This window comes from Pseudomonas sp. PDM01 (assembly GCF_014852325.1).
In the GTDB taxonomy this organism is placed as follows: domain Bacteria; phylum Pseudomonadota; class Gammaproteobacteria; order Pseudomonadales; family Pseudomonadaceae; genus Aquipseudomonas; species Aquipseudomonas migulae.
The window spans coordinates 1-49,840 of sequence record NZ_JACVBK010000016.1 but is presented as its reverse complement, the minus strand read 5'-3'; the positions used below and the strand labels follow the sequence as shown (position 1 = coordinate 49,840).

At 56.0% G+C, this 49,840-nt stretch carries 57 protein-coding genes and 4 tRNA genes; 10 read left to right on the top strand and 51 right to left on the bottom strand.

The window, feature by feature from the left end; translation table 11 throughout:
- Positions 1 to 470: 470 nt before the first annotated feature.
- From IB246_RS28285 to IB246_RS28245, 9 genes are all read left to right on the top strand, one after another.
- The gene (locus tag IB246_RS28285; protein ID WP_085988408.1) at positions 471 to 1,052 is read left to right on the top strand and encodes a YjfI family protein; all 582 of its coding nucleotides are present in this window, start codon (positions 471 to 473) and stop codon (positions 1,050 to 1,052) included.
- 25 nt (positions 1,053 to 1,077) lie between these two features.
- A complete protein-coding gene (locus IB246_RS28280; RefSeq protein WP_008041320.1) occupies positions 1,078 to 1,776 on the top strand; it encodes a PspA/IM30 family protein in 699 nt (232 codons plus the stop codon).
- 156 nt (positions 1,777 to 1,932) lie between these two features.
- The gene (locus IB246_RS28275; protein ID WP_008041319.1) at positions 1,933 to 2,496 is read left to right on the top strand and encodes a rhomboid family intramembrane serine protease; all 564 of its coding nucleotides are present in this window, start codon (positions 1,933 to 1,935) and stop codon (positions 2,494 to 2,496) included.
- Positions 2,497 to 2,567: 71 nt separating this feature from the next.
- Positions 2,568 to 3,602: an ion channel gene (locus IB246_RS28270; protein ID WP_192230253.1), complete on the top strand. Its 1,035-nt coding sequence runs from the start codon at positions 2,568 to 2,570 to the stop codon at positions 3,600 to 3,602.
- Positions 3,589 to 4,263 (top strand): DUF2491 family protein, encoded by a 675-nt coding sequence (locus IB246_RS28265; protein WP_008041317.1) that lies wholly within the window; start codon positions 3,589 to 3,591, stop codon positions 4,261 to 4,263. Before IB246_RS28270 ends, IB246_RS28265 begins: the two co-directional genes overlap by 14 nt.
- 15 nt (positions 4,264 to 4,278) lie before the next feature.
- Positions 4,279 to 4,707, top strand: a complete 429-nt coding sequence (locus IB246_RS28260) for a DUF350 domain-containing protein (RefSeq protein ID WP_008030949.1) — start codon at positions 4,279 to 4,281, stop codon at positions 4,705 to 4,707.
- An 18-nt stretch (positions 4,708 to 4,725) separates the two neighbouring features.
- Complete coding sequence (locus tag IB246_RS28255; RefSeq protein ID WP_008041314.1) at positions 4,726 to 5,439, top strand: DUF1190 domain-containing protein; 714 nt, start codon at positions 4,726 to 4,728, stop codon at positions 5,437 to 5,439.
- A 12-nt stretch (positions 5,440 to 5,451) separates the two neighbouring features.
- Entirely contained in the window at positions 5,452 to 6,609 is a 1,158-nt protein-coding gene (locus IB246_RS28250; protein ID WP_008041312.1) for a glutathionylspermidine synthase family protein, read from the top strand.
- 156 nt (positions 6,610 to 6,765) lie between these two features.
- A complete protein-coding gene (locus tag IB246_RS28245) occupies positions 6,766 to 8,970 on the top strand; it encodes an OsmC domain/YcaO domain-containing protein (protein WP_032832620.1) in 2,205 nt (734 codons plus the stop codon).
- Positions 8,971 to 9,154: 184 nt separating this feature from the next.
- On the opposite strand, the gene IB246_RS28240 is transcribed toward IB246_RS28245, so the two are convergent.
- The gene (locus IB246_RS28240; protein WP_008041307.1) at positions 9,155 to 9,679 is read right to left on the bottom strand and encodes a single-stranded DNA-binding protein; all 525 of its coding nucleotides are present in this window, start codon (positions 9,677 to 9,679) and stop codon (positions 9,155 to 9,157) included.
- A gap of 9 nt (positions 9,680 to 9,688) precedes the next feature.
- Positions 9,689 to 11,086, bottom strand: a complete 1,398-nt coding sequence (locus IB246_RS28235) for an MFS transporter (protein WP_008030907.1) — start codon at positions 11,084 to 11,086, stop codon at positions 9,689 to 9,691.
- Positions 11,087 to 11,277: 191 nt separating this feature from the next.
- Here IB246_RS28235 and uvrA point away from each other — a divergent pair, with 191 nt between their 5' ends.
- Positions 11,278 to 14,112 carry an excinuclease ABC subunit UvrA gene (uvrA, locus tag IB246_RS28230; RefSeq protein WP_008041305.1) on the top strand — a complete coding sequence of 945 codons (2,835 nt, stop codon included), beginning with the start codon at positions 11,278 to 11,280 and terminating at the stop codon, positions 14,110 to 14,112.
- 136 nt (positions 14,113 to 14,248) lie between these two features.
- Here uvrA and bfr read toward each other — a convergent pair whose 3' ends face one another.
- The 49 genes from bfr to birA form a co-directional block, all read right to left on the bottom strand.
- The gene (gene bfr, locus IB246_RS28225) at positions 14,249 to 14,713 is read right to left on the bottom strand and encodes a bacterioferritin (protein WP_008030905.1); all 465 of its coding nucleotides are present in this window, start codon (positions 14,711 to 14,713) and stop codon (positions 14,249 to 14,251) included.
- Between the two features lie 149 nt (positions 14,714 to 14,862).
- A complete protein-coding gene (locus tag IB246_RS28220) occupies positions 14,863 to 16,317 on the bottom strand; it encodes a catalase (RefSeq protein ID WP_008041303.1) in 1,455 nt (484 codons plus the stop codon).
- A 189-nt stretch (positions 16,318 to 16,506) separates the two neighbouring features.
- Positions 16,507 to 16,893 (bottom strand): 50S ribosomal protein L17, encoded by a 387-nt coding sequence (gene rplQ / locus IB246_RS28215; RefSeq protein ID WP_007943777.1) that lies wholly within the window; start codon positions 16,891 to 16,893, stop codon positions 16,507 to 16,509.
- A 42-nt stretch (positions 16,894 to 16,935) separates the two neighbouring features.
- Entirely contained in the window at positions 16,936 to 17,937 is a 1,002-nt protein-coding gene (locus tag IB246_RS28210) for a DNA-directed RNA polymerase subunit alpha (protein ID WP_003186012.1), read from the bottom strand.
- A 22-nt stretch (positions 17,938 to 17,959) separates the two neighbouring features.
- The gene (gene rpsD / locus IB246_RS28205; protein WP_003210056.1) at positions 17,960 to 18,580 is read right to left on the bottom strand and encodes a 30S ribosomal protein S4; all 621 of its coding nucleotides are present in this window, start codon (positions 18,578 to 18,580) and stop codon (positions 17,960 to 17,962) included.
- 18 nt (positions 18,581 to 18,598) lie between these two features.
- A complete protein-coding gene (rpsK, locus tag IB246_RS28200) occupies positions 18,599 to 18,988 on the bottom strand; it encodes a 30S ribosomal protein S11 (RefSeq protein ID WP_002555466.1) in 390 nt (129 codons plus the stop codon).
- A gap of 30 nt (positions 18,989 to 19,018) precedes the next feature.
- A complete protein-coding gene (gene rpsM, locus IB246_RS28195; RefSeq protein ID WP_003186020.1) occupies positions 19,019 to 19,375 on the bottom strand; it encodes a 30S ribosomal protein S13 in 357 nt (118 codons plus the stop codon).
- A gap of 130 nt (positions 19,376 to 19,505) precedes the next feature.
- The gene (rpmJ, locus tag IB246_RS28190) at positions 19,506 to 19,622 is read right to left on the bottom strand and encodes a 50S ribosomal protein L36 (RefSeq protein ID WP_002555468.1); all 117 of its coding nucleotides are present in this window, start codon (positions 19,620 to 19,622) and stop codon (positions 19,506 to 19,508) included.
- Between the two features lie 27 nt (positions 19,623 to 19,649).
- Entirely contained in the window at positions 19,650 to 20,978 is a 1,329-nt protein-coding gene (secY, locus tag IB246_RS28185) for a preprotein translocase subunit SecY (RefSeq protein ID WP_003228718.1), read from the bottom strand.
- Complete coding sequence (rplO, locus tag IB246_RS28180) at positions 20,979 to 21,416, bottom strand: 50S ribosomal protein L15 (RefSeq protein WP_007896782.1); 438 nt, start codon at positions 21,414 to 21,416, stop codon at positions 20,979 to 20,981.
- Positions 21,417 to 21,419: 3 nt separating this feature from the next.
- The gene (gene rpmD, locus IB246_RS28175; protein WP_003186033.1) at positions 21,420 to 21,596 is read right to left on the bottom strand and encodes a 50S ribosomal protein L30; all 177 of its coding nucleotides are present in this window, start codon (positions 21,594 to 21,596) and stop codon (positions 21,420 to 21,422) included.
- A 2-nt stretch (positions 21,597 to 21,598) separates the two neighbouring features.
- Positions 21,599 to 22,099, bottom strand: a complete 501-nt coding sequence (gene rpsE, locus IB246_RS28170; RefSeq protein WP_007943782.1) for a 30S ribosomal protein S5 — start codon at positions 22,097 to 22,099, stop codon at positions 21,599 to 21,601.
- Between the two features lie 3 nt (positions 22,100 to 22,102).
- The gene (gene rplR, locus IB246_RS28165) at positions 22,103 to 22,453 is read right to left on the bottom strand and encodes a 50S ribosomal protein L18 (RefSeq protein ID WP_003186037.1); all 351 of its coding nucleotides are present in this window, start codon (positions 22,451 to 22,453) and stop codon (positions 22,103 to 22,105) included.
- A 10-nt stretch (positions 22,454 to 22,463) separates the two neighbouring features.
- The gene (gene rplF, locus IB246_RS28160) at positions 22,464 to 22,997 is read right to left on the bottom strand and encodes a 50S ribosomal protein L6 (protein ID WP_003176412.1); all 534 of its coding nucleotides are present in this window, start codon (positions 22,995 to 22,997) and stop codon (positions 22,464 to 22,466) included.
- 12 nt (positions 22,998 to 23,009) lie between these two features.
- Positions 23,010 to 23,402 (bottom strand): 30S ribosomal protein S8, encoded by a 393-nt coding sequence (gene rpsH / locus IB246_RS28155; RefSeq protein WP_003186040.1) that lies wholly within the window; start codon positions 23,400 to 23,402, stop codon positions 23,010 to 23,012.
- Between the two features lie 210 nt (positions 23,403 to 23,612).
- Positions 23,613 to 23,918, bottom strand: a complete 306-nt coding sequence (rpsN, locus tag IB246_RS28150; protein ID WP_003176414.1) for a 30S ribosomal protein S14 — start codon at positions 23,916 to 23,918, stop codon at positions 23,613 to 23,615.
- A gap of 13 nt (positions 23,919 to 23,931) precedes the next feature.
- Entirely contained in the window at positions 23,932 to 24,471 is a 540-nt protein-coding gene (rplE, locus tag IB246_RS28145) for a 50S ribosomal protein L5 (protein ID WP_003176415.1), read from the bottom strand.
- 22 nt (positions 24,472 to 24,493) lie between these two features.
- Entirely contained in the window at positions 24,494 to 24,808 is a 315-nt protein-coding gene (gene rplX, locus IB246_RS28140) for a 50S ribosomal protein L24 (RefSeq protein WP_003176416.1), read from the bottom strand.
- A gap of 11 nt (positions 24,809 to 24,819) precedes the next feature.
- Complete coding sequence (gene rplN, locus IB246_RS28135; protein WP_002555479.1) at positions 24,820 to 25,188, bottom strand: 50S ribosomal protein L14; 369 nt, start codon at positions 25,186 to 25,188, stop codon at positions 24,820 to 24,822.
- Positions 25,189 to 25,211: 23 nt separating this feature from the next.
- Positions 25,212 to 25,478, bottom strand: a complete 267-nt coding sequence (gene rpsQ, locus IB246_RS28130; protein WP_003176419.1) for a 30S ribosomal protein S17 — start codon at positions 25,476 to 25,478, stop codon at positions 25,212 to 25,214.
- A 2-nt stretch (positions 25,479 to 25,480) separates the two neighbouring features.
- Positions 25,481 to 25,672 (bottom strand): 50S ribosomal protein L29, encoded by a 192-nt coding sequence (gene rpmC / locus IB246_RS28125; protein WP_008030901.1) that lies wholly within the window; start codon positions 25,670 to 25,672, stop codon positions 25,481 to 25,483.
- A complete protein-coding gene (gene rplP / locus IB246_RS28120; protein WP_008030899.1) occupies positions 25,672 to 26,085 on the bottom strand; it encodes a 50S ribosomal protein L16 in 414 nt (137 codons plus the stop codon). The genes rpmC and rplP overlap by 1 nt, the downstream gene beginning before the upstream one ends.
- Positions 26,086 to 26,097: 12 nt before the next feature.
- Entirely contained in the window at positions 26,098 to 26,784 is a 687-nt protein-coding gene (rpsC, locus tag IB246_RS28115; protein WP_003176422.1) for a 30S ribosomal protein S3, read from the bottom strand.
- Between the two features lie 13 nt (positions 26,785 to 26,797).
- Positions 26,798 to 27,130, bottom strand: a complete 333-nt coding sequence (rplV, locus tag IB246_RS28110) for a 50S ribosomal protein L22 (protein WP_003103908.1) — start codon at positions 27,128 to 27,130, stop codon at positions 26,798 to 26,800.
- Positions 27,131 to 27,141: 11 nt separating this feature from the next.
- Positions 27,142 to 27,417: a 30S ribosomal protein S19 gene (rpsS, locus tag IB246_RS28105; protein WP_002555486.1), complete on the bottom strand. Its 276-nt coding sequence runs from the start codon at positions 27,415 to 27,417 to the stop codon at positions 27,142 to 27,144.
- A 16-nt stretch (positions 27,418 to 27,433) separates the two neighbouring features.
- Positions 27,434 to 28,258: a 50S ribosomal protein L2 gene (gene rplB / locus IB246_RS28100; protein ID WP_008030897.1), complete on the bottom strand. Its 825-nt coding sequence runs from the start codon at positions 28,256 to 28,258 to the stop codon at positions 27,434 to 27,436.
- Between the two features lie 14 nt (positions 28,259 to 28,272).
- A complete protein-coding gene (rplW, locus tag IB246_RS28095; RefSeq protein WP_002555488.1) occupies positions 28,273 to 28,572 on the bottom strand; it encodes a 50S ribosomal protein L23 in 300 nt (99 codons plus the stop codon).
- Positions 28,569 to 29,171, bottom strand: coding sequence for a 50S ribosomal protein L4 (rplD, locus tag IB246_RS28090; protein WP_003228735.1), 603 nt, complete (start codon positions 29,169 to 29,171; stop codon positions 28,569 to 28,571). The genes rplW and rplD overlap by 4 nt, the downstream gene beginning before the upstream one ends.
- 12 nt (positions 29,172 to 29,183) lie before the next feature.
- Positions 29,184 to 29,819, bottom strand: a complete 636-nt coding sequence (rplC, locus tag IB246_RS28085; RefSeq protein WP_003186059.1) for a 50S ribosomal protein L3 — start codon at positions 29,817 to 29,819, stop codon at positions 29,184 to 29,186.
- 80 nt (positions 29,820 to 29,899) lie between these two features.
- Positions 29,900 to 30,211 (bottom strand): 30S ribosomal protein S10, encoded by a 312-nt coding sequence (gene rpsJ / locus IB246_RS28080; RefSeq protein ID WP_003186070.1) that lies wholly within the window; start codon positions 30,209 to 30,211, stop codon positions 29,900 to 29,902.
- Between the two features lie 156 nt (positions 30,212 to 30,367).
- The gene (tuf, locus tag IB246_RS28075) at positions 30,368 to 31,561 is read right to left on the bottom strand and encodes an elongation factor Tu (RefSeq protein WP_008030895.1); all 1,194 of its coding nucleotides are present in this window, start codon (positions 31,559 to 31,561) and stop codon (positions 30,368 to 30,370) included.
- A gap of 30 nt (positions 31,562 to 31,591) precedes the next feature.
- A complete protein-coding gene (gene fusA / locus IB246_RS28070) occupies positions 31,592 to 33,697 on the bottom strand; it encodes an elongation factor G (RefSeq protein ID WP_008030893.1) in 2,106 nt (701 codons plus the stop codon).
- Between the two features lie 30 nt (positions 33,698 to 33,727).
- Positions 33,728 to 34,198, bottom strand: a complete 471-nt coding sequence (gene rpsG, locus IB246_RS28065; RefSeq protein ID WP_002555493.1) for a 30S ribosomal protein S7 — start codon at positions 34,196 to 34,198, stop codon at positions 33,728 to 33,730.
- Positions 34,199 to 34,317: 119 nt separating this feature from the next.
- Complete coding sequence (rpsL, locus tag IB246_RS28060; protein WP_002555494.1) at positions 34,318 to 34,689, bottom strand: 30S ribosomal protein S12; 372 nt, start codon at positions 34,687 to 34,689, stop codon at positions 34,318 to 34,320.
- A gap of 215 nt (positions 34,690 to 34,904) precedes the next feature.
- The gene (rpoC, locus tag IB246_RS28055) at positions 34,905 to 39,104 is read right to left on the bottom strand and encodes a DNA-directed RNA polymerase subunit beta' (RefSeq protein WP_008030891.1); all 4,200 of its coding nucleotides are present in this window, start codon (positions 39,102 to 39,104) and stop codon (positions 34,905 to 34,907) included.
- Positions 39,105 to 39,168: 64 nt separating this feature from the next.
- Positions 39,169 to 43,242: a DNA-directed RNA polymerase subunit beta gene (gene rpoB / locus IB246_RS28050; RefSeq protein WP_008030889.1), complete on the bottom strand. Its 4,074-nt coding sequence runs from the start codon at positions 43,240 to 43,242 to the stop codon at positions 39,169 to 39,171.
- A 220-nt stretch (positions 43,243 to 43,462) separates the two neighbouring features.
- Positions 43,463 to 43,828, bottom strand: a complete 366-nt coding sequence (gene rplL / locus IB246_RS28045; RefSeq protein ID WP_008030886.1) for a 50S ribosomal protein L7/L12 — start codon at positions 43,826 to 43,828, stop codon at positions 43,463 to 43,465.
- Positions 43,829 to 43,903: 75 nt separating this feature from the next.
- Positions 43,904 to 44,404, bottom strand: a complete 501-nt coding sequence (gene rplJ / locus IB246_RS28040) for a 50S ribosomal protein L10 (RefSeq protein WP_008030884.1) — start codon at positions 44,402 to 44,404, stop codon at positions 43,904 to 43,906.
- Positions 44,405 to 44,602: 198 nt separating this feature from the next.
- Positions 44,603 to 45,298 (bottom strand): 50S ribosomal protein L1, encoded by a 696-nt coding sequence (rplA, locus tag IB246_RS28035; protein ID WP_008041297.1) that lies wholly within the window; start codon positions 45,296 to 45,298, stop codon positions 44,603 to 44,605.
- Positions 45,298 to 45,729, bottom strand: a complete 432-nt coding sequence (gene rplK, locus IB246_RS28030; RefSeq protein ID WP_008030880.1) for a 50S ribosomal protein L11 — start codon at positions 45,727 to 45,729, stop codon at positions 45,298 to 45,300. Before rplK ends, rplA begins: the two co-directional genes overlap by 1 nt.
- A 117-nt stretch (positions 45,730 to 45,846) precedes the next feature.
- Positions 45,847 to 46,380, bottom strand: a complete 534-nt coding sequence (nusG, locus tag IB246_RS28025) for a transcription termination/antitermination protein NusG (RefSeq protein ID WP_007896622.1) — start codon at positions 46,378 to 46,380, stop codon at positions 45,847 to 45,849.
- 9 nt (positions 46,381 to 46,389) lie between these two features.
- A complete protein-coding gene (gene secE / locus IB246_RS28020) occupies positions 46,390 to 46,758 on the bottom strand; it encodes a preprotein translocase subunit SecE (protein ID WP_007896620.1) in 369 nt (122 codons plus the stop codon).
- Between the two features lie 45 nt (positions 46,759 to 46,803).
- Positions 46,804 to 46,879: transfer RNA gene (locus IB246_RS28015), tRNA-Trp, on the bottom strand.
- 173 nt (positions 46,880 to 47,052) lie between these two features.
- Positions 47,053 to 47,128: transfer RNA gene (locus IB246_RS28010), tRNA-Thr, on the bottom strand.
- A 26-nt stretch (positions 47,129 to 47,154) separates the two neighbouring features.
- A tRNA-Gly gene (locus IB246_RS28005) sits at positions 47,155 to 47,228 on the bottom strand.
- 24 nt (positions 47,229 to 47,252) lie between these two features.
- Positions 47,253 to 47,337 (bottom strand) — tRNA-Tyr (locus IB246_RS28000).
- A gap of 142 nt (positions 47,338 to 47,479) precedes the next feature.
- Complete coding sequence (locus tag IB246_RS27995) at positions 47,480 to 47,920, bottom strand: hypothetical protein (RefSeq protein WP_008041291.1); 441 nt, start codon at positions 47,918 to 47,920, stop codon at positions 47,480 to 47,482.
- 7 nt (positions 47,921 to 47,927) lie between these two features.
- Positions 47,928 to 48,677 carry a pantothenate kinase gene (locus IB246_RS27990; RefSeq protein ID WP_008041289.1) on the bottom strand — a complete coding sequence of 250 codons (750 nt, stop codon included), beginning with the start codon at positions 48,675 to 48,677 and terminating at the stop codon, positions 47,928 to 47,930.
- Positions 48,667 to 49,626: a bifunctional biotin--[acetyl-CoA-carboxylase] ligase/biotin operon repressor BirA gene (birA, locus tag IB246_RS27985; RefSeq protein ID WP_008041288.1), complete on the bottom strand. Its 960-nt coding sequence runs from the start codon at positions 49,624 to 49,626 to the stop codon at positions 48,667 to 48,669. Before birA ends, IB246_RS27990 begins: the two co-directional genes overlap by 11 nt.
- Positions 49,627 to 49,840 lie beyond the last annotated feature (214 nt).

The window sequence follows — 49,840 nt, the reverse complement described above, 5'->3', positions numbered from 1 at the left end:
CCCCCTCGAGAGGCCGAGCGCAGGTTCTGCGTAGTGGGCAACCCGGCATGGATGCCGGGTTAGCCGCCCCCGGCCAGGGATGGCCGATGGCGGCGGGCCCACGGAGCAGGACCGGAGCGAGGGCATGGCGAGCCTTAGCGAGCCACCGAACGAAAGGGGCAAGAGCCCTTGGTTACTTGGGGCTCTTCCAAGTGACTCGCCGTAAGGGCGAAACCAATATCCGCCATCACCCAAAAAACGGATATACCCCCAATCCCCGCCCCCACCACCCATAAAAAAATCTCACGCGTGAGCTATTGAGCACAGCGAAAATTGCCTGTAGTGTTTCTCACGCGTGAGTTTTTCACAACGAGGTCAGCACCATGAACAGCAGCTCTCCATCAGATCCGCCTTCCGGGTCTGTGAACGATTCAGCAAGCCGCAAGGGAGAGCGCTCGAAACCGTCCGCGAAAAAACCGTCGAGCTTCTACATGAAGCAGATGCGCGCGGGCCTGGGTGCCGCCGGTTATGTAAAACACGAGACTTGGGTGCTTCCCGAAAACCGAAGCCTGCTCAAGCAGATGGAGAAACAGCTACGCCAACCGATCCTGGCTGGCTCATTCATGTCGGAGAATTACATGAGCGCAGGTAACAACTGGAACATCGATCGCCTCTACAGCGCCCTTCAAGCCCTGGACGAAGTGGTCTCGAACGACATCACCCTCTCCCTCGTCCAAGGCTCCGAATCCAGCATCAAGCTGGAAATGAACGACTTCGGTGGCTTGCCGATTTACATCGCGGTAGTGGGCGACCAGATCATCGTCGATACCGTGCTGGTCGACGTCGAGTCGATCAAGGACGTGCCGGCCTTCAACGATGCCGTGCTGCGTAGCCGGGAAATGTTCCCGCTGTCGTCGATCGGCATCGAGTCCATGCCCAACGGGCAGGTCGTTTACAACATGTTTGGCGCGCTCAGCTCCGACTCGAGCCTGACCAACGTCGTGACCGAGGTCAAAACCCTCGTCGACAACGTGCAGCGCGCCAGCGAAGCCTTCGAACGTTTTTTCAATTAATTATTCGGGAATCAGGGAAAATCCAATGACTCAGTCCATCTGGAGCAAATTGTTCACCGCACTGCGTGGCGGTGCCAATGAAGTCGGCGAATCGATCGTCGACCAACAGGCCCTGCGCATCCTCGACCAGGAAATCCGCGATGCCGACAGCGCGCTGGCCAACGCCAAGCGTGAGCTGGTCACCATCATGGCCAAGCACAAACTGTCCGCTGATCGCGTCAGCGAGTACAACGCCAAGATCAAGGACCTGGAATCCAAGGCGCTGGCCGCCATTCAGGCCAACCGCGAAGACCTGGCACTGGAAGTGGCCGAAGCCATTTCGACCCTGACCAACGAGCTGGATGTCGAGCAGAAGCAGGCCACCGAATTCGGCGGTTATGCGGACAACATGCGCAAAGACATCACCAAGGCTGAAAGCCGCATTAAGAGCCTGCGTCAGCAAGTGGACATGGCCAAGGCCCGCGAAAGCGTACAGAAAGCCCAGGTCAGCGCATCCATCGCCAGCGGCGGCGCCAACGGCAAACTGGAAACCGCAGTCGGCACGCTGAACCGCTTGCAAGCCAAGCAGCAGCAACGCGCCGCTGAACTGGAAGCTCAGGACCAACTGGCCGATGCCTCGACCGGCACCGACCTGGAGCGCAAACTGCGCGAAGCCGGCATCACGCCGGACGCGGGCAGCGCCAACGCGATCCTGGAGCGCCTGAAGCAGAAATCGGCTGAGTAACCCACTCAGTCGCAGATGCATAACCTGTGGGAGCTAGCCTGCTAGCGATTACGGTTTGTCAGGCGACATTAATGTTGACTGACACTCCCTCTTCGCGAGCAGGCTCGCTCCCACAATAGATATGCGTTTCAGTTTTTCGTTGAATCGAGGTCAAGGATGGATGCCCTGAAGGGTTTCAAGACAATCGCCAGCCTCGCCATTTTCATGGTGGCGCTGCAACTGCTCAACGTCGCGACCGGCTACAGCCTTGTGGCATTCGGCCTGGTGCCGAGAACGGCCCACGGACTGGTCGGCATCATCACCTCGCCTTTTTTGCACGCGTCCTTTGCGCACCTCAGCGCCAACCTGATTCCCTTCCTGATTCTGGGCACCCTGGTCATTGTCGATGGGCTCAACCGGTTCCTGGCCGTCAGCGCGATCATCATTTTGCTGGGCGGCGCGCTGGTCTGGCTGTTCGGGTTTTCCGGCGTGCACATTGGCGCCAGCGGCTGGGTATTCGGGCTGTGGGCCTACCTCCTGTCCCGCGCCTGGTTTCACCGCAGCTGGGGCAACCTGATCACGGCCAGCGTCGTGGCGCTGCTCTATGGCGGCCTGGTCTTTGGCTTCCTTCCGCGTCAGGGTGTGTCCTTCGAAGGACATCTGTTTGGGGCGCTCGCCGGATTTATTGCAGCCAAGGTACTTTTCTCTGCGCCGCGCAGCAGGTTTAATGCCGCCGGTTAACCGCACTTGAGCATTCAGACGCCGAGGCGATAACGTCGCCAGGAATGAGTACCCACGGAGTCAGGGACGAAATGTCGATTTTCCTTTTATTGCGCATGTATGCCTCGTCCCTCTTCCACCGATTCGGTTGGGCGGGACTGGTCATCGCCTTGGCCGTGCACCTGACCACGGCGTATCTGGGCCTGGTGTTGCTGGGCGAACAGCACCTCACCGCCCCCGCCACGTTTACCTACTTCTATCTCACCACCACGCTTACCGTAGGCTATGGCGATCTCGCGCCACAGACATCGGCGGGGCGCATTTTCGTGGCCACCTGGGTCATGCTCGGCGGCATTGCGCTGCTGACGGCAGCCATCGGCAAAACCACCAGCAGCGTTATCGATGTATGGAGAAAAAGCATGAAGGGCAAAGGTGACTACACCGGCAATGTCGGGCATACGGTGCTCATCGGCTGGGAAGGTGCGTCCAGCGAACGGGTCGTTGAGTTGTTGCTTCAGGATGAAACCTCCAACGACAACCTGATCGTCATTTGCGATTGCACCCTTGAAGAAAACCCCATGCCTGGCCAGGCGTCCTTCATCAAGGGCGAAAGCCTGTCCTCGGTGGCGCTGCTACTGCGCGCTGGCGTTCCCGGTGCCGAACGCGTTCTGGTGAGAACCCATTCAGACGACCTGACCCTGGCCACCGTGCTGGCGGTCAATCAACTGAAGCCTGTCGGGCATGTGGTCGCCCACTTCAATGACAGTGAAATCGCCTCGCTCGCCAGCGCCTACGCCCCCAGCCTGGAATGCACATCAAGCATGGCCATCGAGATGCTTGTGCGCGCGTCTCAGGACCCCGGCTCGTCCGTGGTCATCAACGAATTGCTGTGCGTGGGCCAGGGCGCGACCCAATACCTGATGAAACTGCCCGATACGTTTAACGCGACCTTCGGCGATCTGTACACGCAGATGAAAGAACGTCACAACGCCACCCTCATCGGCTACCGCGCCAAGGGCGCCCGACAACCATCGATCAACCCGCCTGGCGCCACACGCGTCGAGGGCCGCGAGCTCTTCTACATCGCCTCCACTCGCCTCAAGGAAATCTCCAATGGGATGGTTTAAACAGTTGTTGGGGCTTGAGGCCCCGAACGCGAATTCAGAATCGAAATGGACCGCCAGCGAAACCCAACCGGCCGCCGGCCCGCTGGGTCTGGCACTGGGCAAAGGCGTGATGTTCGACAGCACGCTGCAATTGTTGCTCGACGAAAAAACTGCCGTGGCCATCCCCGGCTCGCAGCAGGTCTGGAGCAACGGCACCATTGACCTCGGGCAGTCGACCTGGCTGTCGCGCTACTACATGAACGACGAAGACTACTGGCTGCAAGTGCACACCACCGGCGACATCGCCGGCCAGGTCGAGTCGGTGATCCTGTTCAACTACCTCAGCTACATCACCATCAGCAGCGAAGCGGAGCTGCGCCGTCTGGCTGGCCCGAATAGCCTGATCGGCCTGCCGACCTACACCCACAACGGCGTCGAATACACCCGCGAATGGGGCACCGAGAATGGCCAGACTGAATTGGTGGCGTTGAGCGAACAGCTGAAAAACCCGGATGAGTCCTACAGCGTCGAGCACCGTTCGATGCTGTACGCCCGCGAAACCGGCCTGACCGACCGCCGTGAATTCCTGCTGTTTTCTGTCGAAGAAGACGCCGAAGGTACGATCAGCTTGAGCACTTCGCTGGGCATTTCGCTGTACACCACCGACTTGAACACTTTTTAAAAAGGAAGAAACCCCATGCTAGAAGCGCTCTCCGTCTCCCTGAACAAAGCCGCCGTGCTCGGGTTTGTTGCGTACATCCTCGGCGCCGCCGTGCTGTTCGCGCTGTTCCAGTTCATCTACACCCGCATCACCCCGCACAAAGAATTCGAGCTGATCCGTTCGGGCAACGTCGCGGCTGCAATCGCCTTGGGCGGCGCGGTCATCGGTTTCGCGATTCCGGCCAGCAACGTGATCGCCTACTCGGTCAGCCTCCTCGACTTCGTGGTCTGGGCAGTCATCGCCGCGTTCGTGCAATTGTTGGCGTTCCTGATGACCAGCCTGGTGCTCAAGGGCACCTCCGAGCGCATCAAGAAAGGTGAAATCGCCGCCGGCATCTACGTGGCAGCCGTGGCCATCAGCGTCGGCATGTTGAACGCCGCCTGCATGACCCCTTCCTCGAACTGATCGCGCACGGAGCTCCCGATGAAACGAAGCAAGTACGTTCAGCTGTCGCTGGCAGCCTCGGTCGCGATGGCGATTTCGGGCTGCGGGCCGACGGAAAAAACCTACTCGGTGCAGAAAAAGTACAACTTCCAGTCCGTGCAGCAATGCGCCGATGAAAAACTTCCGGTGGACGTCTGCTCGGACGCCTTCATGACCGCCATGGCCGAACATCGACGCATTGCACCGGTGTACGACAACCAGGCCGATTGCGAAGCCGACTTCGTCGCCGACTGGTGCCAGCAGGACTCCGCCGGCAAGTTCATCCCCAAACTCGGCGGCTTCGAGCTGACCGCCAATGGCGAGGTGACGCAATCCCAGGTGGACGCCGCCAAAGCGCAACTGCCTGCCTCGGAAGCGAACAGTGGCGGTTCGGGATTCTCCGGCACCAGCCTGCTGACCGGCCTGCTGATCGGCAACATGCTGAGCAACAACCGCAACAGCTACTATTCGGAGCCGGTGTACCGCTACCGCGATGACCGTGGCAGCTATTCGTCTTCGACACTCGGCCAGCGGATTTCGAAAGGTTCGACCTTTACCAAATCCAATCAGGCGCGATACGGCAGCAGCAACTACGCCGACTCGATTCGTTCCGCCAGCAAACCGGTGTCCGTTGCCTCGTCTACTTCCCGTGGCGGCTTCGGCAGCAAAGCCAGTGCGCGCAGCGGCTGGGGTGGCGGCGGGTCGAGCAGTTAAGGAAACAGGGCCATGAAGAAAATCCTCTGCGCAGAGCGTCATGACTGGAAACAGACCGCCGAAAACCTCGGCTTTCTGTTCCACACCATCGACGACGAACCCTATTGGGACGAGAGCGCGTACTACCAGTTCACGCTCAAGCAGATCGAGAACGATCTCGAAGACCCTACCACCGAGATCCATGAGATGTGCATGGACCTGGTGGCTCGCGTGGTGCAGAGCGAGGAGTTGCTGGAACGCCTGAGCATTCCGGCAGCGTTCTACGACCTGGTTCGCACGTCATGGCTCGAAGGTCATCCGCATCTGTACGGGCGCATGGACTTTTCCTACAACGGCAGCGGCCCGGCCAAACTGCTGGAGCTCAACTACGACACGCCGACCAGCCTCTACGAAGCGGCGGCGTTCCAGTGGGGCTGGCTGGAGCAATGCATTGAGCGCGGTTTGTTGCCCAAGAACGCCGACCAGTTCAACAGCATCGACACCAAGCTGCATCAGGCCTTTGCTCAACTGCAGATCACGCAGCCCTTCTATTTCGCCTCGATGAAAGACTCGGTCGAGGACAAGGGCACCACCGATTACCTGCGGCTGGTTGCGGAAAAAGTCGGCATCGAATCCCGCCACATCGACATCGAAGACATTGGCCTCACCAGTGACGGACGTTTCGTCGATCTTGAAGATCGCTGGATTCCTCACCTGTTCAAACTGCACGCCTGGGAGTTCATCTTCCACGAGCCCTTTGGTGCAGCGATTGCCCAGAGTGATACGCAGTTCTTCGAACCGGCCTGGAAATCCATCATCTCCAACAAAGGCATCCTGCCGCTGCTGTGGGAGTTCAACAAAGGCCATCCGAACCTGCTCGCCGCCCACCTGGATACCGACCCGAACAAAGCGGTGCCCAAGGGTTGGGTGCGCAAGCCATTCTTCTCGCGGGAAGGCGCCAACATCGAGCTGCAAACAGCGGACGGTCTGATCGTGAAAGAGGATGGGCCCTACACGGACGCGCCGTTTATCCTTCAGGAGTTCGCGCCGCTGCCGAAGTTTGGCGATAGCTACACGTTGATCGGTTCCTGGGTGATCGGCGATCAAGCCGCGGGGATCGGTGTGCGCGAGGACAACAGCCTGATTACCAAGGATTCCAGCCGATTTTTGCCGCACCTGATACTCGACTGAACATTTACCGTCAGTGAAAAAGCCCGTTGCCATGCATCGGGCGTCGGGGTGAAACAGGTGTAAACCCGATCAGGAACCCGACAACCACAAGACTTACCGCTGAAAAGCCGGATAATGGCGGCCAAATCGTCTAGCCCGTTATTCTGGTACCCCCCCATGGAAATCAAGGTCAACTTTCTCGACAACCTTCGGCTTGAAGCCAAGTTCGACGACTTCACGGTGGTGGCCGACCAACCAATCCGCTACAAGGGCGATGGCTCGGCACCCGGTCCGTTCGACTACTTCCTGGCTTCGTCGGCGCTGTGTGCGGCGTATTTCGTGAAGTTGTACTGCAGCACACGCAATATCCCCACGGATAACATCCGCCTGTCGCAGAACAACATTGTTGACCCGGAAAACCGCTACAACCAGATTTTCAAGATCCAGGTCGAGTTGCCGGCGGACATCTCCGACAAGGACCGCCAGGGCATCCTGCGTTCCATCGACCGTTGCACCGTGAAAAAAGTGGTGCAGGCCGGGCCTGAGTTTGTGATCGAAGAAGTGGAAAACCTCGACGCCGATGCCCAGGCGCTGTTGATGCCGGCTTCCAGTTCAGAGGCGAGCACTTACATTGCCGGCAAGGATCTGCCGCTGGAACAAACCATCGCCAACATGTCGGCCATCCTGGCGGACCTGGGCATGAAGATTGAAATCGCCTCGTGGCGCAATATCGTGCCCAATGTGTGGTCGCTGCATATCCGCGATGCGCACTCGCCGATGTGCTTCACCAACGGCAAGGGGGCGACCAAGGAAAGCGCACTGGCGTCGGCGTTGGGCGAGTTTATCGAGCGACTCAACTGCAACTTCTTCTACAACGACCAGTTCTGGGGCGAAGACATCGCCAACGCGGAATTTGTGCATTATCCGGACGAGCGCTGGTTCAAGCCTGGCCGCAAAGACGCGCTGCCGACCGAGATTCTCGACGAGTACTGCCTGAAGATTTACAACCGCGACGGCGAGCTGCGCGGCTCCCATCTGATCGACACCAACTCGGGCAATGAAGAGCGCGGTATCTGCTCGCTGCCGTACGTGCGCCAGTCGGACGGCGAGGTGGTGTATTTCCCGTCCAACCTGATTGAAAACCTGTACCTGAGCAACGGCATGAGTGCCGGCAACACGCTGGCCGAAGCGCAGGTGCAGTGCCTGTCGGAGATCTTCGAGCGCGCGGTAAAACGCGAAATCATCGAAGGTGAATTTGCACTGCCGGATGTGCCGGCCCACGTGCTGGCGAAGTACCCCGGGATCCTCGCCGGCATTCAGGCGCTGGAAGAACAGGGTTTCCCGGTGTTGGTGAAGGATGCGTCCCTGGGCGGTGAATTCCCGGTGATGTGCGTCACGTTGATGAACCCGCGTACCGGCGGTGTGTTCGCCTCGTTCGGCGCGCACCCAAGCCTTGAAGTGGCATTGGAACGCAGCCTCACCGAATTGCTGCAAGGCCGCAGCTTCGAAGGCCTCAATGACCTGCCCCAGCCGACGTTTGAAGGCCATGCGGTGACCGAGCCGAACAACTTCGTCGAGCACTTCATCGACTCGAGCGGCATTGTGTCGTGGCGCTTCTTCAGTTCGAAGTCGGATTACGAATTCGTGGAGTGGGACTTCTCCGGCCAGGGTGAAAACTCGAATAGCGAGGAAGCCGCGACCTTGTTCGGCATTCTCGAAGGCATGGGCAAGGAAGTGTACATGGCGGTCTACGAGCATATCGGCGCGACGGCCTGCCGCATTCTGGTGCCGGACTATTCGGAAATTTATCCGGTAGACGATCTGATCTGGGATAACACCAACAAAGCGCTGTTCTTCCGCGAAGACATCCTGAACCTGCATCGCCTGGACGAAGACGAACTGCGAGCGCTGGTCGAGCGCCTGGTGGAAAGTGAGCTGGACGACTACACCGACATCACCAGCTTGATCGGCATCGAATTTGACGACAATACCGCTTGGGGTCAGTTGACGATCCTGGAGTTGAAGCTGCTGATTTATCTCGCCCTGCAACAATTTGAAGAGGCGAAAGAAGCAGTGGAAATGTTCCTGCAGTACAACGACAACACGGTTGAGCGCGGCTTGTTCTACCAGGCCGTCAATGTGGTGTTGGAGATGAAACTGGACGAAGACCTGGAACTGGAAGACTACGAGGCCAATTTCCGCCGGATGTTTGGCAGCGAGCGGACGGACGCAGCAATCGGCTCGGTGGACGGGACCGTACGCTTCCATGGCTTGACGCCGACCAGCATGAAACTGGAGGGGCTCGACAGGCACCTGCGCCTGATCGACAGCTACAAAAAACTGCACACGGCGCGGGCCGCCGTAACCACATCATCCCGTTAACCACAAATCTGTAGGAGCCGGCTTGCTGGCGATGAACGATTACGCGGTTTACCTGGCTAACCGCGGTGCTTGAATCGCCAGCAAGCCGGCTCCTACAAATAGCGTGCAAAAGAAAACCCCCGACCAGTCCAGAGGACCGATCGGGGGTTTCGAGGCTAAACCTTACAAAGGCCTAAGCCATATCCTAGAACGGGATATCGTCATCAAAGCTGTCGAAATCCGGAGCCGGCTGAGGAGCGGCCTGCTGTGGAGCCGGACGCGACTGTTGCGGTGCCGACTGCTGCGGACGCGGCGCCTGCTGCTGGCGTGGAGCCGGAGCGGACTGCTGATAGTTGTTGCCCCCGCCTTGTTGGTCGCCCTGCTGTGGACGGCCGCCCAGCAGTTGCATGGTGCCTTGCATGTCGACCACGATTTCAGTGGTGTAACGCTTGATACCGTCTTTTTCCCACTCGCGGGTCTGCAGCTTGCCTTCGATGTAGACCTGCGAACCTTTACGCAGGTATTCGCCGGCGATTTCCGCCACTTTGCCGAACATCGACACACGGTGCCATTCGGTCTTCTCGACCTTCTGACCGGTCTGCTTGTCGGTCCACTGTTCGCTGGTCGCCAGACTCAGGTTGGTCACGGCGTTACCGTTAGGCAAGTAGCGAACTTCGGGATCCTGGCCGCAAGTGCCGACCAATATGACTTTGTTAACCCCACGGGCCATAACGTTCTCCTAGGCTACGCACGCTGCCTCGGGCGGGTTGTTCACCAGGCGCTCGAGGGTAGTGCGATCCAATAGTTCTGTGTCCAATTTGATGTAAATCGCTGCTTCATCAGCAACGATTACCGCATCTGTTACCCCTACGACGGCCTTCAGGCGCTCAACCAGACCCGCTTCGCGGATCGCCTCGGGCGACAACGGCAAGCGCAGGCTCGTGACATAAGGTGGTTCGCGCATGGTAACAGCAAAGGCCAGCCAGAGGGCAGCCAGGCCGGCGCATCCGAGGAAGACAACCGACAGACCGCCATGCTGGAACATCCAGCCGCCGAGGATCCCGCCCAGTGCCGATCCGAGGAACTGACTGGTGGAATAAACCCCCATCGCCGTGCCCTTGCCACCCGCCGGTGAAACCTTGCTGATCAGCGATGGCAACGAAGCTTCCAGCAAGTTGAACGCGGTAAAGAACACCACCGTCCCGATCACCAAGGCCCGCAAGCTATCGCCGAACTGCCAGAAGAATAGCTCAGTGAGCATCAGCGTCAGCACTGCGCCCAATAAAACTCGTTTCATTTTGCGTTTCTTCTCGCCGTAGATAATGAACGGGATCATGGCGAAGAAGGAAATCAGCAGCGCGGTCAGGTAGACCCACCAGTGCTGCTCTTTGGGCAGCCCGGCTTTTTCGACCAGGGCCAGCGGCAATGCAACGAAGCTCGACATCAACATCGCGTGCAACACAAAAATACCCAGGTCCAGGCGCAGCAGGTCCGGGTGCTTGAGCGTCGGCATCAGTGCCTGACGCGCGACGCCGGACTCACGGTGCTGCAACGGCCCGGTGGAACGCGGCACCATGAACATCACGATCACGATACCCACCAGCGCCATGCCACCGGTGGCGAGGAACAACCCGGACAGCCCAAAGGCGCGAGTCAGCAAAGGCCCTACCACCATGGCGACCGCGAACGACAGACCAATCGTCATGCCGATCATGGCCATGGCTTTGGTCCGATGCTGTTCGCGGGTCAGGTCTGACAGCAATGCCATCACAGCTGCGGAAATCGCCCCGGCGCCTTGCAGGATTCGTCCGGCGATAACGCCCCAGATCGAATCGGCGTTCGCCGCCAGCACACTGCCGAGGGCGAACACGATCAGCCCCAGGTAAATCACCGGGCGGCGCCCGATGCGGTCGGAAATGAAGCCGAACGGAATCTGAAATATCGCCTGGGTCAGGCCGTAAGCGCCAATCGCCAGCCCGATGAGGGCCGGGGTCGCTCCTGCCAGATCCATCCCATAGGTCGCCAGTACCGGCAACACCATGAACATGCCAAGCATACGGAACGCGAACACGAGGGCCAGACCGCTTGCTGCGCGGGTCTCACTGCCACTCATGCGTTCGCTGTGGGGATCGTGCATGGAAAAACCTCATGTGAACCGGCCGCGATTCTACCAGTCCCATCGATTGACAGGGTATATCGCGACGCTTTGACGCGTTCCGCTGACAGACTCTTCATGTACGACAGTAAACCACTCGTTTGATAGTGTGCATCCATCCAGTATTTGGCCGTATACTCCTACGTTTTCGACGCCCGCCGAGCGAGGCCACTTTGGACAAGATCCTGATTCGTGGGGCCCGAACCCACAACCTGAAGAACATCGACCTGACCCTGCCACGGGACAAACTGATCGTCATCACCGGCTTGTCCGGATCCGGCAAATCGTCCCTGGCGTTCGACACGCTGTACGCCGAAGGCCAGCGCCGCTATGTCGAGTCGCTGTCGGCCTATGCCCGGCAGTTTTTGTCGATGATGGAAAAGCCTGACGTCGACACCATTGAAGGTTTGTCGCCAGCCATTTCCATTGAGCAGAAGTCGACCTCGCACAACCCGCGTTCGACGGTCGGCACCATCACCGAAATCTACGACTATCTGCGCCTGCTCTACGCTCGCGTCGGTATTCCGCGCTGCCCGGATCACGACATTCCGCTGGAAGCGCAGACCGTCAGCCAGATGGTCGACCTGGTCCTCGCCCAACCGGAGGGCAGCAAACTGATGCTGCTGGCGCCGGTGATTCGCGAGCGCAAAGGCGAACACCTTTCGGTCTTCGAAGAACTGCGCGCCCAGGGCTTTGTCCGGGCCCGGGTCAACGGCAGGATCTGCGAACTGGACGAACTGCCGAAGCTGGACAAGCAGAAGAAGCATTCGATTGACGTCATCGTCGACCGCTTCAAGGTCCGCGCCGATCTGCAACAGCGTCTGGCCGAATCCTTCGAGACCGCGCTGAAACTGGCGGACGGCATTGCCCTGGTCGCACCGATGGACGACGAACCCGGCGAAGAGATGATCTTCTCAGCGCGCTTCGCCTGCCCGATCTGCGGTCACGCGATCAGCGAGCTGGAACCCAAGCTGTTCTCCTTCAACAACCCGGCCGGCGCCTGCCCGACGTGCGATGGTCTGGGCGTGAAGCAATTCTTCGACATCAAGCGACTGGTCAATGGCGAACTGACTCTGGCCGAAGGTGCGATTCGCGGCTGGGACAGGCGTAACGTCTATTACTTCCAGATGCTCGGGTCGCTGGCGGCGCACTACAAGTTCAGCCTCGAAGTACCGTTCAACGAACTGCCGGCCGAACAGCAGAAATTCATCCTGCACGGCAGCGGCTCCCAGAACGTCGATTTCAAATACCTGAATGACCGTGGCGACATCGTCAAACGTTCGCACCCGTTCGAAGGCATCGTGCCAAACCTGGAACGTCGCTACCGCGAAACCGAATCGGCTTCGGTGCGTGAAGAGCTGGCCAAGTTCCTCAGCACCCAGCATTGCCCGGATTGCCGTGGCACCCGCCTGCGTCGCGAGGCGCGGCATGTCTGGGTCGGCGAGAAGACACTGCCGGCGGTGACCAATCTGCCGATCGGCGATGCGTGCGAATACTTCGGTGTGCTGAAGCTGACCGGGCGTCGTGGTGAAATTGCCGACAAGATCCTCAAGGAAATCCGCGAGCGCCTGCAGTTCCTGGTCAACGTCGGCCTCGACTATCTGTCGCTGGATCGCAGTGCCGACACGTTGTCCGGTGGCGAGGCGCAGCGGATTCGTCTGGCCAGTCAGATTGGTGCCGGCCTGGTGGGCGTTCTATACATCCTCGATGAACCGTCGATTGGTCTGCACCAACGCGACAACGACCGTTTGCTCGGCACGCTCAAGCACCTGCGCGACATCGGCAACACGGTGATCGTGGTCGAACACGATGAAGATGCCATTCGCCTGGCTGACTATGTCGTGGATATCGGCCCGGGTGCCGGCGTGCACGGGGGGCATATCGTCGCCGAAGGTACGCCAGCGGAAGTTATGGCTCACCCTGACTCGCTGACCGGCAAGTACTTGTCGGGTCGGGTGAAGATTGCCGTTCCAGCCAAACGCACACCGCGTAACAAGAAGTTGTCGCTGTCCCTCAAGGGCGCTCGCGGCAACAACTTGCGCAACGTCGATCTGGAGATTCCGATTGGCCTGCTGACCTGCGTTACCGGCGTCTCCGGTTCGGGCAAGTCGACGTTGATCAACAACACGCTGTTTCCTTTGAGTGCGACGGCACTCAACGGTGCGACAACGCTTGAGGCTGCGGCTCACGACAGCATCAAAGGGCTGGAGCACCTGGACAAGGTCGTCGACATCGACCAGAGCCCGATCGGCCGTACGCCACGCTCCAACCCGGCGACGTACACCGGGCTGTTCACGCCGATTCGCGAACTGTTCGCCGGCGTGCCGGAATCCCGTTCCCGCGGTTACGGGCCGGGGCGTTTCTCCTTCAACGTGAAGGGCGGACGCTGCGAGGCCTGCCAGGGCGATGGCCTGATCAAGGTTGAAATGCACTTCCTGCCGGACATCTATGTTCCGTGCGACGTCTGCAAGAGCAAGCGCTACAACCGCGAAACGCTGGAGATCAAGTACAAGGGCAAGAGCATCCACGAAACCCTCGAGATGACCATCGAGGAAGCCCGGGTGTTCTTCGACGCGGTGCCGGCACTGGCACGCAAGCTTCAGACGTTGATGGATGTCGGCCTTTCGTACATCAAGCTTGGGCAATCGGCGACCACCCTGTCCGGTGGTGAAGCGCAGCGGGTGAAGCTGTCCCGCGAGCTGTCCAAGCGCGATACCGGCAAGACGCTGTACATCCTCGATGAGCCAACCACCGGTTTGCACTTCGCGGATATTCAGCAACTGCTCGACGTGCTGCATCGACTGCGCGACCACGGCAACACCGTGGTGGTGATCGAGCACAACCTGGACGTGATCAAGACCGCTGACTGGTTGGTGGATCTGGGGCCGGAAGGTGGCTCAAAAGGCGGGCAGATCATTGCCGTCGGTACGCCGGAAGAAGTCTCCGAGATGAAGCAGTCTCACACCGGTTTCTATCTCAAACCGCTGCTGGCTCGCGACAGGGACTGAATCAAGCCCATGAAAAAGCCCCTGTCACTTTGTCGGTGACAGGGGCTTTTTCGTTGACACTGTAGGAGCACAGCTTGCTGGCGATGGCGATATCAAGGACGCCTTCGCCAGCAAGCTGTGCTCCTACGGTTCAATGTCAGGTGTGAGATTGCAGGTAATTTTCCAGACCGATCAACTTGATCAGACCCAACTGCTTCTCGAGCCAGTAGGTGTGGTCTTCTTCGGTATCGTTCAGTTGAATGCGCAGCATCTCGCGGCTGACGTAGTCTTTGTGCTGCTCGCAGAGTTCGATGCCCTTGCAGAGTGCGGCGCGGACTTTGTATTCCAGTCGCAGGTCGGCAGCTAGCATGTCAGGAACCGTGGTGCCGACATCAAGATCGTCCGGACGCATGCGTGGCGTGCCTTCGAGCATCAGAATTCGGCGCATCAGCGCATCGGCGTGCCCCGCTTCCTCTTCCATCTCGTGGTTGATTCGTTCGTAGAGCTTGGTGAATCCCCAGTCCTCATACATCCGCGAGTGAACGAAATATTGATCACGCGCGGCCAGTTCGCCGGTCAGCAACGTGTTGAGGTAATCGATTACGTCTGGGTGGCCTTGCATCGCCCTACATCTCCCTGCTTGAAAGTCTGTAGTTTGAACCACAGCGACTGTTTGGTCACTTGGTTTGCGCGATAAAAGCGAAGATATTCTGAGAAAAGTAGTTTAAATAGCGCAAAAACCGCCCTAATGAGGGCGGTTCTGCTTCTCGTTTAGACTTCGTTAATCTGTACGTTGAGCGCCTTTGCGATTGCGTCTCCATAAGCCGGGTCGGCCTTGAAGAAATGCTGCAACTGGCGATCCACTACATCAGCGGAGACCCCTGCCATCGCGCCCGCAATATTGTTGGTCAGCAGGTTTTTCTGCTCATCACTCATCAAACGGAACAACGCACCTGCGTGGCTGTAGTAGTCCGTGTCTTCGCGATGATCGTAACGATCAGCCGCACCGCTCAATGCCAAAGCAGGCTCAGCATAACGAGGCGCCTGTTTTGGCGACTCTACGTAACTGTTCGGCTCGTAGTTCGGCGCTGCACCACCATTGCTGCCAAACGCCATGGAGCCATCACGCTGGTAGCTCTTGACCGGGCTGCGCGGCGCATTCACCGGCAGTTGCTGATGGTTGGTACCAACACGGTAGCGGTGCGCATCGGCGTAAGCGAACACTCGCCCTTGCAGCATGCGGTCTGGCGACAGGCCGACACCTGGCACCATATTGCTCGGACCGAACGCCGCTTGTTCAACTTCCGCGAAGTAGTTCTGCGGATTGCGGTTGAGCTCGAGCTCACCCACTTCGATCAGTGGGAACTCTTTCTGCGACCAGGTCTTGGTCACATCGAAAGGGTTCTCGTAATGCGCCGCAGCCTGGGCCTCGGTCATGATCTGAATGCATACACGCCATTTTGGGAAGTCGCCGCGCTCAATCGCTTCGAACAAGTCGCGCTGTGCGTAATCCGGATCGGTGCCCGCCAGGCGAGCAGCTTCTGCCGGCGCCAGGTTCTTGATCCCTTGCTGGGTCTTGTAATGCCACTTCACCCAGTGACGCTCGCCGCTGGCACTGATCAGGCTGTAAGTGTGGCTGCCGAAGCCGTGCATGTGACGGTAGCCGTCAGGGATGCCACGGTCCGAAAACAGGATGGTGACCTGGTGCAGCGCCTCAGGCGAGTGCGACCAGAAGTCCCACATCATCTGCGCACTTTTCAGGTTGCTTTGCGGCAGGCGTTTTTGGGTATGGATAAAGTCCGGAAACTTGAGCGGATCACGAATGAAAAACACAGGGGTGTTGTTGCCAACGATGTCCCAGTTGCCTTCTTCGGTATAGAACTTCAGGGCAAAGCCACGTGGATCGCGTTCTGTGTCAGCCGAGCCGCGCTCACCGCCCACGGTGGAAAACCGCAGAAACGTTGGGGTCTGCTTGCCGACCGATTCGAACAGCTTGGCGCTGGTGTACTCAGTGATGTCACGCGTCACGGTGAACGTGCCGTAAGCACCCGAGCCCTTGGCGTGTACGCGGCGCTCAGGAATATTTTCACGGTTGAAGTGGGCAAGCTTCTCGATCAGGTGGAAGTCGTCGAGCAGCAATGGGCCACGAGGGCCGGCGGAGCGGGAATTCTGGTTGTCGGCGACAGGAGCGCCACTGGCGGTGGTAAGTATTTTATTTTGGCTCATGCGATCTCTTCCTCTGTCAGTCTAGAACTGCCGGCTAATCGGCTGAGAGGAAGTATTGATCACCAACGTTACACCTACAAATTCATTAACTTGTAAGTGTCGATAGAAAATTACTAACGAAGAGCCTACTTTTCAGACGCCCACAAAAAACCGGGCACTAGGCCCGGTTCTTCGTTTCAGACTGACGTCTTACTCAGCGGATACAGCTTCACCGCCGGTAGCACGATCAACCAACTCGACGTACGCCATAGGCGCGTTGTCGCCAGTGCGGAAGCCGCACTTGAGGATGCGCAGGTAGCCACCCTCACGGGTAGCGTAACGCTTGCCCAGGTCGTTGAAGAGCTTACCAACGATAGCTTTCGAACGAGTACGGTCGAAAGCCAGACGGCGGTTAGCCAGGCTGTCTGTCTTGGCCAAAGTGATCAGCGGCTCAGCAACGCGACGCAGTTCTTTAGCTTTCGGCAGTGTAGTTTTGATCAGCTCGTGCTCGAACAGCGACACTGCCATGTTTTGGAACATGGCCTTGCGGTGCGAGCTAGTGCGGCTCAGGTGACGACCACTTTTACGATGACGCATGGTTCATTCCTTACCAAACACGACGTTCGGTGATTACGACGATCAGGCAGTCGCCTTGTCGTCCTTCTTAAGACTTGCAGGCGGCCAGTTGTCGAGGCGCATGCCGAGGGACAGACCGCGGGAGGCCAGAACGTCCTTGATTTCAGTCAAGGATTTCTTGCCAAGGTTCGGAGTCTTCAACAGCTCTACTTCGGTACGCTGAATCAGGTCACCGATGTAGTAGATGTTTTCCGCCTTAAGGCAGTTAGCCGAACGTACAGTCAGTTCCAGATCGTCAACCGGGCGAAGCAGGATCGGATCGATCTCGTCTTCCTGCTCGACAACCACTGGCTCACTGTCACCTTTGAGGTCGACGAACGCAGCCAACTGCTGTTGCAGAATGGTTGCAGCGCGACGGATAGCCTCTTCAGGATCCAGAGTACCGTTGGTTTCCAGATCAATAACCAGCTTGTCCAGGTTAGTACGCTGTTCGACACGGGCGTTTTCCACCACGTATGCGATACGGCGAACCGGGCTGAACGAAGAGTCAAGCTGCAAGCGACCGATGCTGCGGCTTTCGTCTTCATCGCTCTGACGCGAGTCTGCCGGTTCATAACCACGACCACGAGCTACGGTGAGCTTCATGTTCAGGGCGCCGTTAGACGCCAGGTTAGCGATTACGTGATCGGGGTTAACGATCTCGACATCATGATCCAGCTGAATATCGGCAGCGGTAACCACCCCCGAACCCTTCTTCGACAAGGTCAGCGTAACTTCGTCACGACCGTGCAGCTTGATAGCCAGACCTTTAAGGTTCAACAGGATTTCAATTACGTCTTCCTGTACGCCTTCGATTGCGCTGTACTCATGGAGTACACCGTCAATCTCGGCCTCGACTACTGCACAGCCGGGCATTGAGGACAACAGGATGCGGCGCAGCGCGTTGCCCAGGGTGTGGCCGAAACCACGCTCGAGAGGCTCGAGAGTGATCTTGGCGCGGGTTGGACTGACAACCTGCACATCAATATGGCGGGGTGTCAGGAACTCATTTACCGAAATCTGCATGGATGCACCTATTTTCTAGCCCTTACTTGGAGTAGAGCTCGACAATCAGGCTTTCGTTGATGTCGGCGGACAGATCACTGCGAGCTGGAACGTTCTTGAAAACGCCCGACTTCTTCTCAGTGTCTACTTCTACCCATTCTACGCGGCCACGTTGGGCACACAGATCGAGAGCTTGGACAATGCGAAGTTGGTTCTTTGCTTTCTCGCGAATCGCGACCACGTCACCAGCACGAACCTGGTAAGACGGTACGTTTACGGTCTGACCGTTAACGCTGACGGATTTGTGCGATACCAGCTGACGGGATTCGGCACGAGTAGAGCCAAAACCCATACGGTATACAACGTTGTCCAGACGGCATTCGAGCAGTTGCAGCAGGTTTTCACCGGTTGCACCTTTCTTGCCAGCAGCTTCTTTGTAGTAGCCGCTGAATTGACGCTCGAGAACGCCGTAGATACGACGGACCTTCTGCTTTTCACGCAGTTGGGTGCCGTAATCGGACTGGCGACCGCGGCGTTGGCCGTGGATACCAGGTGCTGCTTCAATGTTGCACTTCGATTCGATCGCGCGCACGCCGCTCTTCAGAAAGAGATCGGTGCCTTCGCGACGAGCGAGTTTGCATTTTGGACCAATGTAACGAGCCATTCTTTACAATCTCCTGGATTACACGCGGCGCTTCTTCGGCGGACGGCACCCGTTGTGCGGGATTGGCGTCACGTCGGTGATGCTGGCGATCTTGTAGCCACAGCCGTTCAAAGCGCGGACTGCAGATTCACGACCTGGGCCTGGACCTTTGACGTTAACGTCGAGGTTTTTCAGACCGTATTCCAGCGCAGCTTGACCAGCACGTTCAGCAGCTACTTGAGCAGCAAACGGGGTGGACTTGCGGGAACCGCGGAAACCCGAACCACCGGAGGTAGCCCAGGAAAGAGCGTTGCCTTGACGGTCGGTGATGGTCACGATTGTGTTGTTAAAAGAAGCATGGATGTGGGCGATGCCATCAACCACTGTCTTTTTAACTTTTTTACGAGGACGAGCAGCAGGTTTAGCCATGATTAATTTCCTGTCGATTCGCTGGGGCGATTACTTGCGGATCGGCTTACGCGGACCTTTACGGGTACGCGCGTTAGTCTTGGTACGCTGACCGCGTACTGGAAGACCACGACGATGACGCAGACCGCGATAGCAACCGAGGTCCATCAAACGCTTGATTTTCATGTTGATTTCGCGACGCAGGTCACCTTCAGTGGTGAACTTCGCCACTTCGCCACGCAGCTGTTCAATCTGCTCGTCGCTCAGATCCTTGATCTTTGCGGCTGGGTTTACCCCAGTCACTGCACAGATCTTCTGTGCAGTAGTGCGACCAACACCATAGATGTAGGTCAGCGAGATAACAGTATGCTTGTTATCTGGAATGTTAACGCCTGCAATACGGGCCATTCAGTGGGACTCCAATTGACAGCTACCTACGCCCCGGAAGCCAAGAAATAGGGCGCGAGATAATATCGCTGTAATAACAAATAATCAACCCGGTAGCGCACTAGCTACCGGGCTTGAAGCACAATCACACTCAGCCTTGGCGCTGTTTGTGACGCGGTTCCGCGCTGCAAATTACTCGAACAACACCTTCGCGGCGAATAATCTTGCAGTTACGGCACAGCTTTTTCACCGATGCACGAACTTTCATCACCAACTCCTCGAACCTTATGGGTACTCAGCGCAACATGCCGCTGCCGTAACCCTTCAGGTTGGCTTTCTTCATCAGGGATTCGTACTGGTGCGAAACGAGGTGCGATTGTACTTGGGACATGAAGTCCATCACAACCACGACGACGATCAGCAACGAGGTCCCGCCAAGGTAGAACGGTACGTTTGCCGCAACCACCAGGAACTGGGGAAGCAGACACACGGCCGTCATGTAAAGAGCACCGAACATGGTCAAGCGAGTCAGAACGCCATCAATGTAGCGCGCAGACTGCTCACCTGGACGGATGCCCGGAATAAAGGCACCGGACTTCTTCAGGTTTTCCGCTACGTCTTTCGGATTGAACATCAACGCCGTATAGAAGAAGCAGAAGAAAATAATCCCTGCACTAAACAGCAGAATATTCAACGGCTGACCAGGAGCGATCGACTGCGAGATGTCCTGCAACCAGCCCATACCTTCAGACTGGCCGAACCAGGCACCCAACGAAGCCGGGAACAGCAAAATGCTGCTCGCGAAAATGGCCGGAATAACACCGGCCATGTTCACCTTCAGCGGCAAGTGGCTAGTCTGCGCAGCGAAGACCTTACGGCCTTGCTGACGCTTGGCGTAGTGAACAGCAATACGACGCTGACCACGCTCAATGAACACCACGAAACCGATAATCGCTACTGCCAGCAAACCGATGGCAACCAGGGCGAAGATGTTGATATCACCCTGACGTGCAGACTCGAAAGACTGCCCGATCGCTCTCGGAAGACCGGCGACGATACCCGAAAAAATCAACATCGAGATACCGTTGCCAACACCACGCTCAGTAATCTGCTCACCCAGCCACATCATGAACATCGCACCAGCCACAAATGTGGATACCGCGACGAAATGGAAGCCAAAGTCACCAGTGAACGCAACGCCCTGCCCTGCCAGACCAATGGACATGCCAATTGCCTGAACAAGAGCGAGGACGACAGTGCCGTAGCGGGTGTACTGGCTGATCTTACGACGGCCAGCTTCACCTTCCTTCTTCAACTGCTCCAGCTGCGGGCTGACGGCGGTCATCAGCTGCATGATGATCGATGCCGAAATGTACGGCATGATCCCCAATGCAAAGATGCTCATCCGTTCCAGCGCGCCGCCGGAAAACATGTTGAACAAGCTAAGAATGGTCCCCTCATTCTGTCGAAACAGGTCCGCGAGTCGGTCCGGGTTGATACCTGGAACCGGGATGTGTGCGCCTATTCGGTAGACGATAATCGCCAGGAACAGAAAACGCAGACGAGCCCAGAGTTCAGACATACCGCCTTTGCCGAGCGCAGAGAGAGCACCTTGCTTAGCCATTTATTCCTCGAACTTGCCGCCAGCTGCTTCGATAGCCGCACGCGCACCTTTGGTGGCGCCGATTCCCTTTCCGATGGTAACAGCGCGAGTCACTTCACCGGACAGCATGATTTTCACACGCTGTACGTTGACGTTGATCACGTTGGCATCCTTCAAGGACTGCACGGTGACGATGTCGCCTTCCACTTTAGCCAGCTCGGACAAACGCACTTCTGCGCGATCCATGGCTTTCAGGGAAACGAAACCGAACTTCGGCAGGCGACGATGCAGCGGCTGTTGACCGCCTTCAAAGCCTGGAGCAATGGTGCCACCGGAGCGGGAGGACTGACCTTTGTGGCCACGGCCACCGGTCTTACCCAAACCACTACCGATACCACGGCCCGGACGATGCTTTTCGCGACGGGAGCCCGGCGCTGGACTCAGATCATTGAGTTTCATCGATTAACCCTCGACACGCAGCATGTAGTAAGCCTTGTTGATCATCCCGCGATTCTCGGGAGTATCAAGTACTTCTACAGTGTGACCGATGCGACGCAGACCCAGACCCTTAACGCACAGTTTGTGGTTAGGGATGCGGCCGGTCATGCTTTTGATCAGCGTAACTTTAACGGTAGCCATGATCAGAAGATCTCCTTGACGCTTTTGCCACGCTTGGCGGCAATGGATTCAGGAGACTGCATAGCTTTCAAACCTTTGAAAGTGGCGTGAACCACGTTTACCGGGTTAGTCGAGCCGTAGCACTTGGCCAGAACGTTCTGAACGCCAGCAACTTCGAGGACAGCACGCATAGCGCCGCCAGCGATGATACCGGTACCTTCAGAAGCAGGCTGCATGTACACCTTCGAAGCGCCGTGACCGGACTTCATTGCGTACTGCAGAGTGGTGCCGTTCAGGTCAACTTGGATCATGTTGCGGCGAGCAGCTTCCATTGCCTTCTGGATCGCAGCAGGCACTTCACGTGACTTGCCACGGCCGAAGCCAACACGCCCTTTACCATCACCAACCACGGTCAACGCGGTGAAAGTGAAGATACGGCCGCCTTTAACGGTTTTGGCTACGCGGTTAACTTGAACCAGCTTCTCGATGTAGCCTTCGTCGCGCTTTTGGTCGTTATTTGACATAACTTAGAACTCCAGCCCAGCTTCACGAGCAGCATCAGCCAGCGCCTTGACGCGGCCGTGGTACTTGAAGCCAGAGCGGTCGAAAGCCACCTGCGAGACGCCAGCGGCTTTAGCACGCGTAGCGACCAGCTGGCCAACCTTAGTGGCCGCGTCGATGTTGCCAGTGGCGCCATCACGCAGTTCTTTATCCAAAGTCGAGGCAGATGCCAGGACTTTGTTGCCGTCGGCCGAAATGACCTGGGCGTAGATGTGCTGCGACGAGCGGAACACGCAGAGACGCACGACTTCGAGTTCGTGCATTTTCAGGCGTGCTTTGCGAGCGCGACGCAGTCGAGTAACTTTTTTGTCGGTCATTTGCTATGCCCTACTTCTTCTTGGCTTCTTTACGACGGACGACTTCGTCCGCGTAGCGCACACCTTTGCCTTTGTACGGCTCTGGTGGACGGAAGTCGCGGATCTCGGCGGCCACTTGACCTACCAGCTGCTTATCGATGCCCTTGATCAGGATATCGGTCTGGCTAGGAGTCTCAGCGGTGATGCCTTCCGGCAGTTCATAATCCACTGGGTGCGAGAAGCCAAGAGCCAGGTTCAGCACTGTGCCTTTTGCTTGCGCTTTGTAACCAACACCGACCAGCTGGAGCTTACGCTCGAAGCCTTGGCTTACGCCTTGGACCATGTTGTTTACCAACGCACGAGTGGTACCAGCCATTGCGCGAGTTTGTTGATCGCCATTGCGAGCAGCGAAACGCAGCTCACCAGCTTCTTCAACGATCTCAACGGACGAATGGATGTTCAGTTCGAGAGTGCCCTTGGCACCCTTCACCGAAAGCTGTTGGCCTGCGAATTTGACTTCGACGCCGGCTGGCAGCTTAACGGGGTTCTTAGCGACGCGTGACATGCTTATCCCCCCTTAGAACACAGTGCAAAGAACTTCGCCGCCGACACCGGCAGCGCGCGCAGCACGATCCGTCATCACACCTTTGTTGGTGGAGACGATAGACACACCGAGACCGCCACGAACTTTTGGCAGATCATCGACGGACTTGTACTGACGCAGGCCTGGACGGCTAACGCGCTTCACTTCCTCGATGACCGGACGGCCTTCGAAGTACTTCAGCTCGATGGACAGCAGTGGCTTGATTTCGCTGCTGATCTGATAACCCGCAATGTAACCTTCGTCCTTCAGGACTTTGGCAACAGCTACCTTCAAAGTAGAAGATGGCATGCTTACGACGGACTTTTCAGCCATCTGGGCATTACGGATTCGAGTTAGCATGTCCGCTAACGGGTCCTGCATACTCATGGGCTAGACGCTCCTAATACACAAAAAATTAGCCTTGCGGCTACTACGTGTCGCCGAGGACATCCATGCAAAAAAAGCACGGGCTCAGGCGAGCCGGGTATTCTAGACACACCCCACAAATGAATCAAGCCCCAAAAGGGGCTTGATTCAAGTTCAAGGTCACCGGCGGTCAGGATCTTGCGATCCCGAACACCGAGACTTTGATAGTGCTTACCAGCTGGCTTTAACCAGACCAGGTACGTCACCACGCATTGCAGCTTCACGCAGTTTGTTACGGCCGAGGCCGAACTTGCGGTAAACGCCGTGTGGACGACCGGTCAGGCGGCAGCGGTTACGCATGCGCGAAGCGCTTGCGTCACGTGGCTGCTTTTGCAGAGCTACTGTAGCTTCCCAACGCGCTTCTGGACTTGCGTTCAGATCAACGATGATAGCTTTCAGTGCTGCACGCTTTTTGGCGTACTTGGCAACCGTGAGCTGACGCTTCAGCTCGCGGTTTTTCATGCTCATCTTGGCCATTTTCCTACTCCAATCAGTTGCGGAACGGGAATTTGAAAGCACGCAACAGGGCGCGACCTTCATCATCGTTCTTGGCAGTGGTGGTCAGGGTAATGTCCAGACCGCGGAGAGCATCGATCTTGTCGTAGTCGATTTCCGGGAAGATGATCTGCTCTTTAACGCCCATGCTGTAGTTACCACGACCATCGAAGGACTTGGCATTCAGGCCGCGGAAGTCGCGAACCCGAGGCAGGGAGATCGACAGCAGACGATCCAGGAACTCGTACATACGCTCACGGCGCAGGGTCACTTTGACGCCGATCGGCCAACCTTCACGGACTTTAAAGCCAGCGATGGATTTCCGAGCGTAAGTCACAACGACTTTCTGGCCGGTGATCTTTTCCAGGTCAGCAACAGCGTGCTCGATGACTTTTTTGTCACCGACTGCTTCGCCCAGACCCATGTTCAGGGTGATTTTGGTAACGCGTGGAACTTCCATCACGTTCGAAAGCTTAAGTTCTTCCTTAAGCTTCGGTGCGATTTCTTTCCAGTAAATCTCTTTTAGTCGTGCCATGGTCTCATCTACCTAGCAGTGTTCAAGCATCAACCGCTTTTTGGGTCGACTTGAAGACACGAATTTTCTTGCCGTCTTCTACTTTGAAACCAACGCGATCAGCCTTGTTGGTTTCGCCGTTGAAAATGGCTACGTTAGAAGCGTCCAGTGGAGCTTCTTTCTCGACGATACCGCCTTGTACGCCCGACATCGGGTTAGGCTTGGTATGACGCTTGACCAGGTTCAGACCACCGATAACCAGACGGTTATTAGCGAGAACCTTAAGCACCTTACCGCGCTTACCTTTGTCTTTGCCGGCGATCACGATGATCTCGTCGTCACGACGAATCTTTTGCATGTCGGATCTCCTTACAGCACTTCTGGGGCGAGCGAGACGATCTTCATGAACTTCTCAGTACGAAGTTCACGGGTCACTGGCCCAAAGATACGGGTGCCGATCGGCTCTTGCTTGTTGTTCAGAAGAACAGCAGCGTTGCCATCAAAGCGGATAATGGAGCCATCAGCACGACGAACGCCGTGACGAGTGCGGACTACAACAGCAGTCATCACTTGGCCTTTTTTCACTTTACCGCGAGGAATTGCTTCCTTCACGGTAACTTTGATGATGTCACCGATACCAGCGTAACGACGATGGGAGCCACCCAGCACCTTGATGCACATAACGCGGCGAGCGCCGCTGTTATCGGCCACATCGAGCATGGATTGAGTCTGAATCATATAATTTCTCCGACCCCTAGTCCTTAGACTTCCACAGCGCGTTCGAGAACATCAACCAGCGCCCAAGACTTGGTCTTGGCCAAAGGACGAGTTTCACGAATAGTGACTTTGTCGCCGATGTGGCACTGATTGGTTTCGTCGTGCGCGTGCAGCTTAGTCGAACGCTTAACGTATTTACCGTAGATCGGGTGCTTAACGCGACGCTCGATCAGAACGGTGATGGTCTTGTCCATTTTGTCGCTGACAACACGGCCAGTCAGCGTACGGACGGTTTTTTCGGCTTCAGCCATGATTACTTACCTGCCTGCTGTTTGAGCACAGTCTTCACGCGAGCGATGTCACGCTTAACTTGCCGGAGCAGGTGAGACTGCCCCAACTGGCCAGTTGCTTTCTGCATGCGCAGATTGAACTGGTCGCGCAGCAGGCCGAGCAGTTGCTCGTTAAGCTGCGGCGCGTCTTTTTCACGAAGTTCGTTCGCTTTCATCACATCACCGTCCGTTTAACGAAGGCAGTGGCGAGCGGCAGCTTTGCAGCAGCCAGGGCAAATGCCTCACGCGCCAGCTCTTCAGAAACACCCTCGATTTCATACAGGACTTTGCCTGGCTGAATCTGGGCAACCCAGTATTCCACGCTACCTTTACCTTTACCCATCCGAACTTCGAGTGGCTTCTTGGAAATAGGCTTGTCCGGGAATACACGGATCCAGATCTTGCCGCCACGTTTAACGTGACGGGTCAGTGCACGACGCGCTGACTCGATCTGACGAGCGGTGAGACGACCACGAGCTACAGACTTCAGCGCGAACTCGCCGAAGCTGACTTTGCTACCGCGCAATGCCAGGCCACGGTTGTGACCAGTCATCTGCTTGCGGAACTTCGTACGCTTTGGTTGCAACATTTGGCGTACCCCTTACTTAGCAGCTTTTTTACGAGGCGCTGGTGCTTGTGGTTTCAGTTCTTCTTGGCGACCACCAATTACTTCGCCTTTGAAGATCCAAACCTTTACACCGATCACACCGTAAGTGGTGTGAGCTTCGTAGTTGGCATAGTCGATGTCGGCACGCAGGGTGTGCAGTGGCACACGACCTTCGCGATACCATTCAGTACGTGCGATTTCAGCACCGCCGAGACGACCGCTCACTTGGATTTTGATGCCTTTGGCACCAATGCGCATGGCGTTCTGTACAGCGCGCTTCATAGCGCGACGGAACATTACGCGACGCTCCAGCTGCTGAGCTACGCTCTGCGCAACCAACATACCGTCGAGTTCCGGCTTGCGGATTTCTTCGATATTGATGTGCACAGGCACACCCATTTGCTTGGTCAGGTCCTGACGCAGTTTCTCAACATCTTCACCTTTCTTCCCGATAACGATACCTGGACGAGCGGTGTGGATGGTGATACGTGCAGTTTGGGCCGGACGATGGATATCGATACGGCTTACGGACGCGCTTTTTAGTTTGTCTTGGAGATACTCACGCACCTTCAGATCAGCGAACAAATAGTCCGCATAAGTCCGACCGTCTGCGTACCAGACGGAGGTGTGCTCCTTGACGATTCCCAGGCGAATGCCAATGGGATGTACTTTCTGACCCATCTCTTCGACTCCGTTACTTGTCAGCAACCTTGACAGTGATATGGCAAGACCGCTTGACGATGCGATCAGCACGGCCTTTGGCACGTGGCATGATTCGCTTCAGCGAACGCCCTTCGTTGACGAAAACGGTGCTGACTTTAAGGTCATCAACGTCTGCGCCTTCGTTATGCTCGGCGTTGGCTACGGCCGACTCCAGCACTTTCTTCATGATCTCGGCGGCTTTCTTACTGCTGAAAGCCAACAAGTTGAGCGCTTCGCCCACCTTCTTCCCGCGGATCTGGTCGGCGACCAAGCGGGCTTTCTGGGCGGAGATTCGAGCGCCCGACAACTTAGCGGCTACTTCCATTTCCTAACCCCTTAACGCTTGGCTTTCTTGTCAGCCACGTGCCCACGATAAGTGCGGGTACCGGCGAACTCGCCCAGTTTGTGGCCGACCATGTCTTCGTTCACGAGAACTGGCACATGTTGACGACCGTTGTGTACTGCGATGGTCAGACCGACCATTTGTGGCAGGATCATCGAACGGCGCGACCAGGTTTTAACTGGTTTGCGATCGTTCTTTTCCGCCGCCACTTCGATCTTCTTCAGTAGGTGAAGATCGATAAAAGGACCTTTTTTCAGAGAACGTGGCACTGTCGTATCCCTCTATTTACTTGCGACGACGGACGATCATTTTGTCGGTACGCTTATTACCACGAGTCTTCGCGCCCTTAGTCGGGAAGCCCCATGGCGATACCGGATGACGACCACCAGAGGTACGACCTTCACCACCACCATGTGGGTGGTCAACCGGGTTCATGGCAACACCACGAACGGTTGGGCGAACGCCACGCCAGCGTTTGGCACCAGCTTTACCCAGCGAACGCAGGCTGTGCTCGGAGTTCGAGACTTCGCCCAGGGTCGCGCGGCATTCAGCCAGCACTTTACGCATCTCACCAGAACGCAGACGCAGGGTCACATAGACACCTTCACGAGCGATCAGCTGAGCCGAAGCACCAGCGGAACGAGCGATTTGCGCGCCTTTACCTGGCTTCAATTCGATGCCGTGTACGGTACTACCAACTGGAATGCTGCGCAGTTGCAACTGGTTGCCCGGCTTGATCGGAGCCAAAGCACCCGAAATCAGCTGGTCACCAGCGTTCACGCCTTTAGGGGCGATGATGTAACGGCGTTCGCCGTCTGCGTACAACATAAGAGCAATGTGAGCAGTACGGTTTGGATCGTATTCGATACGCTCGACAGTGGCTGGAATGCCGTCTTTGTCGTTGCGACGGAAATCGACCAGACGATAATGCTGCTTATGGCCACCACCGATGTGACGAGTGGTAATACGACCATTGTTGTTACGACCACCAGACTTCGATTTCTTCTCGAGCAGCGGTGCGTGAGGAGCGCCTTTATGCAGCTCCTGGTTGACCACCTTGACCACATGACGGCGGCCAGGGGAAGTCGGTTTGCATTTAACGATTGCCATGATGCACCCCTTCCTTACTCAGCACTGCTGCTGAAATCGAGATCTTGGCCTGGCTGAAGGGAGATAACTGCCTTCTTCCAGTCATTACGCTTGCCCAGACCGCGAGCAGTGCGCTTGCTCTTACCCAGAACATTCAGGGTAGTAACACGCTCTACTTTCACGCTGAACAGGCTTTCGACGGCCTTCTTGATTTCCAGCTTGGTTGCGTCAGTGGCAACCTTGAAAACGAACTGGCCTTTCTTGTCTGCCAGAACCGTAGCCTTCTCGGAAACGTGCGGGCCAAGCAGAACTTTAAATACGCGTTCCTGGTTCATCCCAGCAGCTCCTCGAATTTCTTCACGGCCGACACGGTGATCAACACCTTGTCGTATGCGATCAGACTAACTGGATCGGAACCTTGCACATCACGTACATCTACGTGCGGCAGGTTGCGAGCAGCCAGGTACAGGTTCTGATCAACAGCGTCCGACACGATCAGAACGTCGGTCAGGCTCATGTTGTTCAGTTTGCCCAGCAGGTCTTTGGTTTTCGGCGTTTCAACGGCGAAATCCTGAACCACGACCAGACGATCAGTACGCACCAGCTCAGCAAGGATGGAACGCATTGCTGCGCGATACATCTTCTTGTTCAGCTTCTGGGAGTGATCCTGAGGACGAGCTGCGAAAGTGGTACCGCCGCCACGCCAGATTGGGCTACGGATAGTACCGGCACGAGCACGGCCAGTACCTTTCTGACGCCATGGGCGCTTACCGCCACCACGAACGTCGGAACGGGTCTTTTGCTGCTTGCTACCTTGACGGCCGCCAGCCATGTAGGCCACGACTGCTTGGTGAACCAGCGTCTCGTTGAATTCGCCGCCAAATGTCAGTTCGGAAACTTCGATCGCTTGAGCGTCATTTACATTTAATTGCATGTCAGCTTCCCCTTAACCGCGAGCCTTGGCTGCTGGACGTACAACCAAGTTGCCGCCAGTAGCGCCAGGAACAGCGCCCTTGACCAACAACAGATTGCGTTCAGCGTCCACGCGCACTACTTCGAGGGACTGCACGGTCACGCGCTCAGCGCCCATATGACCGGACATTTTTTTGCCCTTGAATACACGACCAGGAGTCTGGCACTGGCCGATAGAGCCTGGAACGCGGTGGGACACGGAGTTACCGTGGGTATTATCTTGCCCGCGGAAGTTCCAACGCTTGATCGTACCCTGGAAGCCTTTACCTTTGGACTGACCGGTTACATCAACCAGTTGACCAGCAGCGAAGATTTCAGCGTTGATCAGATCGCCGGCCTGGTACTCGCCTTCTTCAAGGCGGAATTCCATTACGGTACGACCAGCGGCAACGTTCGCTTTAGCGAAGTGGCCAGCCTGAGCAGCTGTAACACGCGAAGCACGACGCTCGCCTACAGTGACTTGCACTGCACGATAGCCATCGGTCTCTTCAGTTTTGAACTGGGTGACGCGATTCGGCTCGATCTCAATGACCGTGACCGGAATGGAGACACCTTCTTCGGTGAAAATACGGGTCATACCGCATTTACGACCGACTACACCAATAGTCATGTTGTAAACCTCATGAGTGTACGGGGCTTTCACCCGCTATGGCCGCCCATTTCAGAGCGTTACACGACTAAGACCGAGTCTTAGCCGAGGCTGATCTGCACTTCCACACCGGCCGCAAGATCAAGCTTCATAAGAGCATCAACGGTTTTATCCGTTGGCTGGACGATGTCCAGAACGCGCTTATGAGTACGGATCTCGTACTGGTCACGCGCGTCTTTGTTGACGTGCGGGGAGACCAGAACGGTGAACCGCTCTTTACGGGTAGGCAGTGGAATTGGACCACGCACTTGAGCACCAGTACGTTTCGCGGTTTCCACGATTTCCTGGGTGGATTGGTCGATCAGGCGATGGTCAAAAGCCTTCAACCTGATACGGATTTGCTGATTTTGCATTGGATTTCAGACTCCGGCTGCTATTCCCACCGGGCGCAATACGCCCGTTAAAAGGAGGCGCAATTCTATAGACGCCCCAGATAGGTGTCAACCCAATAAAAAAGCCCCCGCTAAGCGGGGGCTTTTTCAACTCATCAAAGCTTACTCAAAAAGAGCTTACTCGATGATTTTGGCTACGACGCCAGCGCCGACGGTACGACCGCCTTCACGGATAGCGAAACGCAGACCGTCTTCCATTGCGATGGTTTTGATCAGGGTAACAGTCATCTGAATGTTGTCACCTGGCATTACCATTTCAACGCCTTCTGGCAGCTCGCAGTTACCAGTCACGTCAGTAGTACGGAAGTAGAACTGCGGACGGTAGCCTTTGAAGAACGGAGTATGACGACCGCCTTCTTCCTTGCTCAGAACGTAAACTTCTGCGGTGAACTTGGTGTGCGGCTTAACCGAACCTGGCTTAACCAGAACCTGGCCACGCTCAACGTCGTCACGCTTGGTACCACGCAGCAGAACGCCGCAGTTCTCGCCAGCACGACCTTCGTCGAGCAGTTTGCGGAACATTTCAACACCGGTGCAGGTGGTGACGGTGGTGTCACGCAGACCAACGATTTCCAGTGGATCCTGAACGCGAACGATACCGCGCTCGATACGGCCAGTCACAACAGTACCACGACCCGAGATCGAGAATACGTCTTCGATTGGCATCAGGAACGGCTTGTCGGTCAGACGAACTGGCTCTGGGATGTAGCTATCCAGAGTTTCAACCAGTTTACGAACGGCAGTGGTGCCCATTTCGTTTTCGTCGTTGCCTTCCAGAGCCATACGAGCAGAACCGATGATGATCGGAGTGTCGTCACCTGGGAAGTCGTAAGTGCTGAGCAGATCGCGAACTTCCATCTCAACCAGTTCCAGCAGCTCTGCGTCGTCTACCAGGTCAGCCTTGTTCAGGAAAACCACGATGTACGGAACGCCTACCTGACGGGACAGCAGGATGTGCTCACGGGTTTGTGGCATCGGACCATCAGCGGCCGAGCAAACCAGGATAGCGCCGTCCATCTGAGCAGCACCGGTGATCATGTTCTTCACATAGTCAGCGTGACCTGGGCAGTCAACGTGAGCGTAGTGACGGATCAGCGAGTTGTATTCAACGTGCGCGGTGTTGATGGTGATACCACGAGCTTTCTCTTCTGGTGCGCTGTCGATCTTGTCGAAGTCAACACGAGCCGAACCGAAAACTTCGGAGCAGACGCGAGTCAGAGCAGCAGTCAGAGTAGTTTTACCGTGGTCAACGTGACCGATGGTGCCAACGTTGACGTGCGGAAGGGAACGATCAAATTTTTCTTTAGCCACGACAATTAACTCCTAGCCTAAAGGACTGAATCAGCCTTGTTTTTTGGTTACAGTTTCGACGATGTGCGACGGAGCTGTATTGTATTTTTTGAATTCCATAGAGTAGCTTGCGCGACCTTGGGACATGGAACGAACGTCGGTCGCATAACCGAACATCTCGCCCAACGGAACCTCGGCACGAATTACTTTACCGGAAACCGTATCTTCCATACCCAGGATCATGCCGCGACGACGGTTAAGGTCGCCCATCACGTCACCCATATAGTCTTCAGGTGTAACAACCTCTACAGCCATGATCGGCTCAAGCAACTCACCACCGCCCTTCTGGGCCAGTTGCTTGGTCGCCATGGAAGCAGCCACCTTAAACGCCATCTCGTTCGAGTCGACGTCATGGTAGGAACCATCAAACACGGTAGCCTTCAGGCCGATCAGCGGATAGCCGGCAACAACGCCGTTCTTCATCTGCTCTTCGATACCCTTCTGGATAGCCGGGATGTATTCCTTAGGAACCACACCACCCACTACTTCGTTCAGGAATTGCAGACCTTCCTGACCTTCGTCAGCAGGAGCAAAGCGAATCCAGCAATGACCGAACTGGCCACGACCGCCGGACTGACGAACGAACTTGCCTTCGATTTCGCAGCTCTTCGTGATGCGCTCACGGTACGAAACTTGAGGCTTACCGATGTTGGCTTCGACGTTGAACTCACGGCGCATCCGGTCAACCAGGATGTCCAGGTGCAACTCGCCCATGCCGGAGATGATCGTTTGACCAGTCTCTTCATCAGTCTTGACGCGGAAAGACGGGTCTTCCTGAGCAAGTTTGCCCAGAGCGATACCCATTTTTTCCTGGTCATCCTTGGTCTTAGGCTCTACGGCAACCGAAATAACCGGCTCCGGGAAGTCCATGCGAACCAGGATGATTGGCTTGTCAGCGTTGCACAAAGTCTCACCAGTGGTGACGTCCTTCATGCCGATCAAGGCCGCGATGTCACCAGCGCGAACTTCCTTGATCTCTTCGCGGGCGTTTGCGTGCATTTGCACCATACGACCCACACGCTCTTTCTTGCCTTTAACCGAGTTGATCACGCCGTCGCCGGAGGCCAACACGCCCGAGTAAACTCGAACAAAGGTCAAAGTACCCACGAATGGGTCGGTAGCGATCTTGAACGCCAGAGCCGAGAACGGCTCGCTGTCGTCTGCGTGACGCTCCATTTCCTTGGTCTCGTCATCCGGGTCAGTACCCTTGATGGCAGGAATGTCGGTAGGAGCAGGCAGATAGTCGATAACGGCGTCGAGAACCAGGGGAACGCCCTTGTTCTTGAAGGAAGAACCGCAAACAGCCAGAACGATCTCGCCAGCAATAGTACGCTGACGCAGAGCGGCCTTGATTTCCGCGTTGGTGAGTTCTTCACCTTCGAGGTACTTGTTCATCAGCTCTTCGCTGGCTTCGGCCGCAGCTTCAATCATGTTGCTGCGCCACTCGTCAGCCAATTCCTGCAATTCAGCAGGGATAGGCTCGCGACGTGGAGTCATGCCTTTGTCAGCGTCATTCCAGTAAACAGCTTCCATGGACATCAGATCGATCTGACCCTGGAAGTTGTCTTCGGAACCGATAGCCAACTGGATTGGCACCGGAGTGTGACCGAGACGCTGCTTGATCTGACCGATCACGCGCAGGAAGTTTGCACCAGCACGGTCCATCTTGTTTACGTAAACAAGACGTGGAACGCCGTACTTGTTGGCCTGACGCCATACGGTTTCCGACTGAGGCTCAACACCCGAGGTACCGCAGAACACAACGACCGCGCCGTCGAGAACACGCAGGGAACGTTCAACTTCAATAGTGAAGTCAACGTGGCCCGGGGTGTCGATGACGTTGAAGCGATACTGATCTTTGTGCTGCTTCTCGGAACCCTGCCAGAAGGCGGTAATAGCAGCAGAAGTAATGGTAATACCACGCTCCTGCTCCTGCACCATCCAGTCTGTGGTCGCGGCGCCGTCATGCACCTCGCCCATTTTGTGACTTTTGCCAGTGTAAAAAAGGACGCGCTCGGTGGTGGTGGTTTTACCAGCATCCACGTGAGCAACGATACCAATGTTACGGTAGCGATTAATCGGTGTAGTACGAGCCATAAAGCCCTCGCAAAATTAGTGACGCTAAAATTAGAAGCGGTAGTGCGAGAAAGCCTTGTTGGCTTCAGCCATACGGTGCACGTCTTCACGCTTCTTAACTGCAGCACCTTTGCCTTCAGCAGCGTCCAACAGTTCGCCAGCCAAACGCAGAGCCATAGACTTCTCGCCGCGCTTACGGGCGAAGTCTACCAACCAGCGCATTGCCAGAGCGTTACGACGGGACGGACGAACTTCGACCGGAACCTGGTAAGTAGCACCGCCTACACGGCGCGACTTTACTTCGACCAGCGGAGCGATGGCGTCGAGAGCTTTCTCGAAGATTTCCAGGGGGTCGCTGTTCTTGCGTTCTTTAACCTTCTCCAGCGCGCCATAAACGATACGCTCGGCAACGGCTTTCTTGCCGCTTTCCATCACGTGGTTCATGAACTTGGCCAGGATTTGGCTTCCGTATTTTGGATCGTCAAGCACTTCGCGCTTGGCTGCTACGCGTCTTCTTGGCATGGATAAGCCCTCAAACGGTCTTCAGGTTCGCTCGGAATCGGTGCCCTTTCGGGACGCCTCCGACCTTACTCTTATCGACTCAGAAAAATAGATGATTCAGTTTTTACAAAAAGCCACTACTACTTAGGCTTCTTGGTACCGTACTTCGAACGACCTTGGTTACGACCTTTAACGCCGGAAGTATCCAAAGAGCCGCGAACGGTGTGGTAACGAACACCTGGCAAGTCTTTTACACGACCGCCGCGGATCAGTACCACGCTGTGCTCTTGCAGGTTGTGGCCTTCACCGCCGATGTACGAGGAAACCTCGAAACCGTTGGTCAGACGCACACGGCATACTTTACGCAGTGCCGAGTTAGGTTTTTTCGGCGTGGTGGTATACACACGGGTGCATACGCCACGACGTTGCGGGCAGTTCTGCAGCGCAGGCACGTCGGATTTCTCGACGATACGCTTACGCGGCTGACGTACCAGCTGGTTGATAGTTGCCATCTACTAGCTCCACTGTTGTCTTGCGACGCTATTGTCTTGCAAGAAAAGCAAAATGGCAGGAACGAATTCCCGCCAAATTTAGGGGTACAAGAGTCTAAAGAGGATCTTGCCCCCAGTCAAGACAAGGCCCCGACCTTCCCGCTTATCCAACCTCGACAAAATGTCTTGATTCGATGAACGGAACGATCAGGGCCTTGGCTCATTTATCGCAGAACTCAGTTACCGCTCGAGTTCAGCGCTTCGGTCAGTGCAGCTTCCACTTCACTGGCGCTTACGCGCAACGGTTTGTCAGCATCACGACGGCGTTTACGCTCGCTGTGATAAGCCAGACCGGTACCAGCCGGGATCAGACGACCCACGACCACGTTTTCTTTCAGGCCACGCAGGTAATCGCGCTTGCCGGTTACCGCCGCTTCGGTCAGTACGCGAGTGGTTTCCTGGAAGGAAGCCGCCGAGATGAACGATTCGGTGGACAACGACGCCTTGGTGATACCCAGCAGCACGCGAGTGAACTTGGAAACGAATTTCTCGTCGTTCGCCAGGCGCTCGTTTTCTACCAGTACGTGAGTCAATTCCATCTGGTCGCCCTTGATGAAACTGGAATCGCCGGATTCAGCGATTTCAACTTTACGCAGCATCTGACGCAGGATGGTCTCGATGTGCTTGTCGTTGATCTTCACGCCTTGCAGACGGTAAACGTCCTGGATCTCGTTCACGATGTACTTGGCCAGCGCACTTACACCCAGCAGACGCAGGATGTCGTGTGGATCGCTCGGGCCGTCGGAGATAACTTCGCCGCGGTTTACCTGTTCGCCTTCGAAGACGTTCAGGTGACGCCACTTCGGAATCAGCTCTTCGTACGGATCGCTACCGTCGTTCGGAGTGATGACCAGACGGCGCTTGCCTTTGGTCTCTTTACCGAACGCGATGGTGCCGCTGACTTCAGCCAGAATCGAGGCTTCTTTCGGACGACGGGCTTCGAACAAGTCGGCAACACGCGGCAGACCACCGGTGATGTCACGGGTCTTCGAAGTCTCTTGCGGAATACGAGCGATAACATCACCGATCGCGATTTTCGCACCGTCCGCAACACCGACCAGGGCGTTGGCTGGCAGGAAGTACTGAGCGATAACGTCAGTGCCTGGCAGCAACAGATCCTTGCCGTTGTCATCAACCATCTTCACAGCAGGACGGATATCTTTACCGGCAGCTGGACGGTCTTTGGCGTCGAGGACTTCAATGTTGGTCATACCGGTCAATTCGTCAGTCTGACGCTTGATCGTGATGCCTTCTTCCATGCCCACGTAGGTCACGGTACCTTTCATTTCGGTAACGATTGGGTGAGTGTGCGGATCCCACTTGGCCACGATTGCGCCAGCGTCGACCTTGTCACCTTCTTTAACCGAAATCACAGCACCGTACGGCAGCTTGTAACGCTCGCGCTCACGACCGAAGTCATCAGCGATTGCCAGCTCACCGGAACGGGACACAGCAACCAGGCAACCATCCACTCGCTCAACGTGCTTCAGGTTGTGCAGACGGACGGTACCGCCATTCTTCACCTGAACGCTGTCAGCTGCGGAGGTCCGGCTTGCCGCACCACCGATGTGGAACGTACGCATGGTCAGCTGGGTACCCGGCTCACCGATGGACTGGGCAGCGATAACGCCGACCGCTTCACCGATGTTCACCTGGTGACCACGAGCCAAGTCACGGCCGTAGCACTTGGCGCAAATGCCATAGCGGGTTTCGCAGCTGATCGGCGAACGCACGATCACTTCGTCGATGCTGTTCAGCTCGATGAACTCGACCCACTTCTCGTCTACCAGAGTGCCGGCAGGAACGATAACTTCCTCGGTACCTGGCTTGAATACGTCACGGGCAATGACACGACCCAATACGCGCTCACCCAACGGCTCAACAACGTCACCGCCTTCAATGTGCGGAGTCATTACCAGGCCATGTTCGGTGCCGCAATCGATCTCGGTCACCACCAGATCCTGCGCCACGTCTACCAGACGACGAGTCAGGTAACCGGAGTTCGCAGTTTTCAACGCGGTATCCGCCAAACCTTTACGAGCACCGTGAGTCGAGATGAAGTACTGAAGTACGCTCAAACCTTCACGGAAGTTCGCAGTAATCGGCGTTTCGATGATGGAACCGTCCGGCTTGGCCATCAGGCCACGCATACCGGCGAGCTGACGGATCTGCGCAGCAGAACCCCGTGCGCCCGAGTCGGCCATCATGTACATCGAGTTGAAGGACTCTTGGTCGACTTCGACGCCATGACGGTCGATGACTTTCTCTTTCGAGAGGTTGGCCATCATCGCCTTGGAAACTTCGTCGTTCGCCTTGGACCAAAGGTCGATCACTTTGTTGTACTTCTCGCCCTGGGTTACGAGGCCGGAGGCGTACTGACTTTCGATCTCTTTCACTTCGTCGGTAGCAGCACCGATGATGCGGGCTTTTTCATCCGGGATAACGAAGTCGTTAACACCGATGGAAACGCCGGAAATAGTCGAATAGGCAAAACCGGTGTACATCAACTGGTCAGCGAAGATCACGGTCTCTTTCAAACCAACCACGCGGTAGCACTGGTTGATCAGCTTGGAGATCGCCTTTTTCTTCATCGGCAGGTTGACGACGTCGTACGACAGACCTTTTGGTACAACCTGGAACAACAGCGCACGGCCGACAGTGGTGTCGACGATACGAGTGTTGGTCACGCTGCCGCCATCACGGTCATTGACGGTTTCGTTGATCCGCACTTTGACTTTTGCGTGCAGCGCGGCTTCGCCGGCACGGAACACACGGTCAACTTCCTGCAGATCCGCGAACACACGACCTTCGCCCTTGGCGTTGATCGCTTCACGAGTCATGTAGTACAGACCCAATACAACGTCCTGCGACGGAACGATGATTGGCTCACCGTTGGCTGGCGACAGAATGTTGTTGGTCGACATCATCAACGCACGCGCTTCCAACTGGGCTTCCAGTGTCAGCGGTACGTGCACGGCCATTTGGTCGCCGTCGAAGTCGGCGTTGTACGCAGCACAGACCAGAGGGTGCAGCTGGATAGCCTTACCTTCGATCAGAACTGGTTCAAACGCCTGGATACCCAGACGGTGAAGGGTCGGTGCACGGTTGAGAAGCACTGGGTGTTCGCGGATAACTTCAGCGAGAACATCCCAAACTTCCGGCAGCTCGCGCTCAACCATCTTCTTCGCAGCTTTGATGGTGGTAGCGAGACCACGCATTTCCAGCTTGCCGAAAATGAACGGTTTGAACAGCTCGAGAGCCATTTTCTTCGGCAGACCGCACTGGTGCAGACGCAGGGTCGGACCTACGGTAATTACCGAACGACCCGAGTAGTCAACACGCTTACCGAGCAAGTTCTGACGGAAACGACCTTGCTTACCCTTGATCATGTCAGCCAGGGATTTCAGAGGACGCTTGTTGGAACCGGTGATAGCGCGACCACGACGACCGTTGTCGAGCAGTGCATCGACGGCTTCCTGCAACATACGCTTTTCGTTGCGCACGATGATGTCCGGAGCGGACAGATCGAGCAGACGCTTCAAGCGGTTGTTACGGTTGATCACTCGACGATACAGATCGTTGAGGTCGGAAGTCGCGAAGCGACCGCCATCCAGCGGGACCAGTGGACGCAGATCTGGCGGCAGAACCGGCAGAACGGTCAGCACCATCCATTCTGGAAGGTTGCCGGAACCCTGGAAGGCTTCCATCAACTTCAGACGCTTGGACAGCTTCTTGATTTTGGTTTCGGAGTTGGTTTGCGGAATTTCTTCACGCAGACGACCAATCTCGTGTTCCAGGTCGATAGCGTGCAGCAGTTCGCGGACAGCTTCGGCACCCATGCGGGCATCGAAATCGTCGCCGAACTCTTCCAGCGCTTCGAAGTACTGCTCATCGTTCAGCAGCTGACCTTTTTCAAGGGTGGTCATGCCTGGATCGATAACGACATAGCTCTCGAAATAGAGAACGCGTTCGATATCACGCAGGGTCATGTCCATCAGCAAGCCGATACGCGACGGCAGCGATTTCAAGAACCAGATGTGGGCAACTGGCGAGGCCAGTTCGATGTGCGCCATGCGCTCACGACGAACTTTAGCCAGCGCGACTTCAACGCCGCACTTCTCGCAGATCACACCACGGTGCTTCAAGCGCTTGTACTTACCGCACAGGCACTCGTAATCCTTTACCGGGCCAAAGATCTTGGCGCAGAACAGGCCGTCACGCTCAGGTTTGAACGTACGGTAGTTGATGGTTTCCGGCTTTTTAACTTCACCGAACGACCACGAACGGATCATCTCAGGCGATGCCAATCCAATACGGATGGCGTCGAACTCTTCGACTTGACCCTGGTTTTTCAGCAAATTCAGTAGGTCTTTCAAGGCCTTTCCTCCTGGCGGAGCAGAGAGCGGGCAATCCTGCCCCGCTCTCGATTCGCGTCACGTGTTATTCGGTTTCCAGATCGATATCGATGCCGAGGGAACGAATTTCCTTGATCAACACGTTGAAGGACTCGGGCATGCCCGGCTCCATACGGTGATCGCCATCCACGATGTTTTTGTACATCTTGGTACGGCCGTTCACATCGTCCGACTTCACTGTGAGCATTTCTTGCAGAGTGTAAGCGGCACCGTATGCTTCCAGTGCCCAGACCTCCATCTCCCCGAAACGCTGACCACCGAACTGTGCCTTACCACCCAGCGGCTGCTGGGTAACCAGGCTGTACGAACCGGTAGAACGAGCGTGCATCTTGTCGTCTACCAAGTGGTTCAGCTTCAGCATGTACATGTAGCCAACAGTAACCGGGCGCTCGAACTTGTTGCCGGTACGGCCGTCGGTCAGCTGCATCTGGCCGCTTTCTGGCAGGTCTGCCAGTTTCAGCATGGCCTTGATTTCGCTTTCCTTGGCGCCGTCGAACACTGGAGTGGCCATTGGAACGCCGCCACGCAGGTTCTTCGCCAGATCCAGGATTTCCTGATCAGAGAAGCTATCCAGATCTTCGTTACGACCGCCGATCTCGTTGTAGATCTCGTGCAGGAACTTGCGAAGCTCGGCGACTTTGCGCTGCTCTTCGATCATCCGGTTGATCTTCTCGCCCAGACCTTTGGCCGCGAGGCCCAGGTGGGTTTCAAGGATCTGACCAACGTTCATACGCGAAGGTACGCCCAACGGGTTGAGGACGACGTCGACCGGGGTGCCATTGGCATCGTGCGGCATGTCTTCAACCGGCATGATCACGGAGACCACACCTTTGTTACCGTGACGACCGGCCATCTTGTCGCCCGGCTGGATGCGGCGACGGATTGCCAGGTAAACCTTGACGATTTTCAGCACGCCTGGAGCCAGGTCATCGCCCTGCTGCAGTTTGCGCTTCTTGTCTTCGAACTTGTCGTCCAGCAGACGGCGGCGATCAACGATGTAGGCCTGAGCCTTCTCGAGCTGCTCGTTCAGAGCATCTTCAGCCATGCGCAGCTTGAACCACTGACCATGCTCAAGGCCGTCGAGAACTTCGTCGGTGATGTCCTGACCTTTCTTCAGACCGGCGCCGCCTTCGGCTTTATGGCCGACCAGAGCGGAACGCAGACGTTCGAAAGTGGCGCCTTCAACGATACGGAACTCTTCGTTCAGATCCTTGCGGATCTCGTCGAGCTGAGTCTTCTCGATCGACAGTGCACGAGCATCACGCTCAACGCCGTCGCGGGTGAAGACCTGTACGTCGATGACAGTACCCTTGGTACCGGTAGGTACACGCAGGGAGGTGTCTTTAACGTCGCTGGCTTTTTCACCGAAGATGGCACGCAGCAGCTTCTCTTCCGGAGTCAGTTGAGTCTCGCCTTTCGGAGTGACCTTACCGACCAGAATGTCGCCTGCGCCAACTTCAGCACCTACGTAAACGATACCGGCTTCGTCCAGTTTGTTCAGTGCAGCTTCACCCACGTTAGGGATGTCTGCAGTGATTTCCTCAGGCCCAAGCTTGGTGTCACGTGCCACACAGGTCAGTTCCTGAATGTGGATCGTGGTGAAGCGATCTTCCTGAACAACACGCTCGGACAGGCAGATGGAGTCTTCGAAGTTGAAGCCGTTCCATGCCATGAACGCGATGCGCATGTTCTGACCCAGAGCCAGCTCACCCATGTCGGTGGACGGACCGTCGGCCATGATGTCGCTGCGCTGGACCCGATCACCTTTACGCACCAGCGGACGCTGGTTGATGCAGGTGTTCTGGTTAGAGCGGGTGTATTTGGTCAGGTTGTAGATGTCGACACCAGCTTCGCCGGTTTCAACTTCGTCATCAGCAACACGAACCACGATACGGCTGGCGTCCACGGAATCGATAACGCCGCCACGACGAGCCACGACGCAAACGCCGGAGTCACGAGCTACGTTACGCTCCATGCCGGTACCGACCAGCGGCTTGTCAGCGCGCAGGGTTGGTACAGCTTGACGCTGCATGTTCGAACCCATCAACGCACGGTTGGCGTCGTCGTGCTCGAGGAACGGGATCAGCGACGCTGCAACCGAAACTACCTGCTTCGGCGATACGTCCATCAAGGTGACGTCTTCCGGCGCCTTGACGGTGAACTCGTTCAAGTGACGAACAGCTACCAGCTCGTCGATCAGGACTTTCTTGTCGTTCATCGTGGCCGAAGCCTGAGCGATCACGTGATCAGCTTCTTCGATGGCGGACAGGAACACGATCTCGTCGGTGACCAGAGCGTCTTTCACCACACGGTACGGGCTCTCGAGGAAGCCGTACTGGTTGGTGCGCGCATAGGCGGCCAGGGAGTTGATCAGACCGATGTTCGGACCTTCCGGCGTTTCGATCGGGCATACACGACCGTAGTGAGTCGGGTGTACGTCACGAACTTCAAAGCCGGCACGCTCACGAGTCAAACCGCCAGGGCCGAGTGCTGACACACGACGCTTGTGGGTGATCTCGGACAGCGGGTTGTTCTGGTCCATGAACTGGGACAGCTGGCTGGAACCGAAGAACTCTTTCACCGCCGCAGCCACGGGCTTGGCGTTGATCAGGTCTTGCGGCATCAGGCCTTCGCTTTCAGCCATCGACAGACGCTCTTTGACCGCACGCTCAACACGTACCAGGCCAACGCGGAACTGGTTCTCGGCCATTTCGCCTACGCAGCGAACACGACGGTTACCCAGGTGGTCGATGTCATCGACGATGCCTTTACCGTTACGGATGTCGACCAGAGTCTTCAGAACCGCGACGATGTCTTCTTTGCACAACACGCCCGAACCTTCGATCTCGGTACGACCGATACGACGGTTGAACTTCATCCGGCCGACCGCAGACAGGTCATAGCGCTCAGGGCTGAAGAACAGGTTGTTGAACAGAGTCTCGGCAGCGTCTTTGGTTGGCGGCTCGCCTGGACGCATCATGCGATAGATCTCGACCAGCGCTTCCAATTGGTTGCTGGTGGAGTCGATCTTCAGGGTGTCGGAGACGAACGGACCGCAGTCGATATCGTTGGTGTACAGAGTTTCGATGCGGACAACTTGAGCCTTGGCGATTTTCGCCAGGATTTCGGTGTTCAGCTCGGTGTTGCACTCTGCCAGGATTTCGCCGGTTGCCGGATGCACGATGACCTTGGCGGTAGTGCGACCCAGGACGTAGTCCAGAGGCACTTGCAGCTCTTTGATCCCGGCTTTTTCCAGCTGGTTGATGTGGCGAGCGGTGATACGACGACCTTGCTCGACAATAACCTTGCCTTTGTCATCCAGGATATCCAGGACAGCAATTTCACCACGCAGGCGCTGAGGCACCAGTTCCAGGCTGAGGTTTTCACCTTGCACGTGGAAGACGTTGGTGGTGTAGAACGCGTCGAGCACTTCTTCGGTGGTATAGCCGAGCGCGCGCAGCAGTACCGATGCAGGCAGCTTGCGACGACGGTCGATACGCACGAACACGCAGTCTTTCGGATCGAACTCGAAGTCCAACCACGAACCGCGGTAAGGAATGATGCGCGCGGAGTACAGCAGTTTGCCGGAGCTGTGCGTCTTGCCACGGTCGTGGTCGAAGAACACGCCCGGGGAACGGTGCAGCTGGGAAACGATTACACGCTCGGTACCGTTGATTACGAAGGTACCGTTCTCAGTCATCAGGGGAATTTCACCCATGTAGACTTCTTGCTCTTTGATGTCCTTGATCGCTTTGTTCGACGATTCTTTGTCGAAAATGATCAGGCGCACTTTTACCCGCAAAGGTACGGCATAAGTTACACCGCGCAATACGCATTCTTTGACATCAAATGCCGGTTCGCCCAGGCGATAACCGACGTACTCCAGCGCAGCATTGCCGGAGTAGCTGATGATCGGGAAAACGGATTTGAAGGCCGCATGCAGGCCCACGTCGCGGAACTGATCTTTAGTCGCTCCCGCTTGCAAGAATTCACGATACGAATCCAGCTGGATGGCCAGGAGGTACGGCACATCCATGACGTCCGGCAACTTGCTAAAGTCCTTGCGGATACGTTTTTTCTCAGTATATGAGTAAGCCATCAGCGTTCCCCAGCTTGGTCACCTGCTTGTTTGGCCCCTCCCGACGGGAGCAGCCAGAAAATCGTGCAAACCCCATGGTTTGCGCCACCGCATCGGGTGGTTACAACTCGTTATCAGCACCGACCCAGTCGGCTGCCAATAACGGAAAAAGGCCGGTGGCAAGAGCCACCAGCCATCAGCCTTTCGCTTAACGCTCGGGCTGGAGGAGCAAAGTCGATGCTTACTTCAGCTCGACTTTAGCGCCTGCTTCTTCCAGTACTGCTTTGGCTTTGTCAGCTGCGTCTTTGGCAACAGCTTCCAGAACCATGGCAGGAGCGCCGTCAACTACAGCCTTGGCTTCTTTCAGGCCCAGACCGGTCAGTTCACGTACAGCCTTGATCACGTTAACTTTCTTCTCGCCAGCTTCGGTCAGCATGACGTTGAATTCAGTTTGCTCTTCAACAACAGCGGCAGCAGCAGCTGGACCAGCCGATGCAGCAGCAGCGGTAACGCCGAATTTTTCTTCGAAAGCTTTGATCAGCTCAACAACTTCCATTACGGACATGTTGCCAACTGCTTCAAGGATATCGTTCTGAGAGATAGACATGAATCTAATTCCTGATATTGGGGACGGCCTACGCGACCATCGAAATAAACAAAAAACGCGAGAAGGAGACGAGCCTTAGGCTGCGGCAGCTTCTTTTTGGTCGCGAACTGCCGCCAGAGTACGAGCCAACTTGCTGGTAGCGCCTTGAATCACGCTCATCAGCTGAGAAATAGCTTCGTTACGGGTCGGCAGGGTTGCCAGTACGTCGATCTGATTAGCTGCGAGGAACTTGCCCTCGAACGCAGCTGCCTTGATCTCGAACTTATCCTGACCTTTTGCGAACTCTTTGAAGATACGAGCAGCAGCGCCCGGATGTTCTTTGGAGAATGCAATCAAGGTAGGGCCGGTGAACACGTCGTTGAGAACACTGTATTCAGTGTCGGCAACGGCGCGCTTGAGCAGGGTGTTACGTACAACACGTACGTAAACGCCAGCTTCACGAGCCTCTTTACGGAGTCCGGTCATTGCGCCTACTGTTACGCCACGGGCATCAGCCACGACAGCGGACAGAGCGACTTTGGCAGCCTCGTTGACTTCAGCGACGATGGCCTTCTTGTCTTCGAGTTTAATTGCCACGGGTTTAACTCCTGCTTGTTACCGTTTCATCCAACCGGAGCCGGATGTCGTTTTGGTGTCTGATTCGGTAAGGAACCGGGAGCACCATCTGCGTAGGCTTGAGGTTTAAGACTTGCGTCGCCTACGGTCTTGGATAGCCCCCGCCAGGCAGGGACCCCAATCTTTCAATTGGCGCAATCGCTTACGCCAACCTGTGTCTTACGCGTCGAGCGAGCTTTGGTCGATGACCAGACCTGGGCCCATAGTGGTGCTCAGGGTAACGCGCTTGACGTAAATGCCTTTCGAGGAAGCTGGCTTGATACGCTTCAGATCAGCGATCAGGGCTTCAACGTTTTCCTTCAGCTTGACGGCGTCGAAGCCAATCTTGCCAACGGAAGTGTGGATGATGCCGTTTTTGTCGGTGCGATAACGAACCTGACCAGCCTTGGCGTTTTTAACCGCGGTAGCTACGTCTGGAGTTACGGTGCCGACTTTAGGGTTAGGCATCAGGCCACGTGGACCGAGGATCTGACCCAACTGACCTACAACGCGCATTGCATCCGGGGATGCGATAACTACGTCATAGTTCAGGTCGCCGCCTTTCATTTCGGCAGCCAGGTCGTCCATACCTACGCGGTCAGCGCCGGCAGCCAGAGCGGCCTCAGCAGCTGGACCCTGGGTGAACACAGCAACGCGAACAGTCTTGCCAGTGCCGTGCGGCAGCACAGTAGCGCTACGAACGACCTGGTCGGATTTACGCGGGTCAACACCCAGGTTCACAGCAACGTCGAACGACTCGCTGAACTTGACAGTCGACAGCTCAGCCAGCAGAGCAGCAGCGTCTACAAAGTTGTAGGACTTGCCTGCTTCGATTTTGCCGGCGATAGCCTTTTGACGCTTGGTCAACTTAGCCATTACACACCCTCCACGTTAAGGCCCATGCTACGAGCAGAACCGGCGATGGTACGCACGGCTGCTTCCATATCAGCTGCAGTCAGATCCGCGTTTTTAACTTTCGCGATTTCTTCCAGCTGAGCACGAGTCACGGTGCCAACCTTAACGGTGTTCGGACGAGCGGAACCGCTAGTCAGACCAGCCGCCTTCTTCAGCAGAACCGAAGCAGGGGTGGATTTGGTTTCGAAAGTGAAGCTACGGTCGCTGTAGACAGTGATGATCACTGGAGTCGGCAGACCTGGCTCAATACCCTGAGTACGGGCGTTGAAAGCCTTGCAGAATTCCATGATGTTCACGCCGTGCTGACCCAGAGCAGGACCAACAGGTGGGCTTGGGTTAGCCTGAGCGGCCTTCACTTGCAGCTTGATGTAAGCGGTAATCTTCTTGGCCATGAGGCACTCCAATTACGGGTTCGAACGCCTCGAAAGGCTCCCCGGTTACTTGCGCGTTTATCCCAGTGACGACAAAACCCCACAGCCTAGGGCTGCGGGGTTGGGATGCTTGCTCAGCTAGACTTTTTCGACCTGGCTGAACTCTAGCTCTACCGGAGTAGAGCGACCGAAAATGAGCACTGCCACTTGGATCCGGCTCTTTTCGTAGTTAACTTCTTCAACCGTGCCGGTAAAGTCGGCAAACGGCCCGTCGTTGACACGTACCGACTCACCAGGCTCGAACAACGTCTTCGGCTTAGGCTTATCGCTACCATCAGCGACACGACGCAGAATCGCTTCTGCCTCTTTGTCTGTGATTGGTGCAGGCTTATCAGCGGTACCGCCGATGAAACCCATCACCCGAGGAGTATCCTTGACCAAGTGCCAAGTACCCTCGTTCATGTCCATCTGAACCAGCACATAACCTGGGAAGAACTTACGCTCGCTTTTGCGCTTCTGGCCATTACGCATTTCAACCACTTCTTCAGTGGGAACCAGAATTTCGCCAAAGCCATCTTCCATGCCAGCCAGCTTTACGCGCTCTACTAACGAGCGCATGACATGCTTCTCGTAACCGGAGTAAGCATGCACAACGTACCAACGCTTAGCCACGGGACACCCTTAGCCGACAATCAAGGAAACAAGCCAGCCGAGCAGGGAATCAAGACCCCACAACAGCAACGCCATAACCAACACAACAGCGACAACGATCAACGTGGTCTGCGTGGTTTCTTGGCGAGTTGGCCATACGACTTTACGAATCTCGGTGCGAGCTTCCTTAACCAGTACAAAGAAAGACTTGCCCTTGACTGTTTGCAGGCCTACGAAGGCAGCCACAGCAGCGATGACAAGCAATGCAAGTACGCGGTACAGGATCGGCGAAGCAGAGTAATACTGATTACCAACAACGCCAACAACCACCAAAGCGACTACTACTAGCCACTTGAGCAGATCGAAGCGAGAGCCTTGAGCTTCAGCTTTAGGAGTCATCTATGAAGATCCTGTGAAAAGAAAGCCAGACACACCAGGTGAATCTGGCAGGTCAGGAGGGAATCGAACCCCCAACCTACGGTTTTGGAGACCGTCGCTCTGCCAATTGAGCTACTGACCTAAAACAAAATCAGGCCGACCATTATGCCGACCCGAAAAAGACATTACAACACCTTACTCGACAGCCTCGCCCCTAAGACCAAAGCCACCCGCGCAACCAGCCAACAAAAAACAACAAGGCCTGATCGCAACCCTTAAAACAAAGGCAGATATTTTCATATCTGCCTTGTTATATGGAGCTCTTGAGCGGATTTGAACCGCTGACCTCACCCTTACCAAGGGTGTGCTCTACCAACTGAGCTACAAGAGCGTAACACTTTGCAGGACCTGCAAACTTGGAGCGGGTAGCGGGAATCGAACCCGCATCATCAGCTTGGAAGGCTGAGGTTCTACCACTAAACTATACCCGCGAGGCTTGCAGCTCTCGCTAAAAATGGTGGAGGGGGAAGGATTCGAACCTTCGAAGTCGTAGACGTCAGATTTACAGTCTGATCCCTTTGGCCGCTCGGGAACCCCTCCTAAGCGAGCCGGCATTCTATATCATGCCAGCCTTCTGTCAAGCATTTTCTCATTAAAAACCTGAGGTTAGCTGCGTTGACATCGCTTCGTTGTGTTTGCCGTTAAAGGCGTTCACTGCGAAGCGGGCGCCATTCTATTCAAACTATTCAGCGGGTGCAACCCCCTCGCACGGCATTATTTTATGTTTTAACTCATTGAATTCTCTAGAAAGGTTTTGCAGCTGAACCTCGCCCAGCCAACGCCGGCTTTCAGGGGCGATCCGAACCCAATAACCCGCGAATTCAAGATGATCCTTTGGCAGGAGCTGATACTTGATTTCCATGCCATTCAAGCGCCGCTCAACTGCCTGAACCGCTTCTTGACGAACAAAACCACCCAAGTACAAACAGCTATTGTCCGGCAGAGCGGCCTTCCCCTTATCAAGGACCGGATCAGCCGCCTCGCTCAACAAGCGAATATCCTGCTGCCCTCCCCTATACAAACTGAGAGGAGTGACATCCTTCGCGCGCAGAGGAGCCTCTTGTTGGTGCCAGATGTAATAGAACACATTCAAAACAAGCAGCAGCAGAAACAACCAACGCATAAGAACCTCAGGACAAAGGACATGCCATAGCCAAACCCACAAATACCAGGTCCGGAACCACTCTAGCCTCTGGCACAATCTCAGAAACCAACGCTGCATCCCCACCGGTCAGAAACACGGAGAAATCCGCCCCCCAGTAGCTACGCGCAAGCTCCAGCTGGGTCAGAACAAAGCCTCTAAGCATCAACGAGCACCCCCGCTCAACCGCTTCGACGGTTGTGCGACCTGGAACGAGACTCTCCATGGCGCGCTCAGCTGCCAGATCCCCATAACGAATTTTACGGGTATGGGTGCGCAATTGATTTCGCATCAATGGCATTCCCGGACAAATAAACCCCCCGAGATGCTCTCCATCACCGGCGATGAAATCCGCAGTGACAGCAGTACCAAAATCAAGCACCAGACATGCACCCGACGCTAATTGGAACCCCCCAAGCATCGCCAGCCAGCGGTCGAGCCCCAGGCGCTCGAACTCTTCATAGCCATTGCGAACCCCCGACATTTCGCGAGCGGGCGCAGCGCAAACTACTGACACTCCAAAAGTGTCGGTCAGCAGAGCAATCAATGCACCGGTCTCTTCTGGCGTTCGGACACTGACCAATCGGCAAAACTTGAGGGCGAGCCCCTTGAGCGCGCTCAAACTCTCCAGCAATGCAAGATTGGAGTCGACGACGCCCTCGCCAACCGTCTGGCGAGCATCAGCTTCAAGCACTCGCCACTTGATAAAACTGTTTCCGCAGTCGAGCTCAAGAATCATCACGCAACCTCAAGCTGAGCTCACCACCACTAAAGACTTTTTCCACACCGCCCACCTTCAAGCGCAGAGCACCCTGACTATCAATACCCAGTACCTCGCCATCTATATGGTTAACTCCGGCGATCAACGACACCGCCCGACCCTGCCACAGATGATTCTGCTCCCACTCAGCCTGGATAGCGGAAAATCCGCCGACTTGATGTCGACTCAAATATACCTGGAGCATCTGCCCCAACTGCGCGACCAAGTGATTGCGATCGAATGTCCGCCCCGACTCGAGCCGCAAGGACGTCCACTGCTGATCAACCTCTTCGGTCATCTGCATGTTCACATTGATCCCGACACCCAGAACCACATGACACACATCAGCAGGATCGCCTACCAACTCAAGCAGTATCCCCGCGAGCTTTTTTTGACCAACCAGAACATCATTGGGCCACTTCAAGCCTGCATCTGATACGCCCAGCGCTCGCAAGGTTTGCAAGACAGCAAGCCCAACAACAAGACTCAAGCCTTCCAACTGGCGCATGCCACCTTCAATACGCAGCACCAGACTGTAATAGATATTTTCCGCGAAAGGACTCGCCCACTTACGCCCGCGGCGCCCACGGCCAGACGTCTGCCGCTCGGCAAGCACAAGAAATGGCGCTACCTGACCGCGCTCTATTGCACGCAGCGCCTCGGCGTTAGTGGAGTCAATTGAATCGAAAACCAGAATGGGCCAATTACAAGAAGGCGCCTGCTCTGCTATTGCGACAGAGTCAAGCAGTGTCAACGGCGAGGCCAATTGATAACCACGCCCCCGCACCTTGTGGATGGACAAGCCAAGCTCAGCCTCGAGCAGCTGAAGCTGCTTCCACACAGCACTCCGACTGACACCTAAAGCGGTGCCCAGGGCCTGGCCTGAATGGAATCGGCCATCCTTAAGAAGCTTTAACAACGTCAGCATGCAAGTCTCGCCTCACAATGAGGCCCGCATGATAGCCATGCCTTGAGCCGTTGCATAGAAACCGTACTGGGCAGATTTTCTTGCGGACAAAACAAAACCCCAACTGCTTTCGCAATTGGGGTTTCGGAATTTAATCTTGACGATGACCTACTCTCACATGGGGAAACCCCACACTACCATCGGCGATGCATCGTTTCACTGCTGAGTTCGGGAT

Coding starts and splice junctions, on each gene's coding strand:
- IB246_RS28285 (WP_085988408.1), top strand. CDS start 471: ATGAAGCAGATGCGCGCGGGCCTGGGTGCCGCCGGTTATGTAAAACAC.
- IB246_RS28280 (WP_008041320.1), top strand. CDS start 1,078: ATGACTCAGTCCATCTGGAGCAAATTGTTCACCGCACTGCGTGGCGGT.
- IB246_RS28275 (WP_008041319.1), top strand. CDS start 1,933: ATGGATGCCCTGAAGGGTTTCAAGACAATCGCCAGCCTCGCCATTTTC.
- IB246_RS28270 (WP_192230253.1), top strand. CDS start 2,568: ATGTCGATTTTCCTTTTATTGCGCATGTATGCCTCGTCCCTCTTCCAC.
- IB246_RS28265 (WP_008041317.1), top strand. CDS start 3,589: ATGGGATGGTTTAAACAGTTGTTGGGGCTTGAGGCCCCGAACGCGAAT.
- IB246_RS28260 (WP_008030949.1), top strand. CDS start 4,279: ATGCTAGAAGCGCTCTCCGTCTCCCTGAACAAAGCCGCCGTGCTCGGG.
- IB246_RS28255 (WP_008041314.1), top strand. CDS start 4,726: ATGAAACGAAGCAAGTACGTTCAGCTGTCGCTGGCAGCCTCGGTCGCG.
- IB246_RS28250 (WP_008041312.1), top strand. CDS start 5,452: ATGAAGAAAATCCTCTGCGCAGAGCGTCATGACTGGAAACAGACCGCC.
- IB246_RS28245 (WP_032832620.1), top strand. CDS start 6,766: ATGGAAATCAAGGTCAACTTTCTCGACAACCTTCGGCTTGAAGCCAAG.
- IB246_RS28240 (WP_008041307.1), bottom strand. CDS start 9,679: ATGGCCCGTGGGGTTAACAAAGTCATATTGGTCGGCACTTGCGGCCAG.
- IB246_RS28235 (WP_008030907.1), bottom strand. CDS start 11,086: ATGCACGATCCCCACAGCGAACGCATGAGTGGCAGTGAGACCCGCGCA.
- bfr (WP_008030905.1), bottom strand. CDS start 14,713: ATGCAAGGCCACCCAGACGTAATCGATTACCTCAACACGTTGCTGACC.
- IB246_RS28220 (WP_008041303.1), bottom strand. CDS start 16,317: ATGAGCCAAAATAAAATACTTACCACCGCCAGTGGCGCTCCTGTCGCC.
- rplQ (WP_007943777.1), bottom strand. CDS start 16,893: ATGCGTCATCGTAAAAGTGGTCGTCACCTGAGCCGCACTAGCTCGCAC.
- IB246_RS28210 (WP_003186012.1), bottom strand. CDS start 17,937: ATGCAGATTTCGGTAAATGAGTTCCTGACACCCCGCCATATTGATGTG.
- rpsD (WP_003210056.1), bottom strand. CDS start 18,580: ATGGCTCGTTACATTGGTCCAAAATGCAAACTCGCTCGTCGCGAAGGC.
- rpsK (WP_002555466.1), bottom strand. CDS start 18,988: ATGGCTAAACCTGCTGCTCGTCCTCGTAAAAAAGTTAAAAAGACAGTG.
- rpsM (WP_003186020.1), bottom strand. CDS start 19,375: ATGGCCCGTATTGCAGGCGTTAACATTCCAGATAACAAGCATACTGTT.
- rpmJ (WP_002555468.1), bottom strand. CDS start 19,622: ATGAAAGTTCGTGCATCGGTGAAAAAGCTGTGCCGTAACTGCAAGATT.
- secY (WP_003228718.1), bottom strand. CDS start 20,978: ATGGCTAAGCAAGGTGCTCTCTCTGCGCTCGGCAAAGGCGGTATGTCT.
- rplO (WP_007896782.1), bottom strand. CDS start 21,416: ATGAAACTCAATGATCTGAGTCCAGCGCCGGGCTCCCGTCGCGAAAAG.
- rpmD (WP_003186033.1), bottom strand. CDS start 21,596: ATGGCTACCGTTAAAGTTACGCTGATCAAAAGCATGACCGGCCGCATC.
- rpsE (WP_007943782.1), bottom strand. CDS start 22,099: ATGTCAAATAACGACCAAAAGCGCGACGAAGGCTACATCGAGAAGCTG.
- rplR (WP_003186037.1), bottom strand. CDS start 22,453: ATGACCGACAAAAAAGTTACTCGACTGCGTCGCGCTCGCAAAGCACGC.
- rplF (WP_003176412.1), bottom strand. CDS start 22,997: ATGTCACGCGTCGCTAAGAACCCCGTTAAGCTGCCAGCCGGCGTCGAA.
- rpsH (WP_003186040.1), bottom strand. CDS start 23,402: ATGAGTATGCAGGACCCGTTAGCGGACATGCTAACTCGAATCCGTAAT.
- rpsN (WP_003176414.1), bottom strand. CDS start 23,918: ATGGCCAAGATGAGCATGAAAAACCGCGAGCTGAAGCGTCAGCTCACG.
- rplE (WP_003176415.1), bottom strand. CDS start 24,471: ATGGCACGACTAAAAGAGATTTACTGGAAAGAAATCGCACCGAAGCTT.
- rplX (WP_003176416.1), bottom strand. CDS start 24,808: ATGCAAAAGATTCGTCGTGACGACGAGATCATCGTGATCGCCGGCAAA.
- rplN (WP_002555479.1), bottom strand. CDS start 25,188: ATGATTCAGACTCAATCCATGCTCGATGTGGCCGATAACAGCGGCGCT.
- rpsQ (WP_003176419.1), bottom strand. CDS start 25,478: ATGGCTGAAGCCGAAAAAACCGTCCGTACGCTGACTGGCCGTGTTGTC.
- rpmC (WP_008030901.1), bottom strand. CDS start 25,672: ATGAAAGCGAACGAACTTCGTGAAAAAGACGCGCCGCAGCTTAACGAG.
- rplP (WP_008030899.1), bottom strand. CDS start 26,085: ATGTTGCAACCAAAGCGTACGAAGTTCCGCAAGCAGATGACTGGTCAC.
- rpsC (WP_003176422.1), bottom strand. CDS start 26,784: ATGGGTCAGAAAGTACATCCCATTGGCATTCGCCTGGGAATCGTCAAG.
- rplV (WP_003103908.1), bottom strand. CDS start 27,130: ATGGAAGTAGCCGCTAAGTTGTCGGGCGCTCGAATCTCCGCCCAGAAA.
- rplB (WP_008030897.1), bottom strand. CDS start 28,258: ATGGCAATCGTTAAATGCAAACCGACTTCCCCTGGCCGCCGTCATGTG.
- rplW (WP_002555488.1), bottom strand. CDS start 28,572: ATGAACCAGGAACGCGTATTTAAAGTTCTGCTTGGCCCGCACGTTTCC.
- rplD (WP_003228735.1), bottom strand. CDS start 29,171: ATGCAATTAAATGTAAATGACGCTCAAGCGATCGAAGTTTCCGAACTG.
- rplC (WP_003186059.1), bottom strand. CDS start 29,819: ATGACTATTGGTGTAGTCGGTCGTAAATGCGGTATGACCCGTATTTTC.
- rpsJ (WP_003186070.1), bottom strand. CDS start 30,211: ATGCAAAATCAGCAAATCCGTATCAGGTTGAAGGCTTTTGACCATCGC.
- fusA (WP_008030893.1), bottom strand. CDS start 33,697: ATGGCTCGTACTACACCGATTAATCGCTACCGTAACATTGGTATCGTT.
- rpsG (WP_002555493.1), bottom strand. CDS start 34,198: ATGCCAAGAAGACGCGTAGCAGCCAAGCGCGAAGTGCTTGACGATCCA.
- rpsL (WP_002555494.1), bottom strand. CDS start 34,689: ATGGCAACTATCAACCAGCTGGTACGTCAGCCGCGTAAGCGTATCGTC.
- rpoB (WP_008030889.1), bottom strand. CDS start 43,242: ATGGCTTACTCATATACTGAGAAAAAACGTATCCGCAAGGACTTTAGC.
- rplL (WP_008030886.1), bottom strand. CDS start 43,828: ATGTCTATCTCTCAGAACGATATCCTTGAAGCAGTTGGCAACATGTCC.
- rplA (WP_008041297.1), bottom strand. CDS start 45,298: ATGGCTAAGTTGACCAAGCGTCAAAAGGCTATCGCCGGCAAAATCGAA.
- rplK (WP_008030880.1), bottom strand. CDS start 45,729: ATGGCCAAGAAGATTACCGCTTACATCAAGCTGCAAGTGAAGGCCGCT.
- secE (WP_007896620.1), bottom strand. CDS start 46,758: ATGACTCCTAAAGCTGAAGCTCAAGGCTCTCGCTTCGATCTGCTCAAG.
- IB246_RS27995 (WP_008041291.1), bottom strand. CDS start 47,920: ATGCGTTGGTTGTTTCTGCTGCTGCTTGTTTTGAATGTGTTCTATTAC.
- IB246_RS27990 (WP_008041289.1), bottom strand. CDS start 48,677: ATGATTCTTGAGCTCGACTGCGGAAACAGTTTTATCAAGTGGCGAGTG.
- birA (WP_008041288.1), bottom strand. CDS start 49,626: ATGCTGACGTTGTTAAAGCTTCTTAAGGATGGCCGATTCCATTCAGGC.